The organism is Corynebacterium halotolerans (assembly GCF_050107895.1).
Taxonomy (GTDB): Bacteria; Actinomycetota; Actinomycetes; order Mycobacteriales; family Mycobacteriaceae; genus Corynebacterium; species Corynebacterium halotolerans_B.
Map to the genome: position 1 here is coordinate 57,672 of NZ_JBNILW010000007.1, position 57,671 is coordinate 115,342.

General features: G+C 66.0%; 48 protein-coding genes (2 of these 48 cut by a window edge). 23 read left to right on the plus strand and 25 right to left on the minus strand.

Going from position 1 to position 57,671, the window contains the following annotated elements:
* The 3 genes from ACQCVD_RS08410 to ACQCVD_RS08420 all read right to left on the minus strand — a co-directional run.
* Positions 1–214: the beginning of a murein biosynthesis integral membrane protein MurJ gene (locus ACQCVD_RS08410; RefSeq protein WP_426823287.1), read on the minus strand. The gene continues 3,323 nt to the left of window position 1, outside the view; only the first 214 of its 3,537 coding nucleotides appear in the window; its start codon is at positions 212–214; its stop codon lies beyond the left edge, outside the window.
* A gap of 87 nt (positions 215–301) precedes the next feature.
* On the minus strand, positions 302–3,196 hold the full coding sequence (locus ACQCVD_RS08415) for a hypothetical protein (protein ID WP_426823288.1): 2,895 nt from the start codon (positions 3,194–3,196) through the stop codon (positions 302–304).
* Positions 3,193–4,200: an NUDIX hydrolase gene (locus ACQCVD_RS08420; RefSeq protein WP_426823289.1), complete on the minus strand. Its 1,008-nt coding sequence runs from the start codon at positions 4,198–4,200 to the stop codon at positions 3,193–3,195. Before ACQCVD_RS08420 ends, ACQCVD_RS08415 begins: the two co-directional genes overlap by 4 nt.
* A gap of 322 nt (positions 4,201–4,522) precedes the next feature.
* On the opposite strand from ACQCVD_RS08420, the gene ACQCVD_RS08425 reads away from it, so the two are divergent.
* The 5 genes from ACQCVD_RS08425 to ACQCVD_RS08445 all read left to right on the plus strand — a co-directional run bounded on the left by ACQCVD_RS08425 (position 4,523) and on the right by ACQCVD_RS08445 (position 8,230).
* Positions 4,523–6,016: a CCA tRNA nucleotidyltransferase gene (locus tag ACQCVD_RS08425; RefSeq protein ID WP_426823290.1), complete on the plus strand. Its 1,494-nt coding sequence runs from the start codon at positions 4,523–4,525 to the stop codon at positions 6,014–6,016.
* Positions 6,017–6,031: 15 nt separating this feature from the next.
* On the plus strand, positions 6,032–6,637 hold the full coding sequence (locus ACQCVD_RS08430; protein ID WP_426823291.1) for a YqgE/AlgH family protein: 606 nt from the start codon (positions 6,032–6,034) through the stop codon (positions 6,635–6,637).
* Positions 6,638–6,642: 5 nt separating this feature from the next.
* Entirely contained in the window at positions 6,643–7,410 is a 768-nt protein-coding gene (locus tag ACQCVD_RS08435; RefSeq protein ID WP_426823292.1) for an AzlC family ABC transporter permease, read from the plus strand.
* 10 nt (positions 7,411–7,420) lie between these two features.
* Entirely contained in the window at positions 7,421–7,768 is a 348-nt protein-coding gene (locus ACQCVD_RS08440; protein WP_426823411.1) for a branched-chain amino acid transporter permease, read from the plus strand.
* Between the two features lie 87 nt (positions 7,769–7,855).
* A complete protein-coding gene (locus ACQCVD_RS08445) occupies positions 7,856–8,230 on the plus strand; it encodes an META domain-containing protein (RefSeq protein ID WP_426823293.1) in 375 nt (124 codons plus the stop codon).
* 5 nt (positions 8,231–8,235) lie between these two features.
* Here the strand turns inward: ACQCVD_RS08445 and ACQCVD_RS08450 are convergent, their stop codons facing one another.
* From ACQCVD_RS08450 to ACQCVD_RS08475, 6 genes are all read right to left on the minus strand, one after another.
* Positions 8,236–8,556 carry a hypothetical protein gene (locus tag ACQCVD_RS08450; protein WP_426823294.1) on the minus strand — a complete coding sequence of 107 codons (321 nt, stop codon included), beginning with the start codon at positions 8,554–8,556 and terminating at the stop codon, positions 8,236–8,238.
* A 144-nt stretch (positions 8,557–8,700) separates the two neighbouring features.
* On the minus strand, positions 8,701–9,699 hold the full coding sequence (locus tag ACQCVD_RS08455; RefSeq protein WP_426823295.1) for a bile acid:sodium symporter family protein: 999 nt from the start codon (positions 9,697–9,699) through the stop codon (positions 8,701–8,703).
* A 157-nt stretch (positions 9,700–9,856) separates the two neighbouring features.
* Entirely contained in the window at positions 9,857–11,437 is a 1,581-nt protein-coding gene (locus ACQCVD_RS08460) for a tripartite tricarboxylate transporter permease (RefSeq protein WP_426823296.1), read from the minus strand.
* Positions 11,437–12,090 carry a tripartite tricarboxylate transporter TctB family protein gene (locus tag ACQCVD_RS08465; RefSeq protein ID WP_426823297.1) on the minus strand — a complete coding sequence of 218 codons (654 nt, stop codon included), beginning with the start codon at positions 12,088–12,090 and terminating at the stop codon, positions 11,437–11,439. The genes ACQCVD_RS08460 and ACQCVD_RS08465 overlap by 1 nt, the downstream gene beginning before the upstream one ends.
* Before the next feature lie 26 nt (positions 12,091–12,116).
* The gene (locus ACQCVD_RS08470; protein WP_426823298.1) at positions 12,117–13,130 is read right to left on the minus strand and encodes a Bug family tripartite tricarboxylate transporter substrate binding protein; all 1,014 of its coding nucleotides are present in this window, start codon (positions 13,128–13,130) and stop codon (positions 12,117–12,119) included.
* A gap of 333 nt (positions 13,131–13,463) precedes the next feature.
* Positions 13,464–14,138 (minus strand): GntR family transcriptional regulator, encoded by a 675-nt coding sequence (locus ACQCVD_RS08475; protein ID WP_426823299.1) that lies wholly within the window; start codon positions 14,136–14,138, stop codon positions 13,464–13,466.
* 218 nt (positions 14,139–14,356) lie between these two features.
* On the opposite strand from ACQCVD_RS08475, the gene acnA reads away from it, so the two are divergent.
* Together acnA and rraA are read left to right on the plus strand one after the other, a co-directional pair.
* Positions 14,357–16,978, plus strand: coding sequence for an aconitate hydratase AcnA (gene acnA / locus ACQCVD_RS08480; RefSeq protein ID WP_426823300.1), 2,622 nt, complete (start codon positions 14,357–14,359; stop codon positions 16,976–16,978).
* 28 nt (positions 16,979–17,006) lie between these two features.
* On the plus strand, positions 17,007–17,498 hold the full coding sequence (rraA, locus tag ACQCVD_RS08485) for a ribonuclease E activity regulator RraA (protein ID WP_426823301.1): 492 nt from the start codon (positions 17,007–17,009) through the stop codon (positions 17,496–17,498).
* 989 nt (positions 17,499–18,487) lie between these two features.
* On the opposite strand, the gene ACQCVD_RS08490 is transcribed toward rraA, so the two are convergent.
* From ACQCVD_RS08490 to ACQCVD_RS08525, 8 genes are all read right to left on the minus strand, one after another.
* Complete coding sequence (locus ACQCVD_RS08490) at positions 18,488–18,889, minus strand: Rieske (2Fe-2S) protein (RefSeq protein ID WP_426823302.1); 402 nt, start codon at positions 18,887–18,889, stop codon at positions 18,488–18,490.
* Positions 18,890–19,502: 613 nt separating this feature from the next.
* A complete protein-coding gene (trpA, locus tag ACQCVD_RS08495) occupies positions 19,503–20,342 on the minus strand; it encodes a tryptophan synthase subunit alpha (protein ID WP_426823303.1) in 840 nt (279 codons plus the stop codon).
* Between the two features lie 6 nt (positions 20,343–20,348).
* Positions 20,349–21,611: a tryptophan synthase subunit beta gene (gene trpB / locus ACQCVD_RS08500; protein WP_426823304.1), complete on the minus strand. Its 1,263-nt coding sequence runs from the start codon at positions 21,609–21,611 to the stop codon at positions 20,349–20,351.
* A 14-nt stretch (positions 21,612–21,625) separates the two neighbouring features.
* Entirely contained in the window at positions 21,626–23,095 is a 1,470-nt protein-coding gene (trpCF, locus tag ACQCVD_RS08505) for a bifunctional indole-3-glycerol-phosphate synthase TrpC/phosphoribosylanthranilate isomerase TrpF (protein ID WP_426823305.1), read from the minus strand.
* On the minus strand, positions 23,085–24,134 hold the full coding sequence (gene trpD / locus ACQCVD_RS08510; RefSeq protein WP_426823306.1) for an anthranilate phosphoribosyltransferase: 1,050 nt from the start codon (positions 24,132–24,134) through the stop codon (positions 23,085–23,087). Before trpD ends, trpCF begins: the two co-directional genes overlap by 11 nt.
* Before the next feature lie 6 nt (positions 24,135–24,140).
* Positions 24,141–24,785 carry an anthranilate synthase component II gene (locus ACQCVD_RS08515; protein ID WP_426823307.1) on the minus strand — a complete coding sequence of 215 codons (645 nt, stop codon included), beginning with the start codon at positions 24,783–24,785 and terminating at the stop codon, positions 24,141–24,143.
* The gene (locus ACQCVD_RS08520; protein WP_426823308.1) at positions 24,782–26,362 is read right to left on the minus strand and encodes an anthranilate synthase component 1; all 1,581 of its coding nucleotides are present in this window, start codon (positions 26,360–26,362) and stop codon (positions 24,782–24,784) included. Before ACQCVD_RS08520 ends, ACQCVD_RS08515 begins: the two co-directional genes overlap by 4 nt.
* 469 nt (positions 26,363–26,831) lie before the next feature.
* Complete coding sequence (locus ACQCVD_RS08525) at positions 26,832–27,305, minus strand: SdpI family protein (protein WP_426823309.1); 474 nt, start codon at positions 27,303–27,305, stop codon at positions 26,832–26,834.
* A 347-nt stretch (positions 27,306–27,652) separates the two neighbouring features.
* Here ACQCVD_RS08525 and ACQCVD_RS08530 point away from each other — a divergent pair, with 347 nt between their 5' ends.
* Together ACQCVD_RS08530 and ACQCVD_RS08535 are read left to right on the plus strand one after the other, a co-directional pair.
* Complete coding sequence (locus ACQCVD_RS08530) at positions 27,653–28,993, plus strand: dicarboxylate/amino acid:cation symporter (RefSeq protein WP_426823310.1); 1,341 nt, start codon at positions 27,653–27,655, stop codon at positions 28,991–28,993.
* A gap of 242 nt (positions 28,994–29,235) precedes the next feature.
* Positions 29,236–30,444 (plus strand): PQQ-dependent sugar dehydrogenase, encoded by a 1,209-nt coding sequence (locus tag ACQCVD_RS08535; RefSeq protein ID WP_426823311.1) that lies wholly within the window; start codon positions 29,236–29,238, stop codon positions 30,442–30,444.
* Between the two features lie 209 nt (positions 30,445–30,653).
* Here the strand turns inward: ACQCVD_RS08535 and ACQCVD_RS08540 are convergent, their stop codons facing one another.
* The 3 genes from ACQCVD_RS08540 to ACQCVD_RS08550 all read right to left on the minus strand — a co-directional run bounded on the left by ACQCVD_RS08540 (position 30,654) and on the right by ACQCVD_RS08550 (position 35,080).
* Positions 30,654–31,277, minus strand: a complete 624-nt coding sequence (locus ACQCVD_RS08540; protein WP_426823312.1) for a malonic semialdehyde reductase — start codon at positions 31,275–31,277, stop codon at positions 30,654–30,656.
* A 276-nt stretch (positions 31,278–31,553) separates the two neighbouring features.
* Complete coding sequence (locus tag ACQCVD_RS08545; protein ID WP_426823313.1) at positions 31,554–33,470, minus strand: FAD-dependent monooxygenase; 1,917 nt, start codon at positions 33,468–33,470, stop codon at positions 31,554–31,556.
* Positions 33,471–33,715: 245 nt separating this feature from the next.
* Complete coding sequence (locus ACQCVD_RS08550; RefSeq protein WP_426823314.1) at positions 33,716–35,080, minus strand: MFS transporter; 1,365 nt, start codon at positions 35,078–35,080, stop codon at positions 33,716–33,718.
* Positions 35,081–35,216: 136 nt separating this feature from the next.
* On the opposite strand from ACQCVD_RS08550, the gene ACQCVD_RS08555 reads away from it, so the two are divergent.
* From ACQCVD_RS08555 to ACQCVD_RS08585, 7 genes are all read left to right on the plus strand, one after another.
* On the plus strand, positions 35,217–36,722 hold the full coding sequence (locus tag ACQCVD_RS08555) for a fumarylacetoacetate hydrolase family protein (RefSeq protein WP_426823315.1): 1,506 nt from the start codon (positions 35,217–35,219) through the stop codon (positions 36,720–36,722).
* A complete protein-coding gene (locus tag ACQCVD_RS08560; RefSeq protein WP_426823316.1) occupies positions 36,715–37,392 on the plus strand; it encodes a GntR family transcriptional regulator in 678 nt (225 codons plus the stop codon). The genes ACQCVD_RS08555 and ACQCVD_RS08560 overlap by 8 nt, the downstream gene beginning before the upstream one ends.
* Positions 37,393–37,449: 57 nt before the next feature.
* Complete coding sequence (gene hpaE, locus ACQCVD_RS08565) at positions 37,450–38,988, plus strand: 5-carboxymethyl-2-hydroxymuconate semialdehyde dehydrogenase (protein WP_426823317.1); 1,539 nt, start codon at positions 37,450–37,452, stop codon at positions 38,986–38,988.
* Positions 38,989–39,143: 155 nt separating this feature from the next.
* Positions 39,144–40,250: a 3,4-dihydroxyphenylacetate 2,3-dioxygenase gene (gene hpaD / locus ACQCVD_RS08570; RefSeq protein ID WP_426823319.1), complete on the plus strand. Its 1,107-nt coding sequence runs from the start codon at positions 39,144–39,146 to the stop codon at positions 40,248–40,250.
* A gap of 37 nt (positions 40,251–40,287) precedes the next feature.
* Positions 40,288–41,073 carry a 2-oxo-hept-4-ene-1,7-dioate hydratase gene (hpaH, locus tag ACQCVD_RS08575; protein WP_426823320.1) on the plus strand — a complete coding sequence of 262 codons (786 nt, stop codon included), beginning with the start codon at positions 40,288–40,290 and terminating at the stop codon, positions 41,071–41,073.
* On the plus strand, positions 41,058–41,855 hold the full coding sequence (locus ACQCVD_RS08580) for an HpcH/HpaI aldolase family protein (RefSeq protein WP_426823321.1): 798 nt from the start codon (positions 41,058–41,060) through the stop codon (positions 41,853–41,855). The genes hpaH and ACQCVD_RS08580 overlap by 16 nt, the downstream gene beginning before the upstream one ends.
* A gap of 4 nt (positions 41,856–41,859) precedes the next feature.
* Entirely contained in the window at positions 41,860–43,335 is a 1,476-nt protein-coding gene (locus tag ACQCVD_RS08585) for an NAD-dependent succinate-semialdehyde dehydrogenase (RefSeq protein WP_426823322.1), read from the plus strand.
* A 114-nt stretch (positions 43,336–43,449) separates the two neighbouring features.
* On the opposite strand, the gene ACQCVD_RS08590 is transcribed toward ACQCVD_RS08585, so the two are convergent.
* Positions 43,450–44,385: a helix-turn-helix domain-containing protein gene (locus ACQCVD_RS08590; protein WP_426823323.1), complete on the minus strand. Its 936-nt coding sequence runs from the start codon at positions 44,383–44,385 to the stop codon at positions 43,450–43,452.
* 119 nt (positions 44,386–44,504) lie between these two features.
* On the opposite strand from ACQCVD_RS08590, the gene ACQCVD_RS08595 reads away from it, so the two are divergent.
* Entirely contained in the window at positions 44,505–45,929 is a 1,425-nt protein-coding gene (locus ACQCVD_RS08595; RefSeq protein ID WP_426823324.1) for an aldehyde dehydrogenase family protein, read from the plus strand.
* A gap of 7 nt (positions 45,930–45,936) precedes the next feature.
* Here ACQCVD_RS08595 and ACQCVD_RS08600 read toward each other — a convergent pair whose 3' ends face one another.
* On the minus strand, positions 45,937–46,425 hold the full coding sequence (locus ACQCVD_RS08600; protein WP_426823325.1) for a YbaN family protein: 489 nt from the start codon (positions 46,423–46,425) through the stop codon (positions 45,937–45,939).
* Between the two features lie 154 nt (positions 46,426–46,579).
* On the opposite strand from ACQCVD_RS08600, the gene ACQCVD_RS08605 reads away from it, so the two are divergent.
* From ACQCVD_RS08605 to ACQCVD_RS08620, 4 genes are all read left to right on the plus strand, one after another.
* Positions 46,580–48,466, plus strand: coding sequence for a SulP family inorganic anion transporter (locus ACQCVD_RS08605; RefSeq protein ID WP_426823326.1), 1,887 nt, complete (start codon positions 46,580–46,582; stop codon positions 48,464–48,466).
* Positions 48,467–48,545: 79 nt separating this feature from the next.
* The gene (locus ACQCVD_RS08610; RefSeq protein ID WP_426823327.1) at positions 48,546–48,746 is read left to right on the plus strand and encodes a DUF4177 domain-containing protein; all 201 of its coding nucleotides are present in this window, start codon (positions 48,546–48,548) and stop codon (positions 48,744–48,746) included.
* Between the two features lie 49 nt (positions 48,747–48,795).
* Entirely contained in the window at positions 48,796–49,128 is a 333-nt protein-coding gene (locus ACQCVD_RS08615; RefSeq protein ID WP_426823328.1) for a Rieske (2Fe-2S) protein, read from the plus strand.
* A gap of 246 nt (positions 49,129–49,374) precedes the next feature.
* The gene (locus ACQCVD_RS08620; RefSeq protein ID WP_426823329.1) at positions 49,375–50,769 is read left to right on the plus strand and encodes an MFS transporter; all 1,395 of its coding nucleotides are present in this window, start codon (positions 49,375–49,377) and stop codon (positions 50,767–50,769) included.
* 93 nt (positions 50,770–50,862) lie between these two features.
* Here ACQCVD_RS08620 and ACQCVD_RS08625 read toward each other — a convergent pair whose 3' ends face one another.
* The 3 genes from ACQCVD_RS08625 to ACQCVD_RS08635 form a co-directional block, all read right to left on the minus strand.
* The gene (locus tag ACQCVD_RS08625; protein WP_426823330.1) at positions 50,863–52,536 is read right to left on the minus strand and encodes an alpha-keto acid decarboxylase family protein; all 1,674 of its coding nucleotides are present in this window, start codon (positions 52,534–52,536) and stop codon (positions 50,863–50,865) included.
* A gap of 82 nt (positions 52,537–52,618) precedes the next feature.
* Positions 52,619–54,091, minus strand: a complete 1,473-nt coding sequence (locus tag ACQCVD_RS08630; RefSeq protein ID WP_426823331.1) for an amino acid permease — start codon at positions 54,089–54,091, stop codon at positions 52,619–52,621.
* Positions 54,088–55,443 (minus strand): Glu/Leu/Phe/Val dehydrogenase family protein, encoded by a 1,356-nt coding sequence (locus tag ACQCVD_RS08635; protein WP_426823332.1) that lies wholly within the window; start codon positions 55,441–55,443, stop codon positions 54,088–54,090. Before ACQCVD_RS08635 ends, ACQCVD_RS08630 begins: the two co-directional genes overlap by 4 nt.
* A 129-nt stretch (positions 55,444–55,572) precedes the next feature.
* Between ACQCVD_RS08635 and ACQCVD_RS08640 the strand changes: the two genes are divergently transcribed.
* Both ACQCVD_RS08640 and leuS read left to right on the plus strand, forming a co-directional pair.
* Complete coding sequence (locus ACQCVD_RS08640; RefSeq protein ID WP_426823333.1) at positions 55,573–56,778, plus strand: PucR family transcriptional regulator; 1,206 nt, start codon at positions 55,573–55,575, stop codon at positions 56,776–56,778.
* Between the two features lie 578 nt (positions 56,779–57,356).
* Positions 57,357–57,671, plus strand: partial view of a leucine--tRNA ligase gene (gene leuS, locus ACQCVD_RS08645; RefSeq protein WP_426823334.1) — the 5' end (the start) only. It continues 2,565 nt past the right edge of the window; the window shows 315 of its 2,880 coding nt (coding positions 1–315); its start codon is at positions 57,357–57,359; its stop codon lies off the right edge, out of view.

Here is a 57,671-nt window from a genome sequence, read left to right on the forward strand (position 1 = left end):
GGACGCCCGGGGCATGGCTGAGCAGGGACCGGTCCTCGGCCAGAGGCTCAGGTTCCGGTTGGAAGCTGGGGTGGATCTCCGGCACCGGTGCCGGCGGGGAGGCCGGCACGATGCGGCCCCGCTGTCCGGCGCTCGGCGGCGGTGCCGGCGGCGTCGGTTCAGTACCGGGTTGCGGTGTGGAGGCATCGTGAGATGCCGGATGTTGAGAGCTCACGGAAAACCATTCTGATTGTCGTTCTCTGATTGGTACAGGCGTGACACATCGGCGGCGGCGCTGCACTGCAGCACCGCCACCGCCGTATCATTCCGTACCGGGAGGTCTGGGGGAACCCGAATTCTCGTCCGCGTGACCGACACCACGCCGTGGGGTCGCCGCCCGCGGGCGTGACCCGTCGGTCTCCCCCGTGGTGGTCTTCGGGGCTGCCGGGTCCTGATCGGCCGCATCCGGGTTACCCGGGTAGCGGGCGGCCCGGCGTTTGCGGTGCCTGCCGACCCGGAACACCAGGGCCAGGACCAACGCGACCACCAGGGCGATGGCGGCACTCGAGGTGCCCACCAACCCGGCCCTGGTCTGCACGCTGATCTCCACCGGATCAGAGATCGCGGCACCGTCCACGGTGGCCAGGCGCAGGATGAGATCCGTGCGATCCTGGTCCTCCGGAAGATCCGCCGTCATCTGGAGGGTGATTGAACCCATCGCCGGGATACGGATCTCCTCCGGCACATTGAGTTCCGCGCCTTCGGGGGCGGCGTAGGCGATCGTCGCTTGGGCGGGCAGGGGCAACCGGTTCTCCGCGACGATCAACAGCGGGGAGGACTCGGAGGCCCGGGTGTAGACGTTTCCCGGCGGGATCAGGGAGACGGAGCTGCGCAGTCCCTGCAGGGTCTGCCGGTTCCCGGTCAGGCGCTCGTCGGTCTGCTGCACCTTATCAGTGAAGTTGTGCAGGGAACGTCGTCCGGTGCCGCTGAGCGCCACCAGCAGATCCCGGCGTAGCGGAGCGGTGAACTGGTACCGGGTCAGGACGATCGCCGGGTCATTGCCCATGATCCGGGTCAGGTCATCGATGTAGTTGGCCTGCTGTGCGGTGCGCAGGATCTCGGCGTCACTGAACACGGTCGGATCGGCGAAGGGAGCACCGAAACCGGTGCCCTCCTGGGGCATCGTGAGGCGGTTGTTGTCCAGCTGGTCCTGCTGCTCGGGAGTGGGGCTGAGGTAGTCGCGGAAGCCCAACGGCGTGACCTGCCGGTCCCCGAGCAGCTCCCGGGCGGTGTCGAGGAGCATCCCCGCGGTCGCTGCGCTCAGGTGGGCGGGCGGCATGATGAACAGTGGATCCGCCGCACCGTCGCCCCGGGCGGTGGCGGCGGCGCTGAGCTCAGCCGCCGCCAGCTGCACTGAGGCGGCGGCTGTCAGGTTCCGCGCCGCGGGCGAATCGATGCTGGTGTCGAAACGGGAATCAGGGTTGGAGTACCCGACGGTGGCCGGCGCCTCACCCGTGGCTGCCAGCGTGGCGGCCAGGGAATCCTGGTAGGTCACCCCGATGACCCCCGGAGCCAGCTCCGCGAAGCGATCCACTTGAGCGGGATGCCAGACGGTGTTGTCCGCGACCAGGACATCGACCGGGTTCTCCGGTTCCGCCGGCAGATCCGTGGAACTGATCTCCGGCAGGGTCGTGTCCTCCAGCGTGTCGGTGCCCGGTCGCTCTGCCGCCGCGCCCTCCCCCGCAGCCGCGGAAGCCACCGCTGCGGCCTGCTGTTCCCAATCGGCCTCCAGGGGATCTGACTCTGCAGTCCCACCGGAACCGGAGGCACCGCTGGAAGCTGCGGTAGCCGAGGTGGCGTCCGACTGATCCGCCCAACCCAGGGCCGGGGCGGTCGCCGTGCTGACGTAGCCGCTACCGGGGATCACCACGTTACTGACCGGATCGACCTTCAGAATCTCGCTGATCGTTGCGGTCCCGCGCTCCAGGCTCTCCCGCATCAGCCACAGGTTACCGGTCTGCTGCACGGCGTCGAGGTCGGCGTTCGCCCAGGGCAGGGCGACCACACACGTCTCCTCCGCGAGGTCACCCAGCTCAGCCAGCCACGACTGCGCATCCTGCTGCCCGGTGCCGGTGACGCCCGGGGCCGGGTCGGCCGGGTCAGTCCAGCTGTCGCGCAGCCGCTGGCTGGTGGGCTCCTCGATCTGGCGGGCGGTGTCGACGGTGTACCCGCGGCTCATGCGATCCACCGTGTCCAGCAGCGCCGGATCCACCGCGAGGCAGGAGGCGGTCTGCAGCGCCGCCCCCTCGTCCCCGGCGACCGCCTGCCGGTACTCCTGCAGCAGCTGGTCCAGTCGGCCCCCCTCGGCGAGCTCCCCCGCCAACTGCTCGGAACGCAACAGCAGAGGGGTGTCCCCCGGGGAGTCACCGGTCTCCCCGGGCAGGATGTCGGTTTCGGCGGTGATGGGATAGAGCATCGTCATCGGCACGGCCGGGGCGTCCTGCCCCATGCCGGAACCGGGGACGGAAGGGGTATCCCCCGTGGCGTTGAGCAGGAAGCGTTCCGTGCTGAACTGCGTGGGCGACTGCGTTGCGGGCTGGCCGCTGAGGGAGAACAGCACCGGGTAGGTGCCGGGGGTGCTGATCGAGAGGGTCTCCGCCGCGGCCGGACCCGTGGGGATGTCGAGCTGGACCCGGCGGGTCTCCCCCGGTGCCAGGTCCCCGCTCAGCCGGGCCCCCGGGCCGAACCACGGGTAGGCGCCGGACTCGTATCCCAGCACCTGACGGGCCTGGGAAGTAGAGGTGCTCTCCTCCGCGCGCCGGGCCTGGAGCTGCAGGTCAGTGACCACATCCCCGGTGTGGTTGTGCAGTTCCAGGGTGACTGTGGCGGTTTCCCCCGGGGTGACCACCGCCGGCTCTGAGCCCACCAGTTGCAGGGAGACCTCTTCGTCGGACTCGCCGGGGCGCAGCAACGGGTTGACCCACTGCTCGGCCACGGCGGGATCATCCGGGGCCAGCGGCAGCGGAACGGCCCGCGCCGGGGAGAGCAGACCGGCCGCGGGCAACATGACGGCGCCACCGAGCAGCGCGAGTGCTCCGGCGGCGCTGGCACGGGTCCCCCAGTACCGGACGACCTCAAGCCCCGGGGTACGCCGGACGACGTGCCCGGCGGGCCGGGGCCGCCGGAGCGGCCGGGGCAGCCGTGCCTGCGAGCTCACCTCGGAGTCGCCCTTCCAGCCGCCTTCTCCTTCCGGGCCAGATCCGGCAGCAGATCATGGGCGATGCGCGCCAACTTGCGCTCATCGGCGTAGGCCAGATGCTCAATGAGTTCACTGACGGGGATCCAGGCCACTTCGGTGACCTCGGGGTCCTCGTCATTGAGGTCGCCGTCGACGTAGCGCAGCAGATGATGGTGCACGGTCTTGTGTATCCGGGTGCCCTCGGAGACGAACCAGTAATCGATCACACCGAGTTCGGCGAAGACCTCGCCGTAGACGCCGGTCTCCTCCCACACCTCACGCTCGGCGGTGCTGTCATGAGCCTCGCCGGGCTCCACGTGCCCCTTGGGCATGGACCACAGCAGCCGCCCCCGGCGATCCAACCGCCCGATCAGCGCGACGTAGATGCGGCCGAGATCGACCTCATTGCGCTCCGAGACAGCTTCCGCCAGCCCGGAGACAACCAGGCCACCGGCCGAGGTCTCGTCCCGGGTCTGCATGCGGGAGTTGTGGGCACCGCGCTGCTGGGCGCGGTTCGGCCGCCGATTCTGCGGGGAGCTGTGCTGCTGCCCCTTCCCGCCGGACTGCCGGTTGCGGTTGCCGCCACGGCGTCGACCGCGGCCGCCACCTTCCCCGGTGGACTTCGTGGTCTTGCCGGGGCCGGCGGGCTTCTGGGGACCGCCGGACTGCCGGGATCCCGACTGCTTTCCGGCACCCTGGGACCGGGCCCCGCCGGAACGACGTCGGGACCCGCGGCGACCGGAGTCCGACTTGGCGGTCTCCCCCGCGGCGGCCGAGGTACCGCCGGTGCGGGCGGTGTCCCCCTCAGCCGACTGCTCGCTGCCACCGGTGTTCTGGCGCTGACCCGCACCGGAGCCGCGGCGTCGGGAACGGCGGCGCCGCCGACGGCGCTGGGGCGCGCCGGAGTCGGGACCCGTGCCTGACGGGGTGGCGGAACCCGCGGAGTCCTGCCCGGAATCCCGGGGCCGAGTGTTGTCAATCATCCCCATGATCGTATCCGTTACAAGGGGTAATCGGAATTATTGAACCCCCATGCCCGGTGAATCGAAGCGCCGGGACACTGCCGCGGCCCCGGCAGACCCCCGGTCCGGCGTCGCCGCGCCACACCACTTCGCTGCCGCAACGGCCGTCAACCCCGGTGAACACCGCCCTGAAAGACGGGTGCGGTGGGGCTATTCCCGTCCGCTGTGCTGGGCGGGGCAAAACCGGTGCCAGGCGGTGGTCCGGTGGCCGGTATCCCCCGGCCCGCCGGATCAGCCGCCGCAGGGTTCGGGGACTGCCGCTGCCACGGGTAGCATTGAAGCGGTGAACTCCGAGGATCTCAACGTCGACCCAGACAGTAAGGAACCCGCCTCCCAGGTGGAGCTGCTCGCACGCGCGGAAAAGGCCGTCACCGCCCTGACCCCCGTGCTCGGCGACCTGGTGGCGGCCTTCGAGCAACGCGGCGAGACACTCTTCCTCGTCGGTGGTTCCGTCCGCGACGCCCTCCTCGGCAGGCTCGGCAACGACCTGGACTTCACCACCTCCGCCCGCCCCGGCACCACCCGGGAGATCCTCGACGCCTATGCCGAGGTGGTCTGGGACACCGGCATCGATTTCGGCACCCTCTCCGCGGAGAAGCACGGCCAGCAGATCGAGATCACCACCTTCCGCTCCGACACCTATGACGGCACCTCCCGCAACCCGGAGGTGCAGTTCGGCGACACGCTCGAAGGGGACCTGGTCCGCCGGGACTTCCGCGTCAACGCCATGGCCGTGGAACTGCGTACCGACGCCGCGGGCACCGGCGTCGAGGGCCGCTTCCACGATCCGGTGGGCGGCCTGGCGGATCTGCTGCACCGCCGGCTGGACACCCCCGCCGCCCCGGAGCAGTCCTTCAACGATGATCCGCTGCGGATGCTGCGCGCCGCGCGCTTCACCAGCCAGCTGGGCTTCGGGGTCGCCGCCCGGGTGAGCACCGCCATGACGGAGATGCACGCCGAGATCAAGCGCATCACCGTCGAGCGCATCCAGGTGGAACTGGACAAGCTGATGGCCGGTGCCGCCCCCTGGACCGGAATGAACCTCCTGGTCAAGACCGGTATCGCTGACCATATCTTCCCCGAGATCCCCGGCATGCGACTGACCCAGGACGAACACCGCCAGCACAAGGACGTCTACGCCCACTCCATGCAGGTGCTGCGGCAGGCGATGGATCAGGAGGAGGACGGGCCGGACCTGGTGCTGCGCTGGGCGGCCCTGCTGCACGACTGCGGCAAGCCCGCCACCCGGGAATTCAAGCCGGACGGCGGGGTGACCTTCCACCATCACGAGGTGGTCGGTGCGAAGCTGGTGCGCAAGCGGCTGCGGGCCCTGAAGTACCCTAAGCACATGACGGGTGACATCAGCCAACTGGTGTACCTGCACATGCGCTTCCACGGTTTCGGGGAAGGCCAGTGGACCGACTCAGCAGTGCGCCGCTACGTCACCGACGCCGGGGAGCTGCTCCCCCGCCTCCACAAACTGGTCCGCGCCGACTGCACCACCCGCAACCAACGCAAGGCGCGGCGGCTCCAACGCACCTACGATCACCTGGAGGAGCGGATCGCCGAGATCGCCGAGAAGGAGGACCTGGCCCGGGTCCGGCCCGACCTCGACGGCAACGAGATCATGAAGATCCTGGATCTGAAGCCCGGACCCGACGTCGGTCGGGCCTGGTCCTACCTGAAGGACCTTCGGCTCGAACGAGGTCCGCTCGACCGAGAAGAGGCGATTGCTGAACTCCGGACCTGGTGGGCCGGGCAGCAGTCGCAGAACTAGAAAGGAACGGGCACGATGTCTGATCTCTACGCAGACCGGCTGTTCAACGCGATGGAGCGCACCGCTCCGGAACCCGGCATGCTGCTGGTCGCCGCGCCGGGCATGATGTCCGGCGATTTCACCCGCAGCGTGATCATGCTCATCGAGCATTCGCCGCAGATGACCTTCGGGGTCAATCTCACCGCGCGCAGTGAACTCGCGGTTTTCAACGTGATGCCGGAGTGGCTGCCGGCCGTTGCCAAGCCACAGGCGCTCTACATCGGCGGGCCCCTGAACCAGCAGTCCGTGGCCGCACTCGGGGTCACCAAAGCCGGCATCAACATCGATGAGCACCCGCAGATCCACCGCCTGGCGCCGCGCCTGGTGCACGTGGACATGCGCTCCAACCCGGACGAGGTCACACCGCTGGTGGAAGGCATCCGCATGTTCGCCGGCTATGCCGAGTGGGCGCCCGGCCAGCTGGAGGAGGAGATCGAGTTCGGCGACTGGTACGTCACCCCGGCCCTGCCCTCCGACGTCATCGCCCCCGGCCGGGTGGATCTGTGGGGTGATGTGATGCGCCGCCAGCAGATGCCCCTGCCCCTGTTCTCCACCTTCCCGGCCGATCTCGGTGACAACTGATGGCCGTGGATTCGGCTTCACCCGGCGAATCCCAACCAACTGAGGACGGCACCCTCACCGAGGTCAGGGCGGGCGTCAGGGAGACCTGGGCCGTGGGACTCGGGCTGGTGCCGCTCGGGCTCGCGTTCGGCCTGCTGATGACCCAGTCCGGATTCGCCTGGTGGTGGACGCCGATCTTCTCCGTGGTGATCTACGCCGGCAGCATGGAATTTCTGGCGGTCAACCTGGTCACCGCGGGCGTGGGGCCCTTCTCCGCCGCGGTCACCGGGTTCATGGTCAACTTCCGCCACATCTTCTATGGCCTGACCTTCCCCCGGAACCAGATCAACTCCCTCCCGGGCAAGGTCTACTCCACCTACGCGCTGACCGACGAGTCCTATGCCATCGTCTCGGCCCGGCCGGCCGGTCCGGTCTCCGGAACCCGGGTCCTGACCATTCAGCTGCTCTGCCAGTCCCTGTGGGTCATTCCGGGCATCATCGGCGCCCTGGCCGGGGAGCTGATTCCGCCGGGCCTGCAGGGCATGGAGTTCGCCCTGACGGCGCTCTTCGTCGTGTTGACCTGGGAGTCCTTCCGGAACAACCAGGACTTCTCACTGCCGCTGACCGCCATCGGCCTCACGGTGGTGGCGGGCATTCTCCTGCCCGGGCAGATGCTCGTCATCGCCCTGATCGCCTATTTCCTGATCCTGGTGCTGCGTTTCCTCTCGCCGCGCCTGGACCTGGCGGTGGAGCTGCGGCGCCCGGCTGAACGAAGGAAGCGCCGTGTCCCCTGAGGTTTCCGTCCTGGCGGTGGCGGGACTTCCGGAAGGTGTGGATCTGCGGACCGTCCTGGCGGTGCTGATTCCGGTGGCCGTTGTGACGCTGGTGTTACGACAGTTCCCCTTCTCCGCGCTCAAGGTGCTGAAGAACAGCAAGTTCGTGGGTATGCTCGGCATCACCATGCCGGTGGGCGTGATGGGAGCCCTGGTCATCTACACCCTCTTCGGGCAGCTCACCGCCCCCGGCGGCCTGGGAGCCTCGCTGATCGCTGTGGCGGTCACCCTGACTTTGCATGCCTGGCGTCGTGATGCCGGCCTGTCCATCGTCGGCGGCACGGTGTGCTACATGCTGCTGGTGAACCTGGTGTTCTAGGTGCTTGTCGGCGCCGCGCCCTCTCCTTGAAGCTGTAGCGCGGCGGGAATGGTTTCCTTTCCCCGGTGCCCGGGTAGCTTCAGGGTCATGAAGACGTACACGGGTGGCCGCAACGGGCTGCTGGCGGCAATGCTGGCTGGTGTCCTGTCCCTCGGCGCCTGTGCGTCTTCGGCCTCAGTTGAGGGTGACTGGGGCTCGGATGAACCGGGCCAGGCCCAGCTCACCTTCCGGGGGGACGGCAGTGTGTCCGGGAGCGACGGCTGTAACCGGCTGACGGGCAGATGGGAGGAGGGTGAACAGGGTGAGGGCTCAGCTCAACTGGATCATCTGGCCGGAACCCTGATGGCCTGCACGGATGTGGATACCTGGCTGTCGCGGGCGGATGCCGTGACGGTTCGCGAGGGAAGCCTCCACGTTTTCGATGCGCAGGGTGTGGAAATCGGTACCCTCCCCCGGCAATGAGGTTCTCAGAGCTCCGGGAACAAGGTGGTCGCCTCGGTCCACAGCCCCTCAAACTCCTCCTCATTTAGATGACGGGCCGTGATGTCCGGGAACTGGTCGTAGGTGTCCGGGTGCGGCACCAGAGCATTCGGCTCATTGGCCATGCCGGCGGTGCGGCCCTCTCGGGCTGCGCCGGTGATGGCGCTATTCGGATCCAGCTCGATGATGCGGAGCATGCGGCAGAAGCCGTTCTCCACGGGTTCCAGCTCGGCCACGTGGATGGCGGTGCCGGCTCCGTCCACGGTGAGTTCGGTACGGACAAAAAGTCGATGTTTCACGTGAAACATCTTCTTGGGTTCGCTGCGCTAAAGCAAACGTGTGGTCCGTAGTGGGAAAAGAAGAACCGGCCGGAAGGGTGATGATCCACTCTTCGGGCCGGCGGCTCCAGCATGACGGGCCTTGCCTGAGGGTCGGGACCGGCCGCTGTCGGCCTATCTCGGTGCGCTGACGGTTTCTACCTTCTGCGGATCGTCGCCCTGCTTCGCGTAGTGCGCGGCCAGCCAGGCGCAGATCATGAGTTGGATCTGATGGAAGAGCATCAGTGGCAGGATCAACAGGCCTACCTGTGCCCCGCCGAAGATGACCGAGGCCATCGGGAGCCCCGTGGCGAGGGATTTCTTGGTGCCGCAGAACTCGACGGCAATGCTGTCCGCCCGGTTGAAGCCGAGTTTCTCGGCGACGAACCGGGTCAGCCACAGCATGAAGATCACCAGCACGATGGAGAACACGATCAGGAAGACGATGTCGAAGAGGGAAACGGTGGACCAGATCCCCGCGACGATGCCGGAGGAGAACGCCGAGTAGACGACCATCGTGATGGAGCCGCGGTCCACGATCTTGGTGCCCTTGTTGGCAGCCAACTTCCCCACCCAGCGGCGGCAGAGTTGGCCGAGAACGAATGGGAGCAGCAGCTGGAGGGCGATTGAGAGGAACACGGAACTGTCGATGTGGATGCCGTCGCCGGAGGACATCAGGAACATCACCAGCAGGGGGGTGAAGAAGACGCCGGCCAGGTTGGAGGCGGACGCCGCCACGATCGCGCCGGCCACATTGCCGCGGGCGATCGAAGTGAAGGCGACCGAGGACTGCACCGTGGACGGCACCAGGGTGAGAAAGAGGATGCCCAGGTAGAGGTCCTCGGAGATGAACATCGTCAGCGGGCGCAACAGCACCCCGATGATCGGGAACGCCACGAATGTGAACACCAGGATCAGGAGATGGAGTTTCCAGTTCTTCAGGCCGTTGAGGGCTTCCTGGGTGGACAGTCGCGCACCGTAGAGAAAGAACAGCACCGCAATGGCGATCTGGGTGGCCACCGCGAACCAGTCGGCGAACTGGCCGCGGGCGGGCAGGATGATGGCCACCACCACAGCCGTCACGATCAGGGCGATCAGCGGGTCGACTTTCGGCATCTTCAGGCGTTTGCTCATGGATCCTTAGTGTACGGCTCAGGTGGTCTCCGGTTCCTGCTTGTTGACGCCGCGGGCATCCGGTCCGGCCCGGCCGCCCCGGAACGGTGTCCACCCCGCGGTGTCTGACCGGACGGGCCGGGCACGGCGGGGCGGATGGTGTGGTGCGGAAGCGGGGTCAGCGCGTGGTCTCCGGCTCTCCCACCGGTTCTTCCTGGTTGTCGGCGAGCTCCGTCTGTCGGGAACGTTCCTCCGTGGCCCGGTTGGCACGGCGGTTGCTGTAGTGCTTGTAACCGGCGGCGGCGAGCACGATCGCCATCAGGCCGTAGAGGACCCAGGTGATGGGTGAGGCGATGAAGGTGGAGTATTCCCCACCCGAAGACAGCAGGGCGTTACGGAAGCTGGTCTCGGCCAGCGGGCCCAGGATCACGCCGATCATCACGGGCGCCAGTGGGAAGTCATAGCGCCGGAACAGGAAACCGATGAAGCCGATCAGCAGCACCAGCAGCAGGTCGGTCATGGCGGCCGACGTGGCGTAGACGCCGAGGGCACAGAACAGGGCGATCCCGGCGTAGAGGTAGTGGCGCGGGATCAGCAGCAGCTTCGCCCACATCGGTGCCAGCGGAAGATTCAGGATCAACAGGACGAACAGGCCGATGAACAGGGATGCGAGCAACGGCCACACCAGGTCCGCGTTGCGTTCGAAGAGGAGCGGGCCGGGTTGGATCCCGTACTGCTGGAAGGCCGCGAGCATGATCGCGGCGGTGGCGGAGGTCGGCAGGCCCATGGCCAGCAGGGCACCCATGGCGGTTCCGGCGGTGGCGTTGCCCGCCGCCTCCGGGGCAGCCACTCCGCGGATGGCACCCGTGCCGAATTTCGGGTCCTTGCGGCGAGCGTCGAGATTGCGTTCGGTGGCGTAGGCCATGAAGGTGGGTACCTCGGCACCACCGACGGGGATGACGCCGAAGGGCACGCCGAAACCGGTGCCGCGCAGCCAGGCGGGTAGTGCCTCCCGGAAGTCCTTGAAGCTCAGGAAGGCACTGCCCGTGAGTTTGGACTTCTGCGTCGGTTTCGGTCGTTTGTGCTCGTAGATCTTGTAGAAGACCTCGCCGAGGGCGAGGATTCCCACGGTGACCACGATGATGCTGATGCCGTCGAAAAGCTCGGGTACGCCACCGGTGAAACGCTGGGTGCCGGAGATGCCGTCGATGCCGACGGTGGCCACCAGCAGGCCGAAGATCAGGGAGACCAGGCCCTTGATCAGGGAGTCGGAGACCACGGCGGAACAGGCCAGGAACGCGAACACGGCGAGGGCGAAGTATTCGGCCGGGCCGAAGAGGATGGCGAACTCGGCCAGCTTCGGGGCGAAGAAGACAACCAGGGTGGTGGCGATCAGACCACCGGTGAAGGCGCCGATGGCGGAGGTGGCCAGAGCCTGCGGGGCCCGGCCCACCAGGGCCATCTTGTGGCCCTCAAAGGAGGTCGCGATGGCGGTGGAACCTCCCGGGGTGTTGACGAGGATCGCCATCGTGGAGTCACCGAAGAGGCCGCCGAAGTAGACGCCGGCGAACATGATGAAGGCCGCGGTGGGCTCCAGGGTGAAGGTGATCGGCAGCAGCAGGGCGACGGCCATGGCCGACCCCATGCCGGGCAGCACGCCCACCGCCGTGCCGAGCAGGGCGCCGATGAAGACCCACAGGAGGTTCATCGGGGTGATGGCGTCGGCGAAACCGTCGAGGAGCAGTGTCAGTTGTTCCATCAGAAGATCCCTCCCAGGATGCCGGCCGGAAGGTGCAGGCCGAGACCCATGGAGAAGGCGACCTGAATGGCCGAGGAGACCACGAGGCTGACCGCGAGGTTGAACACCGGTCGCTTGGCTCCGAGGGTCAGTGCCAGCACCCAGAACAGCAGTGCGGCCGAGATGATCCAGCCGATGGGTTCGAGGATGAAGGCGAACACACCGAAGGCGATGACACCGTAGGCGAGGGCCTTCTTGTCAGTCTCCCCGACCGGGATGAGGGCGGCACTGCGGTTCTCCCCCACTGGCGCGGTGTACCGGGTGCCCGGTTCATGGGAGGGGTTTCGCCAGGTGTCGATGAACAACAGCACGGTCAGGATGGCGGCGACGATTCCCAGCAGCATGGGATAGAACTTCGGTCCCGGAGCCTGCGCACTGTCCGGAACCTCCATGGTGATGATGCCGTAGAAGATGTAGATGGTGAATGCGGCCAGCGCCACTGCGACGAAGAGGGAGCCCCGGCCGTCGAGGGCGTTCGCAGTGCGCAGTTTCGGTTCTTGCGCCCGGTGGCTGCTGCCGGTGGCGGCAGGGTCGCCGGGGTCTGTGGTGGATACCTGGGTATCGACGGAGCTGGCTCCGTCCGGTTCCGGGTGCCGGGGTGGGATGGTTGTCATGAGAGTTCCTTCGGTGAATGGGTGGGTCAGTAGCCCAGGTCGGCCCAGATGGAGTCCACGATCCCGGTCTCCTCTTCGAGGTTGGTGGCGAAGTCGTCACCGATTCGGGAGGTGTCGGTCCACTGGTTTCTTTCGAGGGTGTCCGCCCAGGTGTCCGTGGCGATCATCTCGGCGAAGATGTCCTCCAGTTCGCGTCGTTCCTCCTCGGTGATGCCCGGTGGGGCGACAATGCCGCGCCAGTTGGTGAGTTCGACGTCGTAGCCTTCTTCAATGAGAGTTGGCGCGTCGATGCCCGGCACCGGTTCCGGTGCGGAGACTGCGATGACCTTGAGTCGTCCGGCCTCAATCTGATCCTCGAAGTCGGCGTAGCCGGAGACGGAGGCGGAGATGGTGCCGGAGAGGAGTGCCGTGGCCAGCTCGGCGCCGCCGGAGTGTGCCAGGTAGTTGATGGCGGTGGGATCAATGCCGGCCTCCGTGGCGATCTGGGCGATGATCATCTGGTCGAGACTGCCGAGGGAACCGCCGCCGAAGGGATAGCTGGCGGGGTCTGCCCGCCACTCCTCCACCAGGTCGTCCACGGTGTTGATCGGCGAATCCGCCGGGACCACGACGACGTCGTAATCATCTGTGAGCCGGGCGATGGGAGTTACGTCGCCCATGTCCACGCCGGAACCGTTGATGTTGATGGCACCGAGCATGGTGATGCCCATGACCATCGCTGTGGTGGACTCCCCCTCCATCTCGGTGAGCTGGCTGAGGCCGATGGTGCCGCCGGCCCCGGGAATATTGACCACCTGTGGGCTGTTCACGATGCCCTCGGAGCGCAGCGTCTGCTGCGCCTCTCGGGCTGCGCTGTCCCAACCGCCGCCGGCATTCGCCGGAGCGATGAGCGTCAGGGTGGATCGGGCGTTGGCCCCCGAGGTGGAATTGGAGGCATCTGCCACCCCGGCGACCACCAGGGTGAGACCGAGCAGGGCGGCGATGACGGTACCTACGATTTTCACTGGGGAGCGGGGCGGGGCCCCGGTCTTTTCTGTCATGTGAGGTGGGTCCTCTCCGTGGCGGAGTGAAAAGAGATCAGCTGCGCAGTTCCCCTGCCGTGATGGAGAAGCCCGGCCGGACTGTCGCTTGGATTACAGACTATAACCTGTAATGAGTGAGGGTGGTCACTTTAGGAATCTTTGCTTCCTTGTCTCACTGTTTCCTGAAGGTCAGTTGGATCGTAGCGCTGTGACCACGGACACTCCCTGAATTGGCGGGGCACACGAGATGTTCAGTCGGGGGCAGTTTCGGGGGTGGAGGGAAGGTGGGAGATATGGCGAAAGCCGCGTCCCCGTCTCATGCGGGAACGCGGCTTGGCCGGAGGGGCGGAATCAGGAGCTGGTCTGTAAGACGGTGATTGCCTGGTTGCCGAGACTGCCTCGGATATGCCGCTCCATCACCGCTTGAGCACGTTCGGCATCTCCGTCGCCGATCGCTGTGACGAGCTCCGTATGTTCGGCTGAGACGCGCTGAAAATCTTGGGGTGAATCGCCACGGGTTTGTAAGCCGATGATGCGATATCGGTCCGCTTTGTCCCAGAGGCGTTCGAGCATGTCGACGAGGATGGGGTTGTGCGACGCCCGGTAGATCCGGCGGTGGAACTCGCGGTGGCGCAGCAAACCGTCGACACCCCCCTCTTCCGTCAGTGGGACCAGGAGGGATTCTGCCTCGATGATGCCGGACAGTTCGTCTTCGGTTCGGTGGGTGGCAGCCAGGCTGGCGGCGAGCGGATCGAGTTGGCAGCGCACCTGATAGAGGTCTGCCGCTTCCTTCTCGGTTACCTCAGCTACCCGGGCGTCGCGGTGTGCTGCGAGCGTTATCAATCCCTCGGCGGCGAGACGGCGGATCGCCTCGCGTAACGGGGTGGTACTGAGACCGAAGTCCTTGGCGAGTTTCCCCTGCTGGAGGGGGGAACCGGGCGACAGCTCCCCCGTGAGAATCAGATCCCGGAGCTGGGCGTAGGCGTAGTCATTCTTAGTCATGACCCCGGGCGTAAAAGTGTTCATCAGACCTCCTCCGGACTGAGTGGGCGCGGTAGAGCCGCCCGTTGTTCATGCAGTGGCCGCGGACGGCGTGACAGCTCCGGAGAAATTTCTGGGCTGTGTGGTCCTGCAAGTGTATAACGCATAAAGCTGGTTTAGTTCATTAAACCGTAGCATTATGCCCTGCATCTCATATATTGTCTTCTATAGATTATAAGATGTAACGAGCGAAGCGAGAAACTATGGACACTTCCACAGGTGAGCGACAGGGCCTCCTCCATTACGAGGGCAACGCATATCGTGTTATTTCGGCCGCTGAGACTCTGGGAACGGACTTTCACCGCTGGCCGATGGTGCTGCGCCTCCTGGCGGAGAACGTCGCCCGGTGTGCGCCACCGCAGGAGCGCGAAGCCATGCTGACAGCTCTCCGGCACTGGCGAGAACGCTGCAGCAGCACCGATGAGATTTCATTCCGCCCCGGCCGGCTGTTGATGCATGACACCACCTCCACCCCGGCGCTCGTGGACATGGCCGCGTTGCGTGACACCATCGCTGGGGCAGGCGGTGATCCGGAACAGGTCAGTCCGACCCTCCCCGTGGAAGTGTCAGTGGACCACTCACTCGCCGTGGAGGTCTATGCGACTCCTGACGCACCGGCCCGGAATATTCAGTTGGAGATCCGCCGGAACCGGGAACGGTACCGCTTTCTCAAATGGGCTGCCGGGGCGATGTCCAATATCCACATCAACCCCCCTGGCAGCGGAATCATGCATACGATCAACCTGGAACAGTTGGCGACGGTGGCCACTGTCCACACCGACGGCGAAGTACAGTGGATCGCCCCCGACATGATGCTCGGCACAGACAGCCACACTCCCATGGTCAACGGCCTCGGTGTGCTGGGCTGGGGAATCGGCGGACTCGAGGCCGAAACAGTCATGTTCGGCATGCCGACGACCCTCAAACTCCCGGACGTGGTCGGAGTCCATCTCGCTGGCCGGCTCCAGGGCGGGGTGACGGCCACAGACCTGGCCCTTGTGGTCACGCAGCGTCTCCGCGAGCTGGGCGTCACCGGCGAGTTCGTCGAGTTCTATGGTCCCGGCGTCACGACCTTGAGTGTGGGCGACCGTGCCGTGGTGGCGAACATGGCTCCGGAGTACGGTGCCACCACCGGTTACTTCCCGGTGGATCAGGCGGTTCTGGACTACCTGGCGGTAACCGGACGCTCCCAGCAACAGCAGAACCTGGTTCACGATTATTTCCGGTCGATGGGCTATTGGTTCGACCCCACCGCCACCCCGGATTACAGTCGCACGATCAACATCGATCTTGATGCGGTTTCTCCCGGGGCAGCCGGCCCACGGCGTCCGCAGGACCACGTGGCGATCGCCGAGATCCCAGCCGTGTTGGCGCGGGAGAAGGCGCCCCTGAACTGGGAGGAGGGCGCCTCCATGCCTGAGTTTCCCGTGGCGCTGGCATCGATCACCAGTTGCACCAACACCAGCGACCCTCGGTTACTGATTGCGGCTGGCCTGCTTGCGCGACGGGCGCGGGAGCGGGGCCTCTCCCCAGCACCATGGGTCAAGACCTCCTTAGCGCCGGGATCTCCGGCCGCGGTGTCCTATCTCGCCCGGGCAGGTCTGGATGAGGATCTTTCCGCTGTCGGTTTCGATGTGGTCGGGTTCGGCTGCGCGACCTGCATCGGTAATTCCGGGCCGCTACCCCTGGAGACCGAGCAGGGCCGGAGAGCGGAACAGATCCGGCCCGTCGCGATCCTTTCCGGAAACCGCAATTTTCCGGGCCGCATCCACCCGGACCTCGATCTCGGATTCCTCATGAGTCCCCCCATGGTCGTGGCATATGCACTTGCGGGTGATGCCGCCGTTGATCTTTCGACGGCAGTGTTCGGCGTGGACGAAGACGGTCGGGAGGTTCGGCTCGCTGACCTGTGGCCCACCCCTGAGGAGATCGACCACACGCTAGCTGGTGCCCTCGACCCCGATGACTTCGCCCGAGATTTCCGCACCGCCCTCGAGAACCCGATGTGGAAGCACATCGATGCACCGACGGGGCCGCTATTTCCCTGGGATCCCGAATCCACGATTCTCCGTCCCCCGCCCTTTGCCGCAGCAGATTCAGGTGGCGTTCTGGGACCGCTGGACGCTCATCCGCTCCTGGTGCTGGGGGACGATATCACTACCGACCACATCTCCCCCGCCAGCGCGATTCCCCCGGATAGTTTCGTCGCCGACTACCTTGTCGCCCGCGGGGAAGACCGCGATGATCTCAACGTCTTCGCCTCCCGCCGCGGCAACTGGGAGGTGATGGCGCGCGGCGCCTACTTCAGCAAGGCCGTTTCTAATGCGCTGGCTCCGGATGCCGGTATCGCGATGACCACGCACGGGCCGAGTGGAGACATCATGAGCATCTGGGATGCGGCGAATCGCTACCGAGCTGATTCGGTTCCCGTCATGGTCATTGCCGGCGACCGCTACGGTATGGGCTCTTCCCGCGACTGGGCGGCGAAAGCGCAGAAGCTGTTGGGGGTTCGGACGGTGGTGGCTGCCAGTTATGAACGTATCCACCGCTCCAACTTGATCGGGATGGGGATCCTGCCGTTGACCTACCCTGCTGATGTTCGTGAGCGGCTGCAGGAAATCGATGCCGCCACGGTGCTGAGTGCGGATCTCTCGTTGGCTTTGGCTGGGCCGAGAGCGAGTGTTCCGGTGACGATCCGGGAAAGTTCGGGAGACACATGGGAATTTTTCGCCGAGACGGCAGTGGACACCGGCATGGAGGTCGAGCTGCTCCGGGCCGGTGGGGTCATCCCGAAAATTCTTGACCGTGCCCTCTCGGCTCGGTGATAACGGTAGAGGGAAAAGGAAAAAGACAATGAAGAACGGATATAAGAACATGGCGGTCTTCCGGACCTCGGACGTGTATGACGAACAGGGTGAGGCATTGGAGTCTCTGGCCCTGAGCTTCCATAGTTTTGGTGGTGTGGATTGTTTCCAGGGGGCGGCATACACCGTGGACGTCTACCAGGACAATGGGCTCCTGAAGGAGGTCATGCGCCGGCCCGGTGAAGGTTCGGTTCTGGTCGTCGATGGGCATGGTTCTCTGGGCTGCACTCTGTTAGGCGGCAACATGGCTGCGACCCTGCTGGAGAACAACTGGGCGGGCGTGGTGATTAACGGGGCCATTCGGGATCGGGGTGAACTGAGCCAGCTTCCTTTCGGGGTGCTGGCACTGGGAAGCAACCCGAAACGCAGTTTGAAGGAAGGGGCCGGGCGGGAGAATGTGGAGCTGCACATGGGAGGCGCTCTGATCCGGCCAGGGGCCATGATTTACGCCGACTTCGACGGGGTGTTGGTCGAACGTTAAGCCGTCGTTGCAGTGCGCTCGAGCTGTGGAAGACCGCGGATGGGAGGGGATGTTTCACGTGAAACTTTGACGTTCCTGATCTCTGGACCTGACCCTTTCAGAATTGCTCCCCTTTCAGATCGCCCGGGAGAATGTTTCACGTGAAACTACGCGGCGATGGAGGCGGAGTGGCGTCGGTTGAGGGGGTGAATTCCTGGGGATCGCTGGTTCCACGCTTCGCGATGTTTCACGTGAATCCGTGGCAGATCCGTAGGCAGGTAGTTTTCTGCATAGGTGGGGAGATAGGGCGTAAGTTGCGGTCGCAACAAGCTCATGGGGAATGCCGAGATTGCGCTCTTGAGGGCCCGTGTGACTGCCCTCAATATGACGGCCTCTGGCGGCGATGGAAGACGGCGGTTCCCTTCGGTGTTCAGGTGAACGCGGAGGTACGAGGCGGCCTCTTTTCTGCCTTGCGTAGTCCCGATGACTATGACCCTCACTCGGTTCAGCCATTGTGGAGGGCGAGGAGGCTGGGTTCAGGGGCTGGATGCCGGGAAGAGCGCAGGACAACGGATTTAGTTGGGCAGACTCGTTCGTAATACCTGCCCGACAGTCGCTCCCGGCCGAGTTTGCTGCCGTGGAAAACCCAGCGGTCACCTGGGTCACCTGCGTCACCGGCTCCCCTCCCCCATTGCAGGTCAGCGGTGCGGCTGCGACTTCGAGCCGTCCAGAACCGTAGGGAGCTTCCCCTCGAAACCGCCGCTCCCGCTCGGACAGTTCCGACGGAGGTACTGCTGCAGCGAGAACGCCCGCGGGTTCCGCCTGTGCACTGCACGATGCCATGTAGTTACAGGAGAATGCTGATATCCGGACTGTCCCTGACGGGAAGGATCGGTGGACCTGTTTGCGCTGGAGATCCTTCGGGTTGGCAAAGCGAGCGCAGTACTGAACGGGCGGAGGGTCCTGAGGCTCATCCGGCCCCGGCGGGAGCGGGTTTTATCCCTGCCGCCTCAGACACTCACGTTCAACTGATTTCCTTCCTGGGAGAGCCTGACGGGAGTGAGCGGATCGCGCGAGGGCCCGGCTAGTACTGCTCCATCAGCAATGGAGAACTCAGAGTTGTGGGCCGTGCAGCGCACCATATCCCCCTCCACCTCAGTGATGGGATTAAGCTGATGCGGACAGGTCGCGGAGTAGGCGATGAAATCGCCTTCGGTGGGTTGGGCGATGATGAACCCATCCAGGATGACGGCGCTGCCCACCGGAACTTCTGTGGCCGCCAGTTCTGTGGAGGGCTCAGCCCCACAGGCGGCGAGGAAGGCACCCGCAAAAGTGGTTGCGGTTCCCAGCAGGAACATGCGACGGGTGCAGCTGAGCTCAGGGAGCCGGGGTCCGGAGGATGAGGGGGTCATGACTCCAGTATCTTCCACATGGGGTAGATTGTCACCCTGTGAGAAGCCAGGTGCGCTTTCCGTGGTTCAACTGGACCTTCAGAGGTCAGGGACTCTAACTTTCCCCGCACCTGTCATGGGCCAGGTAAATAGTCTCCGGTCTCATGTTTGGTGTGCCTGACTATAGGTTGCCGCCATCAAATTTCACTCCTCAGAAGCTGCGGGTGGATCCCTAATGAGAGTAGTCGGGAGCGGAATCCGCATTCAGTGCCCACCGCTTTATGTCAGGTGACGGTTTCCCCTTATCCTGGGAGCCAACTGAGTTTCGTCACAGTTACTGTAGGCGGCGCCTGCTACAGCTAGGCCATGGCGCCCCCGCGACGCACCACTGTGCTCGTTCCCCGGCCCGTGGCGCGGGTTCTTCGGGTAACTTATCGGCCCACCACTCCCCTCCCCCACCGCCCAGCCGCGGGAAGAACGAGGATCTGCCCCACCCCTGACCGGCTGAGCCGGGCACAGGCATCAGGAACATCGGCGCGTAGCTCGTAAGCGACAGGACAACAGCCCGCCCCCTAGGCCAGACGATGGTGACCGGCAAGGAGACGGGCTGAGGTGTCGTGGGTGGAGCCGAACACTATTTCCGGGTGGCAGCCTTCATGGCGGACACGAACTCAGCGACCTCGGACTTGAGAGCGTCCAGGTTTGTGATGGTGCCTGGCTCCGGATGCTCGCCGGTCACGTGCGCGTCGATGATGCGGGTGATAGCGGAACCGGTGATTGCGCCAGCGGCGCCGGCCGCGATGGCATCGGCCACGTGTTGCGGAGTTGAGATACCGAAGCCGAGCAGGATCGGGGCGCCGCCGAAACGCTCGACATTGGCCACGACATCGGCAAGCCCCGTGGTTGAGGACTCCCGCTCAGTACCGGTGACACCGTGACGGGAGACGGCGTAGATGTAGCCGCCCGACTGAGCCGCTACGCCTGTCAGTGTGGTCTCTGAGGCCTGCGCCGGTGCGATGAAGATCGGGTCCACCCCTGCGGCCCGGGCGGCCTCGGCGAAGGGTCTGCCCTCCCGGACCGGGACGTCGGGAAGCAGAATGGAGTCGGCCCCGGCTTCCTGGAACTCAGTGTAGAAGCGCTCGATGCCACGGGTGAAGGGGACGTTGCCGTAGATCAGCATGCCGATCGGCAGCTCCGGCCAGGTGTCCCTGATGCGACGGATCAATGCCAGCGATCCGTCCACGGTCGCTCCCCCATCCAGGGCGCGAATATGTGATTTCTGGATCGTGGGGCCATCGGCCACGGGGTCGGAGAAGGGGACGCCGAGTTCCAGGGCGTCGGCACCCGCCTCCACTGTGGCGCGGATGATCTCGAAGGAGGATTCCGGATCGGGATCGCCGAGCATGAGAAAGGGGACGAAGGCACCCTCGTTGGCCGCGTCGAGGCGCTGGAACAGGTCTTCATAACGGGTCATGGTGGGCTAGTCCTCCTTCAGGACGAGTTCGGGGTTCTCCTCGAGGGTGCGGCGCACGTGCTCGACGTCCTTGTCTCCGCGGCCCGAGAGGGAGACGAGGATGTTGATGTCCTCGCCGTTGTCTTCCGCGAGCTTCGCCCGCTTGAGTGCGTAGGCCATGGCATGGCTGGACTCCAGGGCCGGGATGATGCCCTCCTTGCGGGAGAGCAACTGGAAGGCCTCGAGCGCCTCGGCGTCGGTGATACCCACGTAGGTGGCTCGACCGCTCTCGTGGAGGTGGGCGTGCTGCGGGCCGACGCCCGGGTAGTCCAGGCCCGCGGAGATGGAATAGGATTCCTCCACCTGGCCGTCGTCATTGCGCATGAGGTAGGACTTGGCTCCGTGCAGGATGCCGATCTTGCCGTTGGTGATGGTGGCGCCGTGCTCCCCGGAATCCAGACCGTGTCCGCCCGGCTCCGCACCGACCAGCTCCACCTTTTCCTCATCGATGAAGTCGGCGAACATGCCGATGGCGTTTGAGCCGCCACCCACGCAGGCGACGACGAGATCCGGCAGGCCGCCGGTGCGCTCGATCATCTGGACCTTCGCCTCCTCCGAGATGACCTTGTGGAACTCGCGGACGAGTGTCGGGAACGGGTGCGGACCGGCGGCGGTGCCGAGCAGGTAGTGCGATTCGTGGAAGGTGGCGGTCCAGTCCCGCAGCGCCTCGTTAACGGCGTCCTTGAGGGTGCCGGAGCCGGAATCGACGGGGATGACCTTCGCTCCGTGCAGTTGCATGCGGTAGACGTTCGGCTGCTGCCGCTCGACATCCTTGGCACCCATGTAGACCACGCACTCGAGATCGAGCAGGGAGCACGCCAGTGCCGTGGCGGTGCCGTGCTGGCCCGCCCCGGTCTCGGCGATGATGCGCTTCTTGCCCATGCGCTTGGCCAGCAGCGCCTGACCGATCACCTGGTTGGTCTTGTGGGCACCACCGTGGACCAGATCTTCGCGTTTGAGGAAGATTCTGGCGTGGCCTTTCCCAGCCCCGGCCACAGGCAGGTTCGAGCACTCGGTGATCGGGGTGGGTCGGCCGAGGTAGTCCTTCAGGTAGCCGCGGAACTCTGCCATGAACTCGGGGTCATTGGTGGCGTCCACGAAGGCCTGTTCCAGCTGATCGAGCGCCGGAATCAGGGACTCGGGGACGAACTGGCCCCCGAAGTTGCCGAAGTACGCGGGGAGGATGGTCCGGCCGCCGGAACGGGCCTCATCTGGGTTGTTCTGTGTCATGGAGATCTCTTTCCCTAGGAAGCGGCGAGGTCGGAAGAATCAGGGTAGGTGAAGGTGCGGATCGTGGCGAAGGCCCGGCGGATCGCGCCGGAATCCTTGTGTCCGGCCCACTCCCCCGCCTCAGCGGAATACTCCAGGCCGGAGTTCAGGTCCAGGCCGGCGCAACCGACGCCGAGGGCGTCTGTGAGATTGTCCAGCCCGAGGCCGCCGGCGAGCAGGGCGTGCTTCCGGACGGCAGCGGGGATGGTGGACCAGTCAAAACTGGATCCGGTGCCTCCTCGCCCGGAGTCCAGCACCAGCCGGTCCACGACACCCTCGTCTGCCAGGGCGGCGGCGATTTCAGCTCCCTGCGGTTGGTTCATGGATACCGCCCGCCAGATCTCAACCTCCTCGCCGACCTCAGCGCGGATACTTTGCAGCAGGTTCAGTTCTGCCGCGACGTTTTCACGCAACGGCGCCTGAACCTGCACGGCAGTGATGCCGGGTTGGACCAGTTCATCCCAGCCCTGCTCCCGCCGGGAGACTGCGACGTACTTCAAGCCGGTCTCTGCCGCGATGATCTTTTCCGAGGTTTCACGTGAAACATTGCGTGGGGAGGCTTCCTCAAAGATGAGTCCGCCGTACACGGCACCCGCGGCCCTGGCGGCCTGCGCGGCTCCGACGGTCCGTAGGCCACAGACTTTGTTGGGTCCGTAAACCAGTTCACGCGCGGCGGCGTCAATGTCTGGCTGACTGGTCAACTGGGAACCGACGAGGAACCCGTTGGAGTGGCCACCCAGCTTTCGCGCGGTGTAGTTGTCCCGGATGCCGGACTCAGAAATCAGGACGGCGTCGTCCGGAATGAGCTCGGCCAGCCGACCGGAGCGGGTCAGGTCAATGGAGAGGTCGTGGAGGTTGCGGTGGTTGACGCCGATGATCTTCGAACCCAGTTCCACTGCCCGAGCCACCTCCTCCTCATCAATGACCTCGGTCAGGACATCCAGACCGAGACGACCCGCCTCCGCGGCCAGCTCGGCGTATTCCGCATCATCCAGTACTGAGAGCATGAGCAGGATCGCATCCGCACCGAAGTAGCGGGCGGCGTGGATCTGCACCGGGTCGATGATGAAGTCCTTGCACAACACCGGCAGATGGGTGGTGGCGGCGACGGTGGCCAGGTGCTCATAGTCACCACCGAAGCGGTCCGGTTCGCAGAGCACTGAGATACCCGAAGCGAAACGGGAATAGATGGCGGCGATGGCACCGGGCTCATAGTGTTCCCGGATCATGCCCAAGGAGGGAGATGAGGACTTACACTCCATGATGAAGCGGTTGAGGCCGCGACCGCCGTTCTCCTCCCCTCCCCCGAGGGACGCATAGAGAGAACGGGTGGACTTGGGCAGGGTGGCCGGATCGACGTGAGCGATGCGGGCCCGGATTTCCGCCAGGTGCCCCCGGCGCCCCTCGACGATGCCTTCCAGAACAGTGGGCAGTTTAGTTGCCATCGGTGATCTCCTCAGTGCTGTAATCGATCTCTTCATGCTTGGCCAACCAGCTGCGGACGGTGCCGTCGGCGATCAGTCCCAGGGCCTTCTCCGTGCCCTCACGGAAGGAGTCGACGTCCCCGTTGAGGTAGAACATCGCGCCCGCGGAGGCTGCCAGGGCGTCGCGGTGGGCCTCCGGACCTTCACCGGCGAAGGTGGCGCGCATGAAAGCGGCGTTCTCATCGCCCTCGCCCCCGGCCAACTCCTCCAGGCGGTGGCGCCTGAGCCCCAGGTCCTCCGGAGTCAGTTCATAGTGCTCAATGGACCCGTCCTCCTTGAGCTCCCAGATCAGGGAGGTCCCGTGGACGGCAAGCTCATCGGTGCCGGCGCCGTGGATGACCAGCGCCCGCTTACGACCGAGCTCGCGGAAGACCTCGGCGATCAGCTGTCCCGACTCCGGGCGGGCCACCCCCATGATCTGCAGTTCCGGGCGGGCCGGGGAAAGCAACGGGCCCAGGGTGTTGAAGATCGTCGGGAATTTCAGCGCCTTGCGCACCGGCTGCACGTGGGCGATCGCCGGGTTGTAGGCCGGGGCGAACAGGAACGTGAAGTTCGAGGCCTGGAACCACTTCACGGCGCGGTCCACGTCCAGTCCCAACGGGATGTTCAGCGCCTCGAGGACGTCAGCGGACCCGGACTTGGAACTGACGGAGCGGTTGCCGCACTTGACCAGCTTCACTCCGCCCGAGGCGGCGATCAACGACGCCCCGGTGGTGATGTTGATGGTGTTGGCGCCGTCGCCGCCGGTACCGGCGGAATCCATCAGGCCGGCCCCGGTGATCGGGAAGGGACGCCCCGCCGCGATGAAGGCCTTGGCGGCCCCCGCGATGTCGGCGAAGGTCTCTCCCCGGGTCCGGATCATCGTCAGGAGGGCCGCAATGTGGACCTCGTCGTAGTCGCCCACGGTCAGTGGGGTGAATACCTCGATGGCCTGCTCCAGGGTCGGGTTCTTGTTCTCCAGGTAGGCCAGCAGGATGGAGAGAGTGTCAGGACTGGTCATCAGAGATTAGTTCCCTTCCGTAGAGGTGTTGAGCAGATAATTGATGCTTCGGTCCAGGATCACCGGACCGGTGGGGCTGAGCACCGACTCCGGGTGAAACTGCAGCCCCAGGGCCCGGTGGTCGGTGGTTTCGGCGGTCATGATGACATCACCGATCTCAGACCCGATGGTAGCCAGCGGAACGATGCCTGCCGGAGGTGTGGTGCAGCCCAGTGAGTGGTAGCGGGCCACCGGCACCTGACGGCCGAGGACTTCCGGCATGTCCGGCCCGCCGTCAACGGCCAGACCTTCGAAGACCGGGTGGGTGGTGCCGGCATCTGTCAGCCGCATCTGTTCGGAGACGCCGTGAACCGGGCCGCAGGGTTCCACGGTGCCGCCGTGGTGCTCGATCAGGGCCTGGAAGCCCAGGCAGATGCCGAGGATCGGGACGCTGCCGAGCGCGGCGTCGATAAGCGCCATCAAGTTCCCGGCCTCGCTCGGGTAGCCGGGCCCCGGGGAGAGGCAGATCAGGTCGGGATGTGTGTCGAGCACCTGCTCGATCGCAACGGTGTTGCGGTACACGGTGCACTGGTGGCCGGCGGACGCGAAGGCATCGACCAGGTTGTAGACGAAGCTATCGTGGTTGTCGATCAGGACGATCTTGGCGCTCATCGGTTTACCTCCAGGGTCGAGCCGGCGGCCAGCGCGATGGCGTGGAGCACCGCGTAGGCCTTGTGCAGGGTTTCGTCGGCCTCGGATTGCGGATGAGAGTCACGCACGACACCGGCCCCGGCCTGTACCGCGGCCACCCCGTCCTGCACGAAGGCGGAGCGGATGACGATGCAGTTGTCCATGTCGCCGTTGCCCTTGAGGTAGCCCACGGCGCCGCCGTAGGAACCGCGCCGCCGCTTCTCGACGCCGCGCAACAGCTCCATGGCGCGCAGCTTCGGCGCCCCGGACAACGTGCCCATGTTCATGCACGCCCGGTAAGCGTCCAGGGCATCCAGCTCGGGGTCGAGCGTGGCCGTCACGCGGGACACCAGGTGCATGACCCGGGAGTAGCGGTCCACCTGCAGCAGCTCGGCCACCCGCCGGGTCGCCGGAACCGCGACCCGGGCCAGGTCATTGCGCGCCAGATCCACCAGCATGGTGTGCTCCGCGATCTCCTTGGCATCGGTACGCATGTCCAGCTCGGCCCGGATATCGAGTTCCTCGTTCACGCTGCCGTCAGGGTTCAGCCCGCGGGGTCGGGTACCGGCGATGGGATAGAGCTGAACCTCGCGATCGGCGGCGGTGAACTTCAGGTTCGACTCGGGGGAGGCTCCAAAGACCTCGTAGGAACGGCCGTCCGGGTTGATGCCACGGACGTAGAACATGTACGGGCTCGGGTTGGTTTCCCGCAGCTGCCGGTAGGCGGCGAAGGAATCCGGGCACGGCGCGGTGAAGGTGCGCGCGGGGACCACCTGGTAGATGTCGCCGTTGTAGATGGAATCCTTGAGCTGCTTGACCTGTTCGCGGAACTCCGCGTCAGGAATATCGGCGGTGACGGTCAGGACGTCGTCGTCGTGCTCGGTCACCCGGTAAGCGTGCTCGGTGGTGGGCTCGGCGGCATCGATGTGTGCGGCGAGCTGTTCCATGTCGCGGCGCAGGTCCGCCAGGGCACCGGCGGTGGCCACGCCATCGAGGCGGGCGGTGCGTTCCTCATGGTTGATGCTCAGCAGGATCTCGGCGAGGACGAACTGGTAGTCCGGGTAGGTGTTGACCGACTCCCCCACCGCCGGGAGATCCTCGAAGGTCTCCAGGTAATCGAAGGCGAAACCACCACCGAGAAATGGCAGCGCCCCGTTATCATCATGAAAGCCGGAGTCCAGCTGGAGGCGGCGGAGCACCTCGATGGTGCTGATGGCCTTCAGTCGCTCGCGCTCGTTGACGGCGGTGGACTCCGGAAAGCGGAAGGTGGGGCCGGGCTCGGTGGCGCAGAGATACTCACCGAGTTGCTCGGCCAGGCGTGCCGTGATGTCGCCTCCCGAGGTGGTCAGGGGAAGCGCGGTGACCGTGTCTCCCTCACAGGTGACCCGGACCGAAGAGCGCAGTACGGCGACAGAGGAGATACCGCTGCGGGTGGTGATGTCAGCGCTTTCCAGGAGAATGGCGTCATCGATCGTCGTGCCCCCCAGGTGGGCGAAGAGTCCCGAGGCATCCTCGTGGTAACGGACCGGCAGGGAAATGACGGTGGGCTTGAAGCTCATAGCAGTACCTCGACTCTGGCGGGGGTGAGTGGCCGCTGCCCGGCCCGGATCGTGGTGGTCATGTCTGGTGGCCTCTCCTTGAAGAACTTGAACATTGTCTGCGGTAGTTCGCTGCTTCGCTGTTCAAGCGGGGCCTACCCAGGGGGTCCGGGGTGTGAACCAGAAAACGGCCCGACGCTTGGTGGAAGCGTGCGAGCCGTAGAAGTATGAAACCTGCTTTTGCTGTGTAACAACGTGGCTCGCCGGTTAAGCGCGCCACCACCACTGGGTGCTTCGAAGTAAAGAACTGTTGCTCACGAGAAAATACTTTAGCACCTGAGGTGGGAACGTGCCCGGGTTACCCCACGGCGGGTGGAGAATGTTTCACGTGAAACGTTCCCGGCGTGCTCGTGCGGAGGGCTGGATATAGTGAACCGCCCCGCAGAGATGATGATCTCCGCGGGGCGGTTCGGCGTGGTGGCGCCGGGAACTAGCTCTGCCTGTTCTCGGCACTGGCCGCCCGGCGCACCGCGTCCAGATCCACGGCGGGTGCGGGTGCTGCTTCTCCCCCACCGCAGCCACAGCCGCCATCGGCACAGCTGCTGCAGCCCTCCTCCTGTTGCTTGTTCTGGGCATCAAGCACCGTGGCGGTGCGGGCGCCCACATTGGCACCGGAAGCGACACCGACGATGGCCACCACGACGGTGACTACGGGGAGAATCCACAGCCAGCCGGAGGCGACGAAGGCGATCAGGGCACCGAAGACCAGCGCCACGCCACTGAAGATCCACAGTGGTCCCGCCATTGCATGGGAGGAGTCCCAGACTTCCCGGGATTTACGTACCTCGGGTACCCGGATTCCGATGACGGAGTTGCCGGGCAGACGCCGGGTGGCGGCCAGCACTCCGACCACGAGAAGAAGCAGGGCCAGGACAAGAAGGATTACGCCGATCAGCACGCTCATGACAACCAGCTTAACCGCCGAATATTCCCGGGAGAAACCAGCTCAGCGGTATGACGGTGAAATGGCGGGCCCGGTGTCACCGCGCCCGAGGCTGAGGTACAAGAAGTATGGCTAGGCGGTGGTGAACCGGTGTTGTAACGTCAATCACTGACGTCGGGAGAACTTACACAAGGGGACGTCGGTTCCGCTCCCCTTCCCGGCTCGCACGATACGTCCCCGGGTCCCCACTTCTCCTGCCGGTCATTCGGTTCGGTGCCCCACAGGTGTCGCCATCAAGTCAGCTTTCCCGGCCCCGGGAAGCGGCTGCGGGGCGGTGGCCGGATCCGCATAACCATAGAAAGAGGACCATGGACATCAGACGTCTTACCTCCTCGCTGCTCGTCCGGATCGTCATCGCGATCATCCTGGGCATCATCTGCAGCCTCTTCTTCCCGGAGTGGTTGGCGCGGATATTCGTCACCTTCAACGGACTGTTCGGCAACTTCCTGAACTTCTTCGTCCCGGTGCTGATCTTCGCTCTCATCACCCCCTCGATCGCGGGTCTGGGCCGTGGTGCCGGTAAGTGGCTGGGCATCACCACCGCGATCGCCTACGGTTCCACCGTTTTCGCCGGTCTGCTGGCCTATACCGTGGCGCGGGGAGCTTATCCGTGGCTGCTCGGTGAGGGTGAGTCCGTGGAAGTCGCTGACATCGATGCCGGCGCCCTCGGCGCCTACTTCGACATCGAGATGCCGCCGCCCTTCGAGGTGATGACGGGCCTGCTGCTGGCTTTCTGTGCCGGGCTGGCCATGACCGCCGTCAAGTCCGACACCCTCTATAAGGCCTCCCGGGATCTGGAGCGCGTGGTGATGAAGGTGATCAAGTCCTTCGTCATTCCCCTGCTGCCGATCTTCATCTTCGGCATGTTCCTGTCCCTGGGCATGAACGGCAATCTGATGACAGTGCTGAGCTCCTTCGCCAAGGTGCTGGTGCTCTCCATCATCATGACATTCGTGTTCCTGGCCATCCAGTACGGTATCGCCGCTGTGGTCGCCCGGCAGAATCCTTTCCGGGCGATCCGCAACATGCTGCCCGCCTATGCCACCGCCCTGGGAACCTCCTCCTCTGCCGCTACCATCCCGGTGACGTACCAGGGGGCCCTGAAGAACAAGATTGACACGAACGTCGCCGGCTTCGTGATCCCGCTCTGCGCCACCATTCACCTGGCCGGGTCGATGACCAAGATCACGCTCTTCGCCTTCGCGATCGTCCATATGGCCGGCATCGAGGTGAGCCTCCCGCTGGCGGCTGGCTTCGTCCTCATGCTCGGCGTCACCATGATCGCCGCGCCGGGTGTCCCGGGTGGAGCCATCATGGCAGCCGTCGGACTGCTGGCCAGCATGCTCGGCTTCAATGACGATCAGATCGCCCTGATGATCGCCGCCTACATCGCGATCGACTCCTTCGGCACCGCCGCGAACGTCACCGGTGACGGTGCGATCGCGATGATCGTGAACAAGTTCGCCAAGGGCCGGATCGACCCGGTGCGGATCGAGGATGACGAAGACCGCATCGAGCTGAACATCAGCGGCCGCGATGCCGTCTCCGCCGACCACCAGGATCACTCGCAGGAGCGTGCCGGATGGATGCCCACTGACGGGCAGACAGCTGGTGGGCAGGGCGCCGCCGGCGGCCAGAACCGAACCTGACTCCCCTCCCCCGCCGCGGACACGGACCGCGGACACCACAGGGCGCATGCCCGGAAGAACTTTCCGGACATGCGCCCTGCGGTATTTTCTGTCCCGTGGGTTTTGGCGGCGTCCTTCTGACTCTGCGCCGGTATTCTCCCCCAGGTAGTTTCCGGTGCCTAAACTCGAGAGCAGATTCTGGCGAGCGACGGCCCTGAGACGGCCCGGCGGATGGCGCCAGCAACTCGACGAAGGGATACCCCATGTCCATGACCACCCGGGCCGAGGACACCATCACGGAAACCCCGCGCACCACCGGACGGCCGCGCAGTCCCCGGAACCGGCACCGGCTGGCGCCGCTGCTGACTTTCGGGTTATTGCTCGGTGCCTGCACCGCGGTGCCTCCTGAGGATGCCACGGCCGCCTCCCCAACCGGATCCTCATCCTCGGACATGTCGTCCTCGGGGTCGGCTCCTTCCGGTTCATCGTCCGCCTCCGGCAGCGCACCGACAGAGGAACCGGTGGGAAACGTCGAGGTACTCGCGAGCGGTCTCGCAGCGCCGTGGTCCATCGCCTTCCATGACGACACGGCCCTCGTCAGCGAACGGGATTCCGGCCGGATCCTGGAACTCGGCCCCACCGGCGCTCTGCGGGAGGTCGGCGCCGTTCCAGATGTCGCGGCCCGGGGGGAAGGTGGCCTGTTGGGAATCGCGGTACAAGAGGGCTGGTTGTATGCCTATTACACGGCAGCCGATGAGAACCGGATCGCCCGGTTTGAGCTGACCGGGGAAGCCGGATCCCCGCGCCTTGGCCCCCAGGAGATGGTGCTGGACGACATCCCGGCCGCCACCACCCACAATGGCGGTCGTATCGCCTTCGGTCCGGACGGTCTGCTCTACGCGACCACCGGGGACACCAATGACCGGGCAAGTGCCCAGGATCTGGAATCGCTGGCTGGAAAGATCCTCCGGCTCAACCCGGACGGCAGCACTCCGGTGGACAATCCCTTCGATGATTCACCTGTGTACAGCTACGGCCACCGGAATCCGCAGGGCATCGCGTGGGATGAGGCGGGTGTCATGTACTCCACCGAGTTCGGCCAGGACACCTGGGACGAACTCAATATCATCGAGGCTGGTGGAAATTATGGATGGCCGAAGGTGGAGGGGGTGGCCACCACTGAGGGCTTCCTTGACCCGGTCCAGCAGTGGACCCCCGGCGAGGCAAGCCCGAGTGGCATGGCTATTACGGAGGAGAGCATTTTCGTGGCCAATCTCCGTGGGGAACGACTGCGGGAGATCCCGCTTGAGGATCTGGAAGATTCCACGATTCGCGCCATCGGCGATCAGGGTCGGCTGCGTGATGTCGTGGTGGCTCCCGACGGTTCCCTCTGGGTGCTCACCAACAACACTGATGGACGGGGCGATCCAGCCGTGGATGACGACCGGATTCTCCGCATTTCGCTGCAGTAGCACCGGGGCGCTCGCCGGAGGTTTCACGTGAAACATTTCTTGCCCGTCATTCCTTGACGGGTTCTGGAGTGCAGGGACAGAAGTGTCGCTCCACTCTGCCGGGAGCCACTGGTTCAGAGCGGGTGATCCGGGAAAAGAAAAAAGAGCGCGCCCCACCGAGGGGGTGGGGCACGCCCCAGAGGGTGGGACGACCAGCGAAGCCGCTGGGGTTAAAGAACCTGAACTACCTCATCGAAGCTCAGTCGCGGGAGACGGTCACGGAAGGCATCCTCGGCAGGCTGGCCGATGTTGATGGCGACTAGTACGCGGTGCCGGCCGTCCGGGAAGAACTCCCGGGAGACGGCCTCGGCGTCGAAACCGGTCATCGGGCCGGCGGCCAGTCCTGCGGCACGGATCCCCAGAATGGCGTAGCCCACCTGCAGTCCCGTGTTGAGTTCGGCCATGCTGGTGCGGCCTGCTTCGTCCTTCTCAAACACGTCCCGCATCCCGGCGGCGTGCGGGAAAACCGCGGGCAGCTCATTGTGGAAGTCCCTGTCGGCCGCCAGTAGGACGGTGGCGGGGGCGGCTTCCGTCTTGGCGCGGTTGCCCTCGGCCATGTGCGGGAGCAGGCGCTCCTTGGCGGCTGCGGAACGCACCACCACGACCCGCTTCGGCTGCGCGTTCATGGCGGTTGGTGCCCACTTGACCAGTTCGAAGATGGCGGCGATCTGTTCGTCGGTCACCGGCTCGTCAGTGAAGGCATTCGCGGTGCGTGCTCCCCGGAAGAGGAGGTCCTGGGCGGCCTCGTCGAGGACGATGGGGCCGTTGTTCTGGGATGTGTTTGAAGTAGTCACATTTAATTGAACCATCAACAATATTGCGCTATTCCTCGGCGCTCCATGATGGTTATCACACCCCGCCGGCCGGAGAAGGCCCATCGGAGCCCCTCCCCTCCCCTGCCCGGTGCTGGCGCGCGTGTGGTCACGCGGCCGAGCGGCCGCCGCCCCTGAGCTGAACTTCCGGATGCCCAAGGACCGCGGACAAGCATCCGCCCCTGGGTGCCCACCGGAAAAGTGGGTGCCCAGGGGCGCAATATTCAGATCCCGCCGTCGTGCAGATCGGCGTCAGTATCAGGCCTGGACGGCCGCGGCCGGTCGTGGTTCCAGGAGCGCGCCGTCGAAGAGCTCCTTCAGTGCGGCAGTGTCGTCCAGCGGCAGCACCGCCGAGACATACTGGTCCGGACGTACCACCACGATGGCGCCCTCCCGACTGATGCCGCGGGCATTGAAGAAGTCGTCGTCGTGGAGGGAGGACCAGACATTCTCCAGGTTCTGGAGGCGGTACGGCCCGACCCGCGGGAGGAAGACCTCAGGGGCGTCGAAGAGGTCGTAATCGTGGTAGTGCTGCTGGTAGATCACCTTGATGTCGAAGACGGCGTTGTCATCGCCGTCTTCCGGGGTGAAGCGGCGCAACGGGGATTGCGGGTCATGCTGCATCCACTCGGCCCAGGAGCCCAGCTTGGAATCCGCGCCGGGTGCCGGGGCATCGGCAAAGGCGTAGATGCGCCAGCGACCGTCGGCGTCATGCTCGTGGCCGATGTGCTTCTTGTTGGCGTCACAGCGGCGCATGGCCGGGTGGGACTTGAAACGGCGGCCGACGGGGAAGCCGGTGGCCAGATCCTGGTGGGTGGTATCGCCCATGATCATGTTGTCCGAGTACTCGGTGAGCATGCCGGCAGCGAACTCCTCGGCTGCGACGTAGTAGGTCTCCACGGCGGTCGGGTCGTCCAGTTCCTCCGGCGGAGTGGCCATCAGGGTCGACCATTCGCGGTCGAAGTTGATCAGGTTCTCGGCGGCCGGGTGTCGCTCCGAATGGTAGGTCCGCAGGAGGGCCGCGGGGGCGGTTCCGGATGCGACCTGGCCGAGCTTCCAGCCGATGTTGAAACCGTCCTGCATGGACACGTTCATGCCCTGGCCCGCCTTGGCGGAGTGCGTGTGGCAGGCATCGCCCGTCAGGAAGACGTGCGGGATCGCGTCGGCCGGGGCGTCGTCCGGCAGATCGTGGAAGGAATCGACCAGGCGGTGGCCGACCTCGTAGATCGAATGCCACGCGACATCCTTGACATCCACGAAGTAGGGGTTGACGATTTCGTTCGCCTTGGCGATCACGTCCTCCAGCGGTGTCTTGCGTACCGCGTGGTTGTCGTCCGCCCGGACCTCCCCGAGGTCGACGTACATGCGGAACAGGTAGCCGCCTTCGCGGGGGATGTGCAGGATCGAACCCGCTTTGGAGTGAATGGCGCACTTGGTGCGGATGTCCGGGAAGTTCGTGTCAGCGAGCACGTCCATGACACCCCAGGCATGGTTGGCCTGCTTGCCGTCGAGCTTGCGGCCGATGGCCTCACGGACACCGGAGCGGGCGCCGTCACTGCCGACAACGTACTTGGCGCGCACGGTACGGGTGCTCCCCTCCCCTGCTCCCAGCTGCTTGAGCTGGACAGTGACGGGATATTCCTCGTTCTCCGGGTTGTCCGCGATCTGCAGGTCCACGAACTCCCAGCCGTAGTCCGGGGTCATCCGCGAGGGCGACTGCTTCATGTAGCGGGCGAAGTAGTCGAGCACGCGGGCCTGGTTGACGATCAGGTGCGGGAATTCAGAGATGCCGTGTTCATCGTCGAGGGGGCGGGCGGTGCGGATGATGTTCTCCGGGTTCTCGGGGTCCGGGTTCCAGAAGGACATCTCGGTGAGGTCGAAGGCCTCCTCCATGATCTCGTTGGCGAAGTTGAAGGCCTGGAAGGTCTCGACGGAACGGGACTGGATGCCGTCAGCCTGACCGAGCTCGAGGCGTCCCTCACGACGTTCGATGATGCGGGTGTGGACATCCGGGAACATGGAGAGCTGCGCGGCGGCGATCATGCCGGCGGGACCGGTCCCGACGATGAGGACGTCCATCTCGTCCGGGAGTTCCTCCGGCCGGTTGAGGCCGATGCCTGCCGCGGGAAGACGCTTCGGCTCCTCCGAGACGTAGCCGTAGTGGTGGAACTGCATTTTTCCTCCTGGTGAATGTGATGGTTCGGACTGTTGAGATGTGGGGCGGGCGCCAGGTGCCGGGTGGCGGGGCCTTCCCCATCGATGAGCTCGCGGCGCGGAAATGTGGCTTAACTGGCTTTGAGGGAGATGGTGTGGGGCACCACTGGTGAGACTGCCGGTTGTGAGGTGAATCCCCTTGACGCTAGATCATATACGTTCCGTATATCTTTTCCAGCTCTTTCGGAAATCTCTCTGGATTGCCGCTATTTACTGAACATGAAGTGACCCTCGGCCTGGGCGGCCTCATTGTCCGGGCTGAGGTCGATGCCGCTCCGGTCCCGCAGGATCAGGATGGCGACCAGACCGACCAGGGTGGCGCCGACGAGGTAGCCGCTGACCGCGAAGGTGGTGCCGGTGGCCTCCACCAGGGCGGCTGCGATGGTGGGGGCGAAGGCACCGCCGAGGATGGAGCCGATGGCGTAGGTGATCGAGACGCCGGAGCCGCGGATGGAGGCCGGGAAGAGTTCGGCGTACATCGCGGATTGCTGGCCGTAGGTCATGCCCAACCCGATGGTCAGGAAGACCAGGGCGCCGAACAGGAGCCAGATGTTTCCGATGTTGACCAGCGGGAACAGTGCCGCGGCACCGATGGCCTGAACGATGAAACCGATGATGTAGGTGTTGCGCCGGCCGAGGTGGTCGGAGAGCCAGCCGGCGAAGAGGGTGAAGATCATCCACGTTGCGGCGGAGCCGGTCACCGCCAGCAGCACCTCTCCCCGGTCCATGGCGATGCCCTCGGGGTTGGTCGAGTAGTTCTGGATGTAGCCACCGGTGGTCATGTATCCGACGGTGCCGTTACCGGCGAAGACCAGGGCGCCGAGGATGACCAGCGGCAGGAAGCGGCGGAACAGGGAGCCGATCGGGTTCTTGGCCCCGGCCTCGGACTTTTCCTTGATCTCCTCGAAGACCGGAGATTCATCGACACCGGACCGGATCCAGAACCCAATGATGACCAGGACGATCGAGAACAGGAACGGAATGCGCCAGCCCCACTCCATGAAGGCGTCGCCCGGGGCGATCACGTCCATGAGGGCCAGGACTCCGGAAGAGAGGAGCAGACCGGCCGGCACACCGATCTGGGGACCGGCGCCGAACAGTCCCCGCTTCTTCGTCGGGGCGTGCTCGACCGCCAGCAGGACCGCGGACCCCCACTCGCCACCGGCGGACACGCCCTGCAGGATACGCAGGAGGATCAGCAGGATCGGAGCCCAGACGCCGATGGAGTCGAAGGTGGGCAACAGGCCGATCAGGGCGGTGGCGCCACCCATCATGAACAGCGTGATCATGAGGACGAAGCGGCGGCCGAGCTTATCGGCGTAGTGGCCCGCCAGGAACGCCCCGATCGGGCGGAAGAGGAAGGACAGGCCCACCGTCAGGAAGCTGATGATGGTGGCCAGGCCGCCCTCGAGTGGACCGAACATGAGTTGGTTGAACACGAGGCCTGCGACGCTGGCGTAGAGGAAGAAGTCGTACCACTCGATTGCGGTACCGATGGTCGTTGCTGCAACAACGCGCCGTCGCTCACGTCTCGTGCTCTGTGTTTCCGCGGCCGTTGGTGTGGTGGTCATTCAGGCTCCAGACATAGTGTGGCTGTACTCATTGAGTGCTTGTTCCTGTGATGTCAAGCACTTGCACTGCTGGGAGGGATCATATACGATCACTCGCAGATTGCAATACCACCCGATAACTTCCCAAGGAGATTCCGTGGCACAGGTTCCGACGATTCCGGTACAGCCGGGCAAGATCATCGCCGTTCACGTGGCTTTCGAGTCACGGGCGGCCCAGCGTGGACGCTGGCCGAAGAAGCCCTCCTACTTCCTGAAGGCCACCAGCTCCCTTGCGGCGTCTGGTGCGGAGATCGTGCGTCCGGAGGGTACTGAGCTGCTGGCTTTCGAGGGGGAGGTCGCCCTCGTCATCGGTAAACCGGCCCGCAACGTCCCCCTCGAGCAGGCCTGGGACCATGTGGCTTACGTGACCGCCTCCAATGATCTGGGGATCTACGACTACCGCGCCCAGGACAAGGGGTCCAACACCCGCTCCAAGAGCCGGGACGGCTACACCCCCATCGGTCCGGAGCTGATCGACGCGCGGCAGGTGCAGCCGACCCAACTGCGGCTGCGCACCTGGGTCAACGGTGAACTCGTGCAGGATGACGGCACCTCCGAGGAGCAGCTGATCTTCCCGCTGCCGCAGTTCGTCGCGGATCTCTCCCAGCACATGACGCTGGAGGAGGGGGACGTCATCCTCACCGGCACCCCGGCCGGCTCCACCGTGATCCAGCCCGGCGATGTCGTCGAGGTGGAGGTCGACGCCCCGAACGTCGCCGGCACGCCCACCTCCGGACGGTTGAGCAACAAGGTTGTCACCGGTCCGGGCGACTTCGACCCGGAGGTCGGACTCCTTCCCAATGTCGACGACAAGCAGCGGGAGGACGCCTACGGTGACCGCGCCGCGGCCGGACTGCCGGAGGACTCCAACGCCATCAGCGCCGGGTTGCGGGCGAAGCTGGAGGCCGCCCCCACCGCCGGTCTCTCTGCGCAGTTGCGCAAGCGCGGTCTCAACCAGGTGGTGATCGAGGGGGTGTACCCGCAGACCCGCGGCACCAAGATGGTCGGTGTCGCGCGCACGCTGCGCTTCCTGCCCGAACGAGAGGACCTGTTCAAGATCCACGGTGGCGGCTTCAACGTTCAGAAGCAGACCTTCGACACCGTCCGGCCCGGCGAGGTCCTGGTCATCGAGGCCCGCCGCCAGTCGGAGTCCGGCACCCTTGGGGACATCCTCGCCCTGCGGGCGAAGTTCAACGGTGCCGCCGGCGTGGTCACTGATGGCGGCGTGCGCGACTATGAGGAGGTCCGGGAGATCGGGTTGCCGGTGTTCACCCAGGGGGCCCACCCGGCCGTGCTCGGTCGCCGTCACGTCCCCTTCGACAGTGATCTGGCGATCGCGTGTGGCAACACCACCGTGGTCCCCGGTGACGTCATCGTCGGTGATGATGACGGCGTCATCGTGATCCCCCGCAACCTCGTGGAGGAGGTCGTCGACGAGGCGCTGACCAAGGAGCATGAGGATGAGTGGGTGGCCCGGCAGGTGGCCGAGGGCGGCGGCCTGGACGGCCTCTTCCCGCCGAAGGGGGCGAACCGGGAGGCCTACGAGCGTTACCTGGCCGAGAACCCGGTGAAGGTCCCGGAGGCCGGTGATGCGAATGGCTGATCCGAAGAGCACCGGGGCACCCAGCAAGTCTGAACAGGCCTACCACTGGCTCCGGGAACGGATCCGTACCCGCGAGCTGGAACCCGGTTACCGCCTGGTGCTGAGCACCATCGCCCAGGAACTGGGGGTGAGCGTGGTGCCCGTCAGGGAGGCGATCCGTCAGCTGGAGGCCGAGGGGCTGGTGACCTACGAGCACAACGTGGGGGCGCGGGTCTCCACCCTGAACCGGGCGGCCTATTTCGAGACGATGGAGACCGTCGCCCTGCTGGAGGGGCGGGCCACCGCACTCTCGGTCCCCCACCTTGAGGCGGGGCATCTGGCCAAGGCGAAGGAGCTCAACGAAAAGATGGAGTCGCTGCTCACGGACTTCGATCCTGACACCTTCACCACCCTCAACAAGAAATTCCACACCACCCTGTTCCACTGTTGTCCGAACACCCGGCTGAAGGAACTGGTCTTCGAGGAATGGGACCGCCTGGATTATTTCCGGGTCTCCACCTTCCGGTACATCCCGGAACGGGCCCGGGCTTCCGTCGAGGAACACCGCCGACTGATCGCGCTGATCGAGGCGGGGGCGGAGCCGCACTACATCGAGCAACGCGCCCGGGAGCACCGGATGAGAACCAGCCGGAGCTACCGGGAGCAGTTTGACCGCAGCCTGCGGGACTAGCACCACCACAGCATTGACCACAGCACCGCACTCCCCATCCCCAAGGAGATGAATCACATGACCAACAACAACGACGCCAAGCCGACCAACCTGCCCGAGAAGATCCAGCACTACATCGGCGGCAAGTTCGTCGACTCCATTGACGGCGACACCTTCGACGTGCTCAACCCGGTCACCAACGAGGCCTACATCCAGGCCGCCTCCGGCAAGGTCGCGGACGTCGACGCCGCCGTCGCCGCCGCCAAGGACGCCTTCGACAACGGCCCCTGGCCCAAGATGCTGCCCCGCGAGCGCTCCCGCGTGCTGCACAAGATCGCCGACATCGTGGAATCCCGCGGCGATGAGCTGGCCGCCATGGAGTCCTACGACTCCGGGCTCCCGATCACGCAGGCTCTGGGGCAGGCCAGGCGCGCTGCTGAGAACTTCCGTTTCTTCGCCGATCTCATCGTCGCCCAGCACGACAACGCCTTCAAGGTCCCCGGCCGCCAGATCAACTACGTCAACCGCAAGCCGATCGGCGTCGCCGGCCTCATCACCCCGTGGAACACCCCCTTCATGTTGGAGTCCTGGAAGCTGGGCCCCGCCCTGGCCACCGGTAACACCGTGGTCCTCAAGCCGGCCGAGTTCACCCCGCTCTCCGCTTCCCTGTGGCCCGGCATCTTCGAGGAGGCCGGCGTCCCGGCCGGCGTCTTCAACATGGTCAACGGTTTCGGTGAGGAGGGCTACGCCGGCGATTCCCTGGTCAAGCACCCGGACGTGCCGCTGATCTCCTTCACCGGTGAGTCCCGCACCGGTCAGATCATCTTCGGCAACGCCGCCCCCCACCTCAAGGGCCTGTCCATGGAGCTCGGCGGCAAGTCCCCGGCGATCATCTTCGACGACGCCGACCTGGAGACCGCCATCGACGCCACCGTCTTCGGTGTGTTCTCCCTCAATGGCGAGCGGTGCACCGCCGGCGCCCGCATCCTGGTCCAGCGCGGCATCTACGACGAGTTCGTGGAGCGCTACTCCGCACAGGCCAAGCGCGTGAAGGTCGGCCTGCCCTCCGACCCGAAGACCGAGGTCGGTGCCCTGGTCCACCCGGAGCACTTCGAGAAGGTCATGAGCTACGTCGAAATCGGCAAGACCGAGGGTCGGCTGACCGCCGGTGGCGGTCGTCCGGAGAACTTCCCCGAGGGCAACTTCGTGCAGCCGACCGTGTTCGTGGACGTCAAGCCGGACGCCCGCATCTTCCAGGAGGAGATCTTCGGCCCCGTCGTCGCCATCACCCCCTTCGACACCGAGGAAGAGGCTCTGGAGCTGGCCAACAACACCAGGTACGGCCTGGCCGCCTACGTGTGGACCGCGGACCTCAAGCGTGCCCACAACTTCGCGCAGAACGTCGACGCCGGCATGGTCTGGCTGAACTCCAACAACGTCCGCGACCTGCGCACCCCCTTCGGCGGCGTGAAGGCCTCCGGCCTGGGCCACGAGGGTGGCTACCGCTCCATCGACTTCTACACCGACCAGCAGGCCGTCCACATCAACCTGGACAAGGTCCACAACCCGGTCTTCGGCAAGCAGGAAGCCGAAGGCGCCGAGAAGATCGACGGCTAACTCCCCTCCCCGCGTGCCGACGCCCGCCCCTCCCGGGCGGGGCGTCGGAAAGCTCCCTCCCCACCCCGCTCCTTCCACCGGCCGTCCCCGTGCACGACCGGACGGAAATGAATCACTCATAACTCCCCTCCCGTGCATCCCGAAAGGTACTGATCATGTCCGAGCAGAAGAACCTCGTTCCCACCCCCTCCGTCACCCCACCGGACATCCTGCGTTGCGCCTACATGGAGATCCAGGTCACCAACCTCGCGGCCTCCCGTGAGTTCTACGTCGACCTCCTGGGACTCGTTGTCACCGAAGAGGATGACAACGCCATCTACCTGCGCAGCTTCGAGGACTTCATCCACCACAACATCGTGCTGCGCAAGGGCGACACCGCGGCCGTCGCTGCCTTCTCCTACCGGGTCCGCAGCCCCGAGGACGTGGACCGCGCGGAGGCCTTCTACAAGGAGCTCGGCTGCCGTGTCGAGCGCCGGAAGGACGGCTTCGTGAAGGGTATCGGCGACTCCGTCCGCGTCGAGGACCCGCTGGGCTTTCCCTACGAGTTCTTCCACGAGGTCGAGCACGTGGAGCGTCTGGCCTGGCGCTACGAGCTCTACACCCCGGGTGCCCTGGTCCGCCTGGACCACTTCAACCAGGTCACCCCGGACGTGCCGAAGGCCTGCCGCTACATGGAGGACCTGGGCTTCCGCATCACCGAGAACATCGCCGACTCCGAGGGCACCGAGTACGCCGCCTGGATGCGCCGGAAGTCCACCGTGCACGACACCGCGATGACCGGTGGTGACGGCCCGCGCATGCACCACATCGCCTTCGCCACCCACGAGAAGCACAACATCCTGGCCATCTGCGACAAGCTGGGCGCCCTGCGCCGCTCCGACGCCATCGAGCGCGGCCCCGGCCGCCACGGTGTCTCCAACGCCTTCTACCTCTACCTGCGGGACCCGGACGGCCACCGCGTGGAGATCTACACCCAGGACTACTACACCGGCGACCCGGACAATCCGCTCGTGACCTGGGACGTCCACGACAACCAGCGTCGCGACTGGTGGGGAACCCCGGTCGTGCCCTCCTGGTACACCGACGCCTCCCGCGTCCTGGATCTGGACGGCAACGTCGTCCCGCTGACCGAGCGCACCGACGCCTCCGAGCTGGAGGAGACCATCGGCGCCGACGGCTTCTCCTACACCCGTCCGGAAGAGGGCGAAGACTCCATGCCGGAGTGGAAGCAGGGCGAGTACAAGCTCGGCCACCAGCTGTAACGTCCGCGATTTCTGCGAGGAGAAGGGAGCACCCAGGGTGCTGGAAAAGGACACACTGACCACAATCGCCGATGAGCTGGCGGCGGCGGAGGAAAGCCGCACGATGATCCCGCGGCTGACTGCGCAGTACCCGGACATGACGGTCGAGGATTCCTACGCCGTCCAGAACGAGTGGAAGCGCCGCGGCATCGCCGCCGGACGGAAGCTGGTCGGCCGGAAGATCGGCCTGACCTCCCGGGTCATGCAGGAGGCCACCGGTATCACCGAGCCGGACTACGGCGCGATCTTCGCCGACCAGGTCTACGAGAACGGTTCCGAGATCGAGCATGACCGGTTCTCCAACGTCCGCATCGAGGTCGAGTTGGCCTTCGTGCTCAAGGACGACCTCACCGGACCGGACGTGAGCATCTTCGACGTGCTGCGGGCCACCGAGTACGTGGTGCCGGCGTTGGAGATCCTCTCCTCCCGCATCGAGATGGAGGGGCGCACCATCGTCGACACGATCAGCGACAATGCCGCCCTGGGCGCCATGGTCTACGGTGGCCGCCCGGTGGCGGTGGACGACGTCGACCTGCGCTGGGTTTCGGCGCTGCTCTACCGCAACCACACCATCGAGGAGACCGGAGTGGCCGCCGCGATCCTCAACCACCCGGCCACCGGTGTGGCCTGGCTGGCCAACAAGCTCGCCAGCCACGGTGATTCGCTCTCCGCCGGGGACATCATCCTCGCCGGTTCCTTCACCCGCCCGATGTGGGTGTACCCCGGCGACACCGTCCACGCCGACTTCGGAGAATTGGGAGACATCACGTGCCGTTTCATCTAGAACTTCCCCAGGTGTTCACCGAGCGGGTCAAGGAGGCGGGCCGTCCCCAGATCGGCATGTGGATCTGCTCCGGGTCCCCGGTGGCGGCGGAGATCCTCGCCGGCTCCGGCATGGACTGGGTGCTCATCGACGCCGAGCACTCCCCCTACGGCCTGGAGACCATCACCGGGTTGCTGCGCGCCACCGACGCCTATCCCGCCACCGCCGTCGTCCGCGTCCCGGCCGTGGACCGCGTCCTGATCAAGCAGTACCTGGACTTAGGGGTCCAGAACATCATGGTGCCCATGGTCCACAACCTGGAACTGGCGAGGGAGGCCGTCGCCGCCGTGCACTACCCGCCGAAGGGCGTGCGCGGCGTCGGTTCGGCCCTGGCCCGGGCGTCGCGCTGGGGAACGGTCCCGGGTTACCTGGAGTCCGCCGCGGAAACCATCAGTCTGACCATCCAGATTGAGTCCGCCGAGGGCGTGGACAACGTGGCGGAGATCGCCGCCCTGGACGGTGTGGACGCCGCCTTCATCGGCCCCTCCGACCTGGCGGCCTCCATGGGTATCCTGGGGCAGCAGACCCACTCGGAGGTGGTCGCCGGGGTCAAGAAGTCCATCAGGGCCTTCGCCGCCGCCGGCAAGCCGGTGGGGGTCAACGCCTTCAACCTGGATCAGGCCCAGGACTACCTGGACTCCGGCGCCAACTTCGTTCTGGTGGGTGCGGACGTGCAGCAGCTCAACATCGCCGCCCGGGGCCTGGTGGACAAGTTCATCACCCCGCTCGAGGAAGGAAAGTAAGACCATGACCGTCAACGTTTCCGAATTACTGTCCAAGGTGCCCACCGGTTTGTTGATCGGTGATTCCTGGCGGGACGCCTCCGATGGCGGCACCTTCGAGGTGGAAAACCCCGCCACCGGCGAGACGATCGCCACCCTGGCCTCGGCCACCAGCGAGGACGCCAAGGCCGCCCTCGATGCCGCGTGCGCCGTGCAGGAGAAGTGGGCGCGCACCCCCGCCCGGGAACGCGCCGAGGTCCTGCGGCGTGGTTTCGAGTTCGTGGCCGAACGGGCGGAGGAATTCGCCACCCTGATGACCCTGGAGATGGGCAAGCCGCTGGCCGAGGCCCGCGGGGAGGTGACCTACGGCAACGAGTTCCTGCGCTGGTTCTCCGAGGAGGCCGTGCGCCTCTACGGCCGCTACGGTGCCACCCCGGAGGGCAGTCTGCGGATGATCACCACCCGTAAGCCGGTGGGCCCGTGCCTGTTGATCACCCCGTGGAACTTCCCGCTGGCCATGGCCACCCGCAAGGTGGCCCCGGCGATCGCCGCCGGGTGTGTCATGGTTTTGAAGCCCGCCCGGTTGACGCCGTTGACCTCGCAGTACTTCGCGCAGACCATGCTCGATGCCGGCCTGCCGGCGGGTGTGTTGAATGTGGTCTCCGGTAAGTCCGCCTCGGCGATCTCGAATCCGATCATGGAAGATGACCGGTTGCGGAAGGTCTCGTTCACCGGTTCAACCCCGGTGGGTCAGCAGTTGCTGAAGAAGGCGGCGGACAAGGTGTTGCGTACCTCGATGGAGCTGGGTGGTAATGCCCCGTTCCTGATCTTCGAGGACGCGGACCTCGATGCCGCTGTCGAGGGGGCGATGGGCGCGAAGATGCGCAACATCGGTGAGGCGTGCACGGCGGCCAACCGTTTCCTGGTCCACGAGTCCGTCGCGGAGGAGTTCGGTAAGCGGTTTGCCGCGAAGCTGGACGAGCAGGTCCTGGGTAACGGTCTGGACGAGGGCGTGACCGTTGGTCCGTTGGTGGAGGAAAAGGCCCGGGACTCTGTGGCCGCCCTGGTCGACGGTGCCGTCGAGGAGGGTGCGCAGGTGCTCACCGGTGGTGCCAAGGGTGAGGGTGCGGGTTACTTCTACCAGCCCACTGTGCTGGCCGGGGTGCCCAAGGACGCGCAGATCCTGCGGGAGGAGATCTTCGGCCCGGTGGCCCCGATCATCACCTTCGCCGATGAGGCGGAGGCCATCCGGTTGGCCAATGACACCGAGTACGGGCTGGCGTCCTATGTGTTCACTGCAGACACCTCGCGGTTGTTCAGGGTTTCGGACCAGCTGGAGTACGGTCTGCTGGGCTACAACACCGGCGTGATCTCGAATGCCGCCGCCCCGTTCGGTGGTGTCAAGCAGTCGGGTATGGGTCGTGAGGGCGGCCTGGAGGGTATCGAGGAGTACACCTCGGTGCAGTACATCGGCATCAAGGACCCCTACGCGGGGCTCTAAACTCCACCTCCTGCCACAGGGCAGGATGCAGCGCTGAGCCACCATGTTTCACGTGAAACATGGTGGCTTTTCGATGCGGAAAACGCGGTGAGCGGTGGGTCGCCCCATCGCGGTCTATCTGAAACCCGCCAACGCCCTGGTCCGGTAGCGGCTCGGGGACTCCCCGTACTCGGCCCGGAACGCGCGGGATACCTGGGAAGCCTCGGGAATGCCGTGCCGGCTGCCGATGGTCTGAATGGTTTCCTCGGCGTGAAGCGGATCGGCCAGATCCCGTCGGATCAGCTCGAGCCGCCTGCCGCGGATATGGGAGGCCACCGAGTGACCGCGGGCGGCGAACTGGGAATGCAGGTGCCGCACCGAAACGTACAGCGCGTCCGCGATGGAGCTGGGCCGCAGGTCCGCGTCGTCGAGGTGGGCGTCAATGTACTCCGTGGCCTGGCGGAACAGGGTCGCCGAGGGTGAGGGCTCCTGCTCCCGTTGCAATTCCGAGGACAGCACCGTGACGAGCATGTCGAGGGCGGAACGCACGAGGGACCCGGCGTGCGGACCATCGAGGACCTCGAAGTTCATGGCCAGTTGCTCGAACAGCGGTACCGCCACCCGGCCCAGACCGGAATCCCCGGAGATACGGGTGGCCGTCACCTCGGTAACGTCATCGGGCGACATGTGCACGAAGCTCTGCGGGAAATGCACCACCAGTGAATGGTGGGCCGCCGGGTAATGCAGCCGGTACGGTCGCTGCGTGACGTAGAACGACAGGTCGCCGGGCAGCAGGACGCACTCCCGGCCGTCCTGCTGTACCACGCACTCCCCCGCCAGTTGCAGGCTGAGCTTTCCGAAGGAGGCCGGTGCCGCGGCCACGGCCTCCGGCAACCGTTCCACGGTGTGGGCGGGGGTGGTGAGGTCATAGAGGGTCACGTCCCCCGCCGAGACCATGCGTACCTCCGCGCGGAAACCGTCCGGGTCGGGGGCGTCGATGCGCAGCGGCCCGAACGCCGCCGAAGCATCGGCCCGCCACTGGCTCAGGGTTCTCGACTGCGACGGAGACATGAAACCTTCCACTATGACTGTGCTCACACGCAATGCCAAGCCGTGTGCACGAAGTGCCAAGAAAACAACTGTGTATTAGGCAACAATAGGCCATAGCCCCCTTCAACCAAGGAGTAACAATGACCCAGACCCAGACCCTCAACACCTACGCCGACCTGCTCGCCGCCATCGACGCCGGGGAGTCCGGGCGGGCGATCCATGACCCGGCCACCGGTGAACTGGTGGGACACGCCCCCGAGCACACCGTGGACGACCTGCACCGCGCGGTGGACACAGCCGTCGAGAAGCAGCGGGACTGGGCGAAGCTGACTGACGCCGAGCGCTGCGAGTACCTCAATCGAGCGGCCGACGCCGTCGAGGCCGCCGGCGAGGCCCTGGCGGAGCTGGTCTCCCGGGAGCAGGGCAAGCCGCTGAACGGGCCGGGCGCGCGCTTCGAGGCCGGGGCCTGCGCCACGTGGCTGCGCGTCACCTGTTCGCACGACCTGTCGGAGGAGACCGTCGTGGACGACGGCGAAACGCGCGCGGTGGTGAACTACCGGCCGATCGGCGTCGTCGGTGCGATCGGCCCGTGGAACTGGCCGATGATGATCACCGTCTGGCAGATCGCCCCCGCCCTGCGGATGGGCAACGCCGTGGTGGTCAAGCCCTCCGAGTACACCCCGCTGTCCGTGCTCGGTCTGGTCGAGGTGCTCAACACCGTGCTGCCGGAGGGGGTGCTGCAGGTGGTCGTCGGTGGCGGGGACGTCGGAGCGGCCCTGTCCACCAATGAGCAGGTGGGCAAGATCATGTTCACCGGTTCCACCGCCACCGGCCGCAAGATCGCCGAGTCCTCCGCAGCCTCCGTCAAGCGCCTGACCCTGGAGCTCGGCGGCAATGACGCCGGCATCGTGCTGGAGGATGCGGACCCCAGGGAGATCGCCGAGAACCTGTTCTGGGGCGCGTTCATCAACACCGGCCAGACGTGCGCTGCGCTCAAGCGCCTCTATGTGCACGATTCCATCTACGACGCCGTGTGTGAGGAGCTGACCAAGCTGGCCGAGCAGATGCCGATGGGCGTGGGGATGGATGAGCAGAACGTGCTCGGCCCGCTGCAGAACCAGATGCAGTTCGACATCGTCGACCGCCTGGTCAAGGAGGCCAAGGCCTCCGGCGCGAAGGTGCTGCTCGGCGGGGACCCGGACTACGACGCGCCGGGCTACTTCTTCCCCACCACCCTGATCGCCGACATCGACGCGGACAACCCGTTGGTGGTTGAGGAGCAGTTCGGCCCCGCCCTGCCGATCGTGCGCTACACGGACGTGGAGGAGGCCATCGCCCAGGCGAATAAGCTGAACGTGGGCCTGGGCGCCTCCGTCTGGTCCGCCGACCTGGAGCGCGCCCGGGAGGTGGCCGCCCGCATCGAGGCCGGCACCGTGTGGATCAACAGCCACGGCGGTGTGGACCCGCGCGTGCCCTTCGGCGGCATCAAGCAGTCCGGGTACGGCGTGGAGTTCGGTGTGGCCGGCCTGAAGGGGTTGGGTGTGCCGCAGGTGATCAACGGCTAGAAGGCGGTCACCGGTCCCGCTGGGCCGGGCCTTCCGCAGTGTCCTGGCTCCGCGGGGTCTGTTCCGACACCGTGCGCGCCGTCCCCGGTTCGGGCACGGCCCGGTCCTCCGGAAACTCCAGGCGGGTGTCGGGCGCCTGCTCCGGCCGTGGTCTGAGCCGGATGATGTGGAGCGAGACCAGGCCCGCGATGATCGGCAGGATGACCGCGGGAATCAGCTTCCCGATCAGCAACACCGAGACGATGATGCCGAACCACAGGGTCGCCAGGGTCCGGGCCTTGTGGCGCGGGGTCATCGCGTGGTTGTAGTAGTTGCTGATGTAGGTGCCGAAGACCCTGTGGTTGACCAGGTAGTCGTGCAGGCGTTCAGAACTGCGCGCGAAGCAGAACGCCGCCAGGAGGAGAAACGGGGTGGTCGGCAGGATCGGCAGGAGGATCCCCACAGCCCCCAGCGCCAGACTGACGCTGCCGACCGCCACCAGGAACCACTTGACCATGACCTCAAGTCTAATTCCGGGTGTGACCGGATCCTAGGAGCCACGTCACGTCGTCCCTGCCGGACAGCGCGCTCCCGGAGCCAGCAGATAACGGTTCGGCCATACTCTTCAGACAACCCCTCCTGCCCCGCCCCCGTCGGGTACAGCTGGAACCATGAGTTCGCCCCGTTGGCCTCACTGGCTGTTGCCGACCCTGAAAGGCGCCCGCACCGCCCTGTCGGCGGACCTCGTCGCGGGACTGACCCTGGCCGCGATCGCCCTGCCGGGATCCATGGCGGCTGCGCAACTGGTCGGGGTCGCCCCCACCCTCGGGCTGCTGGCCTTTACCATCGGCGCCTTCGTCTTCGCGCTCTTCGGCGGCCACCGGATCCTGTCCGTGGGCCCCGACTCCTCCATCGCCCCGATGCTCGCCGCGGGAGCCGCCGGCAGTGCGCTCTCCACGGGGGTGGGCGCACAGGAGGTGGAACCTGGTTCGTTGCTGCTGCTTTCCCTGCTCGTCGGCGTGGTGCTCATCATCATCGGTCTGATTCGTGGAGGCTGGGTCACCCAGTTCCTCTCCCGTCCCGTCACCGTCGGTCTGCTCGCCGGCATCGGCATCAGCATCATCGTGTCCCAGCTGTCCACCGTGCTCGGCGTCAACGAGCCCACCAACGACTCCGTCCCGGTGCAGCTGCTCGACATCGCGGACAGCGTGGACGAGATCAACCTCTGGGCCGTGGGGTTGGCCCTGGTGGTGCTGCTGCTCAGCGCCGGCCTCAGCCGGATCAGCAGCCGCCTGCCCGGTGCCCTGGTGGGCTTGGCGACGGCCGCGGTGCTCACGGCGGTCTTCCGCCTCACCGAACGTGGGGTGACCACCCTCGAGGCCGCCGACTCCGTCTGGCGGTTGCCCGACTACGCCGCAGTGCCCTGGGCCAGCGTCCCTGATCTGCTGCCTTCGGCACTGGTCATCGTCGTGCTGATCACCGTGCAGACCGGTGCCACTGAAGCCGCCACCAGGCAGGGGCACGCCACCCTGGACCGGGATCTGGGAGCGATCGGTGTGGCCTCCGTGGTGGCCGGCGGGGCCGGGGCCTTCGCCCTGAACGCCTCCCCACCGCGCACCCGCCTGGTGCAGGACGCCCGGGGCCGCAGTCAGGTGGCCGCGATCATGGCCGGCACAGCGGTGCTTCTGGTGCTCTTCTTCGGCACCGGCCTGCTTCCCCTGCTGCCCGCCGCCGCCCTCTCCGCGGTTCTGCTGCAGATCGCCTTCTCGCTCATCCGGTTCGGGGAACTGCGGCGCATCGCGCGCTACAGCAGACTGGAGTTCGCGGTCGCGCTCGGCACCGTCGTACTGGTCTGTGTGCTCGGCATTGTCCAGGGCGTGGCCCTTGCCGCGCTGGTCACCCTGCTGGACCGCACCCGCCGCGAGGCCCGTCCACCGGTCTACCGCAAGGGGCTGATCCCCCAGTCCAACCACTGGGTGCCGATGGACGCCGGCGTGGAAACGGTGCAGGTGCCGGAGGTGCTCGTCTGGTCCGTGGAAGCCCCGATCTGGTACGCGGACGCCGACTTCGTCATAGACCGGCTCCACGAGGAACTGGACGGCGGCGACTACTCCGTGGTGGTTCTGGACGGTGCCGCGATCTCCGACCTCGACTACACCGGGGTGCTGGCGATGGGCACCCTCATCGACCACCTGCTCGCCGAGGACATCCCGGTGCTCCTCGCGCGCGCCACCCGCCCCACCCAGCGGGCGCTGCAGCGCGCCGGGCTGGCGGAGAAGGTCAAGCTGCACGCCACCGTCTCCGACGCCGTGAAGGAGGGGGCGGAGATCGCCGGCCTGGAGGCCGAGTTCCGGGCCGCCCGCGGCAAGAAGAAAGACCTGGCCCGCCTGGCCGCGGAGGGGCTGGACCGGAAAGAACTGCTGGATGGCGTGGATGACCCGGCTGAGGAACTGGACGGGGATGCACAGCCGCAGGAAACCGGGACCGACAATCACCGGGAGCTGGAGCCGGAGCCGGACCCCGGTCAGCCCGCTCAGCGGGCCCCGGATGACCGTTAGCCCAACTGTGGTGGCGCGAAACGGGAGACGGGGAGAAACCGGACCACGCCGGGACGATGGCTTCCTTAGACTGGCGGCTATGGACTACGAATACAAGGTCGTGGAGCTGCGCGAGGGCTGGTTCGGGGACAAGATGTCCGGCGACAAGCTCGAGAAGATCCTGAACAAGGAAGCCGCAGGCGGGTGGCGCTACAAGTCGATGACCTCGGCGGACGTCAAGGGCCGCATTGGTCCCGGCGGAGTGGAAGGTCTGCTGATCGTGTTCGAGCGGGAAAAGTAGCAACCGGCACCGGGTGATCCCCGCCGTCCGGGCTTCGTATCCTGGAACCATGATTGAGCAGTCCGTCAGAGTCGCCCGGGTGGCTGATATCGCGCCGGGCACGGCCACCGTGATCACCCCGGAGGTCTCCGGGCACCCCACCCCCATCGCCTTGTTCCACACCGCAGACGGCTTCCATGCCGTGGATGACACCTGCACCCACCTCGGTGCCTCCCTGGCGAGGAGCAAGGTGGTGGACGGCGAGGTGGACTGCTGGCTCCACCACGGCCGTTTCTGTCTGCGGACCGGGGAGGCCACCTACTACCCCGCCCGCAATCCGCTGCAGGTCTTCCCCGTGGAGGTGCGGGACGATGAGGTCTGGCTGGTGCCCGGGCGGGGCTGAGTCCGGTGTTGCTGCTCCATCGGATGGTCTTGACCTCGAGGGATCGTGCGGATTCCGGTGGTGGCCGGGCGGAGAGAACCTGGCCCGGCTGACCCCTTCCGGGGAGGCGCTGACGGACCTGGTCGGGGCGGCGAGGTTGAGAACTAAAACTCCTGCCTGATTCTCATGCAGCATGCGTCACAATCTGATTTCCTGAGAGCTGTCGCACACCGCAACACCTTCTCACAGAGCCCCAAGGAGCCTGTCATGTCCGTTGCCCACCCCACGCCGAAGACGACGTCGCAACGCCGCGTCGCCTTCGCGACCATCGCCGGGACGACCGTCGAGTGGTATGACTTCTTCATCTACGCCCAGGCCGCCGGCCTGGTGTTCTCCACCCTCATGTTCGAACCCGCCGGGCCCCAGTTCGGACTGATCCTGTCCTTCGTCTCCGTCGGCATCAGCTTCCTGTTCCGCCCGCTCGGTGCGTTCCTGGCCGGCCACCTCGGTGACCGCTTCGGCCGCCGCGTCGTGCTGGTGGCCACCCTGATCCTGATGGGTGTCTCCACCACCCTGATCGGCGTGCTGCCCACCTATGCCATGGCCGGCATGGCCGCCCCGATCCTGCTGGTGCTGCTGCGCATCATCCAGGGCATCTCCGCCGGTGGCGAGTGGGGCGGCGCGGCACTGATGGCCGTCGAGCATGCTCCGGCGCACCGCCGCGGGCTGGCCGGCACCTACCCGCAGCTCGGCGTGCCGCTGGGCATGCTGCTGGCCTCCGCCGTCTTCGCGTTGATGACCGGCGTCATCGCGCCGGGTGACGCCTTCCTGGAGTGGGGCTGGCGCGTGCCCTTCCTGATCAGCTTCGTGCTGGTGCTCATCGGCCACTTCATCCGCCGCTCCGTCGATGAGTCCCCGGTGTTCCAGGAGATCGTGGAGCGCAAGGAGCAGACGAAGGCCCCCATCTTCAAGCTCTTCAAGTTCCACTGGCCGCTGATCATCTGCGCCGCTCTGCTCTTCGCCGGCAACAACGCGGGTGGCTACATGACCACCGGTGGGTTCCTCACCGCCTACGCCACCAACCCCGACGGGCCCATCGCCTTGAACGCCACCCCGGTGCTGCTGGCGGTGACCTTCGCCTCCGGGGTCTGGTTCTTCTCCACCCTGTTCGGCGGCATCATCAGCGACCGGTTGGGTCGGCGCACCACCTTCCTGCTGGGTTACGCCTGGCTGGTGCTCATGGCCTTCCCGCTCTTTCTGCTGATCAACACCGGTGACATCGTTTTCCTCACCCTGGGGATGAGCCTGTTCGCCGTCGGTCTCGGTTTCACCTACGGCCCCCAGGCCTCCTGGTACGCCGAGCTCTTCCCGGCCAACGTGCGCTTCTCGGGGGTGGCCATCTCCTACGCGCTCGGCGCCATCGTCGGTGGGGCCTTCGCCCCGACCATCGCGCAGGGTCTGCTGGGGGCCACCGGTTCCACCCATTCGGTCTCGATCTACCTGATCGTCATGTTCCTGATCTCCACCGCCGCTGCCCTGCTGTTGCAGGATAAGCCGGGCCGTTCGCTGGGTATCGACGGCCAGCGGGACCAGGAGCGCTACGCCCTGCTGCGTGGCTCCCGGGCCCGGCAGCAGAACCGCGAAGCCGTGGAAGCGGTCTGACCTACCCGGCCCGGTCGTTCCGGGAAACCCGATGCGACGACGCCCCGCCCCGGAGAGCTTCCGGGTCGGGGCGTCGTCACGCGTGGGTGACGCCTACGGGTTACGCGGGCCGCGGGGGCCGTAATCGAAGTCCGCGGTCATCGGGCCGAAGGCCTGGAGACCCGCCGGTGCGTCCTCCGGATCCAGGTGGACCTCCAGGAAGGCGCCGGCGTCCGAGGCCTCGATCTGGGTCAGTGCCTCCTCCAGTTCACCCTCCGTGGCCGCGGAGTAGGAGACCATGGTGGTGTCGGGGCGGAAGACCTTCGGCAGCTGCCCATAGTTCCAGTTCGCCACGTCGTTGTACTCGGAGTTCATGCCCAGGATGAAGCGCTCGATGGTGTAGCCGCGGTTGTTCACCAGCACGATGATCGGGGCCTGATCCTCGCGCAGGATCGTGGACAGCTCCTGGGCGGTCAACTGGAAGGAACCGTCACCGATGAACAGGACATGGCGGCGGTCCGGGGCAGCCAGCTGGCTGCCCAGCAGGGCCGGCAGGGTGAAACCGATGGATCCCCAGATCGCGGAGTTGATGTACTTCGCTCCCGTCGGCAGCGTCTGCGCGCCCAGGCCGATATTGGAGGTGCCGGCCTCGGCGATGATGACGTCCCCGGAACGCAGGAAGCCGGTGAACCGCGGCCACATCCGGGCCTGGGTCAACGGGGAATCGGCCTGCACGGTCCACTCCGCCGGTTCCGGGCGGACTGCGGTTTCCCCGCCGGTGGCTGCCGGGATGCGCTCCAGCAGGACGTCGAAAAGCTCCAGCACGGTGATGCCCACGTAGTGCTCGCCGCCGATGCTCACGTGCTGGTCACCGAAGTCCAGGGTGGCGTGGGCGGGCAGCTGGTGGGTGAAGGCGCCGGAGTTGCCCTCAATGAAGCGCGGGGTGGTGGTGATCAGGAAATCGGAGTTCTCGACGGCTTCCCGCACCGCCGGTGCCGAACCGGCACCGTTGTAGGTGCCCAGGTAGAGCGGGTGCTGCTCATCGAGCGTGCCCCGGCCGGAACTCAGGTGCGCGTAGGGGGTGCGGGTCTTTTCCGCGATCGCCTGCAGGGCGGGGACGAAACCGTGGCGGTCCGCGTCCAGGTCCGCGAGGATCACCGGCCGCTCGGCGGCGCCGAACATCGCCAGGATCCGCTCGGCGGCGGCCTCCAGCCGCTCCGGGTCACTAGTGGGCAGGCTGGTGCGGAAGGGGGTCTCGGGGACCTCGATGGTCAGGTGCGAGATGTCCGAGGGCAGCTGCAGGTGCACCGGCCGCTTCTCCTGGATGCAGGTGTGCAGCACCCGGTCGATCTCCTCGGCGGCGTTCATGGGGGTCAGGCGCACCGCTGCCGCGGTGAACTCCCCGATGCTGGCCAGCATGTTGCTGAAGTTGCCGTCGGCCAACGTGTGGTGCAGTGCGTAGCGGTCCTCGGTGGCGTACAGCGGCGGAGCACCGGCGATGGAGACCAGCGGCACGTGCTCGGCGGCGGCTCCTGCGATGCCGTTCAGGGCACTGAGCTCCCCGACCCCGTAGGTGGTCAGCAGGGCGGAGTTGCCCCGGGACCGGGAATAGCCGTCCGCGGCGTAGGCGGCGTTGAGCTCATTGCAGGTGCCGACGAACCGGATGCCGTCCGCCTCGTCGACCTGCTCCAGGAAGTTGAGGTTGAAGTCACCGGGGACACCGATGATCTCGGTGATGCCCATGGCCTTGAGCCGGTCGAGCAGGAATTTGCCGATGGTGGTGCGCATTGAGTTACTCCTTGGTGGTTGTGGGATTGGGGTCGCGTGCCGCGGGACGCCGGCACCGGTTGCTCTTCATTATCACCGATCATTACTCCCGACGGGTGGGAATCATACTTTCATCTGGTGGGAGGTTCCGGCGTGCGTTCCGCCGCTGGTGGGCACGCTGGCCGAGCCAGATGAGCGCCAGGGCGGCGACCCAGGACGGCAGGGCGAACAGCGCGACCCGGTAGTCCGGCAGGAAGGCCATCAGGACCAGGAGCAGGGCGAAGAACGCCAGACACCCGTAGTTGGCGAGCGGGAAGAAGGGGGCCCGGTAGGCGGGGACCGCCCCGGACCGGTACAGCTGCCGCCGGAACCGCAGGTGGGACAGAGCGATGGCGGACCAGGAGATGATCTCGGCTCCCAGGATGATGGCCATCAGGGCGAAGAGCAGCTGCCCCTCGAAGAAGAAGTTCAGCAGCACCGCCACGCCCATCAGGCCGGAGTTGAACAGCAGGGCGCGCAGCGGCAGGCCGCGCGCGGTGGTGCGGGCGAAGAAGGGCGGTGCCTGGCCGTTCAAGGCCAGATCGCGCAGCATGCGGCCGCCGGAGTAGGTCATGTTGTTGAACACCGACAGTGCCGCGGACAGCACGACCACGTTGAGGATGACGGCGGCGCCACCGATACCCAGCCCCATCAGGACCCGGACGAAGGGGCTGGAATCGGCGTCGATGTCATTCCAGGGCCAGAGCAGCAGCATGATGCCCACGCCACCGACGTAGAAGACGATGATGCGGTAGATGACGCTGTTGATGGCCTTCGGGATGTTGCGGGAGGGGTTCTCCACCTCGCCGGCCGCGGTGCCGATGGAGACGGTGCCGCCGAAGGTGAAGGTCACCGCGACCAGGGAGAGCATGAACCCGCCCAGGCCGGTGGGGGCGAAACCGCCGTGCTCCCAGAGGTTGCTGAAACCGATCGCCGGTTCCGGGCCGATGCCGAAGACCAGGCACAGGCCGAGCACGATCATGGCCACCAGGGCGACGACCTTGATCATGGACATCCAGAACTCCACCTCGCCGAAGGCGCCGACGTGGATGAGGTTGATGCCGGTGATCACCACCAGGGCCACCAGAGCGGTGGTCCAGTGCGGCAGGCCGGGGAACCAGAAGTCCATGAACACCCCCGCAGCGGTCAGCTCGAGCATACCGACGACGATGCAGGTGAACCACCAGTTCCAACCGGTGATGAAACCGGCGACCGGGCCGATGAACCTCCTGGCGTAGTAGGCGAAGGAGCCGGAGACCGGGTGGGCCACGGCCATCTCGCCGAGCATCCGCATGATCAGGAAGATCATGGCACCGGCCACGGCGAAGGCCAGCAGCACCGCCGGGCCGGCGAGCTGGATGCTGGCGCCGGACCCCAGGAACAGGCCGGTGCCGATGGACGAACCCAGGGCGATCAGCTGCAGGTGGCGGGACTTCAGGCCGCGTTTGAGGCCCGTGTCCTGCGAAGAACCCGGCTGCGCCTCTGTCGTCGGGGTCACCGGTGCTCGGTCGTGGGTGGAGGTCAGCTGATCGGTCATGCCGGCACCGTGGCCTCACGGGCGGGAAACAGCAGCTCGGTGCACTGCCGGTACGCGTTGGCGGTGGGGGTGATGCCCAGCTCGCGGGCCTGTTCCAGGTTCTCGCGGGTCTTGCGCGGCACGGTGGCCGTCACGCGCTCCCGCAGGCTCTCCGGGGAGGAGCCGGCACCGTTGAGGTACTCCTCAGCACCGCCCATGACGCCACCGGTGTTGTGCCACCATTCGGTCTGGAAGAGGATGCCGCGGTCCGCCAGCAGTTGGGCCAGCCGCAGCTCCTCATCCTGGTTGGTGGCCTTGATCTGGTTGTTGGCCGGGCCGAAGACGTAGGCGTAGCGCAGCGTGGGGATGGACTTCTCGGTCAGGATCCCGCCGATCGCGGACGGGCAGAGGATGTCGGCCTCGAAGGTCAGTACCTCGTCCACTCCGATCGCATCGATCACCACGCCCGGGTGCGCGGCGCGCAGGGCGTCGATACGCGCGGGATTGATATCGGCGACGGTGAGCTCCGCACCGGCGTCGATGAGGTGGCCGGCCAGATACCAGCCGACCGCACCCAGGCCCATGACCACGGCGGACCTGCCGCTCAGGTCACCGCTGCCCTCCCGGAAGCGCACGGCCTCCCGGAGGGCGAGGAAGGACCCCAGGGCGGTCGGGGTGCCGGACTCACCGATCGGCGAGCTGGGACCGTTGGTGAACTGGCTGGAGAAGTGCTCGTTCATCACATCGGCCACGGCCGTGTCCAGGCTCATGTCCGGACTGGTCATGGTCCGGCAGCGGTCGACGGCGAAGGCCAGGAAACCCAGGGTCTCCAGGTCATCCAGCTCCGGCTCGGTCATGTGCAGGGTGGTCTTGCAGCCGCCGAAGCTCAGGCCGGCGGCGATGTTCTTGAAGCTCATGGCGCGGCCGAGGTTGAGACCGTCGATGATGACGTCCAGCTCCGGGGTCGCCGGGTCGTGGCGCCGGGTGCCGCCGGCCATGATGGCGTGGTGCTTATTGCGCAGACCGAGCTTCCGGCTGTGCTGGTGGCACATGAAGCGGATGTTCCGGCCCTGGTGGAAGTACACCTCGATGCCCTCGTGGCGGCCCTGACGCAACAGGTCGAGGATCTCCGCGAGGTAGCCGTCCAGACCGTGCTCGGCGAACAGGGCGTGGACCTGCGCGGTGCCCAGGCTCAACGGCTCCGCGGTGAGGGTGGTGTGGGCGTGGAAGTCCCGGGTGTAGCGGGAGAAGTCCAGGTCCCGGTCCCACTCGCGGGCAGCGAACAGCGTGTGCTCATCGGTGCGCCAGTTGTACTGCAGTTTCAGGGTGGTCAGTCCGGCCTGCGCCAGCGGGGTGAAGATGCTGCGGTCCACGAATTCTCCTTGGGGTAGGGAGGGATGATGACCGGATCTGGTGTGATCCCGGTCATGCTTACGAGTTCTCATCGTGCTGGATCACGTGCAGGTTTGTCACTGGGCGGACGTTGAAGATAGTTTCGACATATGTCGAAGAGTCTGGGTGGTGCCGCGGAGAACCTCAGCCGCATCCAGGAAATGGCTGATGAGCTGGCGCACCAGTTGGGCCGCTCCGTGGAGGTGGACACCCCGTCCTTCGAGGTGGTGTGTGCCAGTGCCCAGATCGGCGCGATCGATGAGCGCCGGATCGCCTCCATCATCCACCGCTCCCCTCCCCCGGAACCGGTCCCCTGGCTGCTCAGCTACGGCATCCGCGAGGCCGAGGGACCGGTCCGACTGCCCGCCAACCCCGACTACGGCATGCTGCCCCGGGTGTGTTTCCCTGTCCGCGCCCGCGGCACCCTGCTGGCCTACCTCTGGCTCTTCGACGAGCCCCGGCTGAACGACGCGGAGATCGCGCAGGTGGAAGAGTTCACCACTCCCCTGGCTGAGCTCTTCCGTGACGGTGACAGCGCCGCCGGCGACCAGGCGGCGGCGCTGGCCGCACTCGCGGCGGACATCCTCGCCGGCACGGAAGGAACGCTTGCCCGGGCGCAGGAGGGCGGGCATCTGCCGGGCGACGGCCAGCTGACCCTGCACGTGATCCGGCTCCGCAACGCGGGTGACGACGCCCCGGCCGCAACGGAGAGCGACCCCGCCCGCCGGCTCCAGCTGGAACTGGGCCGACTGCACCGCCACCGCCCCTTTCTGGTCACCACCGAGGCCGACGCCCTGCTGGTGCTCGAACGCGCCCGGTCAGCGGCGGACACCGCCCGGGTGCTCGACGAGGTCCGCCGCGCCGGGATCGTCACCGCCTCGGAGGTGGCGGCGGTGGGCTCCGCGCACATCACCGGCCCGGACCTGGCGCGTCCCGCCCTGCGCCGGGCCCGGTTCATGTCTGACGTGGCGGTGCTGCCGGGCCACCATTCCGGGCAGCTGGCCTGGGAGGACGCCGGCGCCTGGCGCCTGCTTTACGGCTGGGAACTGTCCGACGCCACGGTGCCCGCGCTGAGCGAGGACGCGCACCGCCTGATCCTGGCGGGCGGCCGCAGCCACTGGTCCACCCTCCTGTGTTATCTGGACAACGCCCGCAACACCACACTGACCAGCGAGCAGCTGTTCATCCACCGGGCCACCCTGCACTACCGCCTGGAGCGGGTCCGGGAGATCACCGGCGGCGCCGCCCTGGACGACGGCTGGCGGGCCACGGCCCTACACGCGGCGCTGCGGTTGCATGCGGGGTTGCGGGGGTAGGTGATGGGCGGCTGGGTGTCAGCGAGGAGCCGTGGAGGGGTGACTGTGCTGTTGGCCAACAAGAACTCCTCTGACAGGGAACCCAGGAAAAATCTCCAAAAGGTTTCCGAGGGGCCAACTTCAACGATAAACCGCTGCTCTTAATTGCTTTTTCTGGCGTTTGACGCTGGGAAGCACCCTGGGAGTCGCGGAAGATGTCCTCCCACGCCAAAGCTCCGGTTTCCGCTATTGATCCGTCCCGACAACCGCCGCAGTTCACGGTTCTTGCGGGGTTCCGGAAATGACAGAGTTCAGAGTCTTCAGATGGTCTTCGGAGGCAACACCTCGCGCAGTTTCTGATTATCCGCCGGGACCACAGACCATCTGTGACAAGCGCACCGGCAGCACTGTGCTCCCGGCAATGATGAAAGGGAACCGCTTTATACATCTTGATAGATCGCCGATCTATCAAGACCTATCCACAAGGAAATTACCGCGGTGCGGAGCCGGTGCAGCGCTGGTTTCGCGGCGTCGATAAGCAGCCCCCAGCCCGCATCCCACCACGGTGATGTCGCCCCCACCTACTACACTGTCTAACCATGACGAATCCGAGCGAAGGCACCTCTACTCCGGAGCACCGGTACACCCCGGAGCTGGCCAACTCCATCGAGCGCACCTGGCAGAACTACTGGACCGAGAACGGCACCTTCAACGCGCCGAACCCGGTCGGCGATCTCGCCCCGGTCGACGGCGGCGAGCTGCCGGAGGACAAGCTCTTCGTCCAGGACATGTTCCCCTACCCCTCCGGCGCCGGTCTGCACGTCGGCCACCCGCTGGGGTACATCGCCACGGACGTCTTCGCCCGCTTCAACCGCATGCTGGGCAAGAACGTCCTGCACACGCTGGGGTATGAC

Bases quoted from the DNA above. Each gene is read 5' to 3' on its own strand.
- ACQCVD_RS08420 (WP_426823289.1), bottom strand. From the start codon at position 4,200: ATGATTGACAACACTCGGCCCCGGGATTCCGGGCAGGACTCCGCGGGT.
- ACQCVD_RS08430 (WP_426823291.1), top strand. From the start codon at position 6,032: ATGTCTGATCTCTACGCAGACCGGCTGTTCAACGCGATGGAGCGCACC.
- ACQCVD_RS08445 (WP_426823293.1), top strand. From the start codon at position 7,856: ATGAAGACGTACACGGGTGGCCGCAACGGGCTGCTGGCGGCAATGCTG.
- ACQCVD_RS08450 (WP_426823294.1), bottom strand. From the start codon at position 8,556: ATGTTTCACGTGAAACATCGACTTTTTGTCCGTACCGAACTCACCGTG.
- ACQCVD_RS08455 (WP_426823295.1), bottom strand. From the start codon at position 9,699: ATGAGCAAACGCCTGAAGATGCCGAAAGTCGACCCGCTGATCGCCCTG.
- ACQCVD_RS08460 (WP_426823296.1), bottom strand. From the start codon at position 11,437: ATGGAACAACTGACACTGCTCCTCGACGGTTTCGCCGACGCCATCACC.
- ACQCVD_RS08465 (WP_426823297.1), bottom strand. From the start codon at position 12,090: ATGACAACCATCCCACCCCGGCACCCGGAACCGGACGGAGCCAGCTCC.
- ACQCVD_RS08470 (WP_426823298.1), bottom strand. From the start codon at position 13,130: ATGACAGAAAAGACCGGGGCCCCGCCCCGCTCCCCAGTGAAAATCGTA.
- ACQCVD_RS08475 (WP_426823299.1), bottom strand. From the start codon at position 14,138: ATGAACACTTTTACGCCCGGGGTCATGACTAAGAATGACTACGCCTAC.
- acnA (WP_426823300.1), top strand. From the start codon at position 14,357: ATGGACACTTCCACAGGTGAGCGACAGGGCCTCCTCCATTACGAGGGC.
- rraA (WP_426823301.1), top strand. From the start codon at position 17,007: ATGAAGAACGGATATAAGAACATGGCGGTCTTCCGGACCTCGGACGTG.
- ACQCVD_RS08490 (WP_426823302.1), bottom strand. From the start codon at position 18,889: ATGACCCCCTCATCCTCCGGACCCCGGCTCCCTGAGCTCAGCTGCACC.
- trpA (WP_426823303.1), bottom strand. From the start codon at position 20,342: ATGACCCGTTATGAAGACCTGTTCCAGCGCCTCGACGCGGCCAACGAG.
- trpB (WP_426823304.1), bottom strand. From the start codon at position 21,611: ATGACACAGAACAACCCAGATGAGGCCCGTTCCGGCGGCCGGACCATC.
- trpCF (WP_426823305.1), bottom strand. From the start codon at position 23,095: ATGGCAACTAAACTGCCCACTGTTCTGGAAGGCATCGTCGAGGGGCGC.
- trpD (WP_426823306.1), bottom strand. From the start codon at position 24,134: ATGACCAGTCCTGACACTCTCTCCATCCTGCTGGCCTACCTGGAGAAC.
- ACQCVD_RS08515 (WP_426823307.1), bottom strand. From the start codon at position 24,785: ATGAGCGCCAAGATCGTCCTGATCGACAACCACGATAGCTTCGTCTAC.
- ACQCVD_RS08520 (WP_426823308.1), bottom strand. From the start codon at position 26,362: ATGAGCTTCAAGCCCACCGTCATTTCCCTGCCGGTCCGTTACCACGAG.
- ACQCVD_RS08525 (WP_426823309.1), bottom strand. From the start codon at position 27,305: ATGAGCGTGCTGATCGGCGTAATCCTTCTTGTCCTGGCCCTGCTTCTT.
- ACQCVD_RS08530 (WP_426823310.1), top strand. From the start codon at position 27,653: ATGGACATCAGACGTCTTACCTCCTCGCTGCTCGTCCGGATCGTCATC.
- ACQCVD_RS08535 (WP_426823311.1), top strand. From the start codon at position 29,236: ATGTCCATGACCACCCGGGCCGAGGACACCATCACGGAAACCCCGCGC.
- ACQCVD_RS08545 (WP_426823313.1), bottom strand. From the start codon at position 33,470: ATGCAGTTCCACCACTACGGCTACGTCTCGGAGGAGCCGAAGCGTCTT.
- ACQCVD_RS08550 (WP_426823314.1), bottom strand. From the start codon at position 35,080: ATGACCACCACACCAACGGCCGCGGAAACACAGAGCACGAGACGTGAG.
- ACQCVD_RS08560 (WP_426823316.1), top strand. From the start codon at position 36,715: ATGGCTGATCCGAAGAGCACCGGGGCACCCAGCAAGTCTGAACAGGCC.
- hpaE (WP_426823317.1), top strand. From the start codon at position 37,450: ATGACCAACAACAACGACGCCAAGCCGACCAACCTGCCCGAGAAGATC.
- hpaD (WP_426823319.1), top strand. From the start codon at position 39,144: ATGTCCGAGCAGAAGAACCTCGTTCCCACCCCCTCCGTCACCCCACCG.
- ACQCVD_RS08585 (WP_426823322.1), top strand. From the start codon at position 41,860: ATGACCGTCAACGTTTCCGAATTACTGTCCAAGGTGCCCACCGGTTTG.
- ACQCVD_RS08590 (WP_426823323.1), bottom strand. From the start codon at position 44,385: ATGTCTCCGTCGCAGTCGAGAACCCTGAGCCAGTGGCGGGCCGATGCT.
- ACQCVD_RS08595 (WP_426823324.1), top strand. From the start codon at position 44,505: ATGACCCAGACCCAGACCCTCAACACCTACGCCGACCTGCTCGCCGCC.
- ACQCVD_RS08600 (WP_426823325.1), bottom strand. From the start codon at position 46,425: ATGGTCAAGTGGTTCCTGGTGGCGGTCGGCAGCGTCAGTCTGGCGCTG.
- ACQCVD_RS08605 (WP_426823326.1), top strand. From the start codon at position 46,580: ATGAGTTCGCCCCGTTGGCCTCACTGGCTGTTGCCGACCCTGAAAGGC.
- ACQCVD_RS08610 (WP_426823327.1), top strand. From the start codon at position 48,546: ATGGACTACGAATACAAGGTCGTGGAGCTGCGCGAGGGCTGGTTCGGG.
- ACQCVD_RS08615 (WP_426823328.1), top strand. From the start codon at position 48,796: ATGATTGAGCAGTCCGTCAGAGTCGCCCGGGTGGCTGATATCGCGCCG.
- ACQCVD_RS08620 (WP_426823329.1), top strand. From the start codon at position 49,375: ATGTCCGTTGCCCACCCCACGCCGAAGACGACGTCGCAACGCCGCGTC.
- ACQCVD_RS08625 (WP_426823330.1), bottom strand. From the start codon at position 52,536: ATGCGCACCACCATCGGCAAATTCCTGCTCGACCGGCTCAAGGCCATG.
- ACQCVD_RS08630 (WP_426823331.1), bottom strand. From the start codon at position 54,091: ATGACCGATCAGCTGACCTCCACCCACGACCGAGCACCGGTGACCCCG.
- ACQCVD_RS08640 (WP_426823333.1), top strand. From the start codon at position 55,573: ATGTCGAAGAGTCTGGGTGGTGCCGCGGAGAACCTCAGCCGCATCCAG.